The organism is Galbitalea sp. SE-J8 (assembly GCF_030345695.1).
Taxonomy (GTDB): domain Bacteria; phylum Actinomycetota; class Actinomycetes; order Actinomycetales; family Microbacteriaceae; genus JAUASV01.
In genome coordinates this window covers 111472-169142 of sequence record NZ_JAUASV010000001.1, presented here as the reverse complement: position 1 = coordinate 169142, position 57671 = coordinate 111472, and the positions used below count along the sequence as shown (strand labels likewise).

Here is a 57671-nt window from a genome sequence, read left to right as displayed (position 1 = left end):
GCGCGGGCGCGGCAAGCATTGCCTACTTCGAGACGACGGGCCCTCGGGGCGTGCGGGACGAGGACGGCGATGCGCCCGTGGCGGCGGCGCTCGCCGCGCTACGCGAGATCTCAGGCTGGCAGCTGCTCGAACCGAGCGGCCAGGTCGACCGCGACGTGTGGCTGATCGCGGCACAGGAGCCGTCATCCGTGCGTCGCCGCGTCGCGCTCGTCGCCAACCTCGCGGCGACCGTGCGCACCGTCGTGCTTGAGCGGCGTCGCGTCCGCGTGCCGTCGGCGAGCTGGATCCGGATCGAATCCGACCGGGACTGGTGAGGTCGCCCGCCCCGCAACGGATTTCACGGACTTGCGCATGACCGATCCGCTACTGCCCGCACGCCGTGGGGATTGCACCGCGAGACTCCGTGAAATCCGTTGTGGGCGGCAGCAAGCACGAGCGGGCGGCAGGGCGGGAGCGCCGCAGGGCGGGAGCGCCGCAGCACGGCAGGGCGGGAGCGCCGCAGCGCGGCAGCGCCGGAACATAGCCCATACCGCGGATGCGGTCAAGATCGGGCTCGACACGCGGCGCAAAGTAGGGCTATACTGATTCCTTGCGCTCCCAGGTGGTCGCGGCTGTCATATTGCGGACGAGCTGCGCCCCCCGAGTATAGCGGCGGGGACGGCCCGAGACGGGCCGCTGGTGAGCGATCCCTCGATGCCGAATTCCGATCCGTGCGCCTGGCACGGATCCACACGGAGGTAGTTTTCCTTGGCTGCTGCGCGCAATGCGTCCACCAACTCCACGTCCCCCAAGAACGGCAGGGCCCACTCGCGGCTCTCGTTCGCGAAGATCAGCGACACGCTGACCGTCCCCGACCTCCTCGCGCTGCAGACCGAGAGCTTCGACTGGCTCGTCGGCAACGACACCTGGAAGAACCGCGTCGCCGAGGGTGAGGCCGCCGGCCGCACCGACCTCGCGACGCGCTCCGGGCTCGAGGAGATCTTCGAGGAGATCAGCCCGATCGAGGACCTCGGCGAGACGATGCAGCTGTCGTTCTCGGAGCCCGAGCTCGAAGAGCCGAAGTACTCCATCGGCGAGTGCAAGGAGCGCGGCAAGACGTTCGCCGCCCCGCTCTACGTGAACGCCGAGTTCATGAACCACCTCACCGGTGAGATCAAGACCCAGACGGTCTTCATGGGCGACTTCCCGCTCATGACCGAGAAGGGCACCTTCATCATCAACGGCACCGAGCGCGTCGTCGTGTCGCAGCTCGTCCGTTCGCCCGGCGTCTACTTCGACAAGGCCGCCGAGAAGCTCTCCGACAAGGACATCTTCTCCGCGCGCATCATCCCGAGCCGCGGTGCCTGGCTCGAGTTCGAGATCGACAAGCGCGACCAGGTCGGCGTGCGCATCGACCGCAAGCGCAAGCAGAGCGTCACCGTGTTCCTCAAGGCCCTGGGCCTGACGAGCGAGGACATCCTGGAGAAGTTCCAGGGCTTCCCGTCGATCGCCGCGACCCTCGAGAAGGATGCCATCCTCACCAAGGAGGAGGCCCTCAAGGACATCTACCGCAAGCTCCGTCCGGGCGAGCAGGTCGCCGCCGAGGCCGCGCGTGCGCTGCTCGACAACTTCTACTTCAACCCGAAGCGCTACGACCTCGCGAAGGTCGGCCGCTACAAGATCAACCGCAAGCTCGGCATCGACGCGCCGCTGAGCGACTCGGTGCTCACGGTCGACGACATCATCGCGACCATCAAGTACCTCGTCGCGCTGCACGACACGTCGAGCCCGGCGGTGCGCGAGATCGGCGACCGCGTCTACGCGATCGACGGTGTGCGCGACGGCAAGCCCGTCGACATCCGCCTCGACGTCGACGACATCGACCACTTCGGCAACCGCCGCATCCGCGCGGTCGGCGAGCTCATCCAGAACCAGGTGCGCACCGGACTGTCGCGCATGGAGCGCGTGGTGCGCGAGCGCATGACGACGCAGGACATCGAGGCGATCACGCCGCAGACGCTCATCAACGTGCGTCCGGTCGTCGCCGCGATCAAGGAGTTCTTCGGAACGAGCCAGCTGTCGCAGTTCATGGACCAGAACAACCCGCTCGCGGGCCTGACGCACAAGCGTCGCCTGAGCGCGCTCGGCCCCGGCGGGCTGAGCCGCGAGCGCGCGGGCGTCGAGGTGCGCGACGTGCACCCCTCGCACTACGGCCGGATGTGCCCGATCGAGACTCCGGAGGGCCCGAACATCGGCCTCATCGGCTCGCTCGCGTCGTTCGCGCGTATCAACGCGTTCGGCTTCATCGAGACGCCGTACCGCAAGGTCGTCGACGGCAAGGTCACCGACCGGATCGAGTACCTGACGGCGAGCGAGGAGGACGACTTCATCGTCGCCCAGGCCAACGCGCCGCTCACCGACGACAAGCGCTTCGCCGAGGACCGCGTGCTCGCCCGCCGCAAGGGCGACGAGGTCGACCTCGTGCCGACCGAGCTCATCGGCTACATGGACGTCTCGCCGCGCCAGATGGTGTCGGTCGCGACCTCGCTCATCCCCTTCCTCGAGCACGACGACGCGAACCGCGCGCTCATGGGCGCCAACATGCAGCGCCAGGCCGTGCCGCTGCTCCGTTCCGAGTCGCCGCTCGTCGGCACCGGCATGGAGGGCTACGCCGCCATCGACGCGGGTGACGTCGTCACCGCCGACAGGGCCGGCGTCGTCTCCGAGGTGAGCGCGGATGTCGTGACCATCCAGCTGGACGAGGGCGGCACGCAGGACTACTACCTGCGCAAGTTCGACCGCTCCAACCAGGGCACGAGCTACAACCACCGCGTCATCGTGAACACCGGCGACCGGATCGAGGCCGGCGAGGTCATCGCCGACGGCCCCGCGACGGAGAACGGCGAGCTCGCGCTCGGCAAGAACCTGCTCGTGGCGTTCATGCCGTGGGAGGGCCTCAACTACGAGGACGCGATCATCCTCAGCCAGAACCTCGTGAAGGACGACGTGCTCTCGTCGATCCACATCGAGGAGTACGAGGTCGACGCGCGCGACACCAAACTCGGCAAGGAGGAGATCACCCGTGACCTCCCCAACGTGAGCCCGGAGCTGCTCGCCGACCTCGACGAGCGCGGCATCATCCGCATCGGCGCCGAGGTGCGCCCCGGCGACATCCTGGTCGGCAAGGTCACGCCGAAGGGCGAGACCGAGCTCTCCGCCGAGGAGCGCCTGCTGCGCGCGATCTTCAACGAGAAGAGCCGCGAGGTGCGCGACACGTCGCTCAAGGTGCCGCACGGCGAAGAGGGCACGATCATCGCGGTCAAGGAGTTCTCCGCGGAGAACGACGACGAGCTCGGCTCGGGCGTCAACCAGCGCGTGGTCGTGTACATCGCCCAGAAGCGCAAGATCACCGCGGGCGACAAGCTCGCCGGCCGTCACGGCAACAAGGGCGTCATCTCGAAGATCCTGCCCGTCGAGGACATGCCGTTCCTCGCGGACGGCACCCCGGTCGACGTCATCCTGAACCCGCTCGGCATCCCCGGTCGCATGAACTTCGGCCAGGTGCTCGAGACGCACCTCGGCTGGATCGCGAAGACCGGCTGGAAGGTCGACGGGCAGCCGGAATGGGCCGCGCAGCTGCCGGAGAGCGCCTTCGAGGCCGCCCCCGGCACGAAGGTCGCGACCCCGGTGTTCGACGGTGCGTTCGAGGAGGAGATCGCCGGTCTGCTCGACTCGACGCTCGAGACCCGCGACGGCGAGCGCCTGATCGGCAACTCCGGCAAGGCGCAGCTGTTCGACGGCCGCTCCGGCGAGCCGTTCCCGCACCCGGTGTCGGTCGGCTACATGTACATCCTCAAGCTGCACCACCTCGTGGACGACAAGATCCACGCCCGCAGCACGGGCCCCTACTCGATGATCACCCAGCAGCCGCTCGGTGGTAAGGCGCAGTTCGGCGGCCAGCGCTTCGGCGAGATGGAGGTGTGGGCGCTCGAGGCCTACGGCGCCGCCTACGCCCTGCAGGAGCTCCTCACGATCAAGTCCGACGACATCCTCGGCCGGGTCAAGGTCTACGAGGCGATCGTCAAGGGCGAGAACATCCAGGAGCCCGGCATCCCGGAGAGCTTCAAGGTGCTCATCAAGGAGATGCAGTCGCTGTGCCTGAACGTCGAGGTGCTCTCGGCCGACGGCTCGGCCGTCAACCTGCGTGACACGGATGACGAGGCCTTCCGCGCGGCGGAGGAGCTCGGCATCAACATCTCGGCCCGCTTCGAGTCCTCGTCGATCGACGAGATCTGAAGCCCGGCTCACTGACGAACTTCTGAATCACGAGAAGAGAAGAAGAGACATTGCTCGACGTTCACGCGTTTGACGAGATCAAGATCGGCCTCGCTACCTCCGAGGACATCCGCAAGTGGTCGCACGGCGAGGTCAAGAAGCCGGAGACCATCAACTACCGCACGCTCAAGCCCGAGAAGGACGGCCTGTTCGGAGAGCAGATCTTCGGCCCGTCCCGCGACTGGGAGTGCTCGTGCGGCAAGTACAAGCGCGTGCGCTTCAAGGGCATCGTGTGCGAGCGCTGCGGTGTGGAGGTCACCAAGTCCTCCGTGCGCCGTGAGCGCATGGGCCACATCGAGCTCGCCGCGCCCGTGACCCACATCTGGTACTTCAAGGGCGTGCCGAGCCGCCTCGGCTACCTGCTCGACATGGCGCCGAAGGACCTCGAGAAGGTCATCTACTTCGCCGCGTACATGGTCATCTCGGTCGACGAGCAGGCCCGTCACGAGGACCTCCCGGGCCTCGAGAACGAGGTGCGCCTCGAGATCAAGACCCTCGAGCAGCAGCGCGACGACGCCATCGCGCGCCGCAGCGTGAAGGCCGAGGAGGACCTCGCGGCCCTCGAGGCCGAGGGGGCCAAGGCCGACCAGAAGCGTCGCGTCAAGGACGGCGCCGAGAAGGAGATGGGCCAGATCCGTCGCTCCTTCGACGAGCAGATCGGCCAGCTCGAGCGCGTCTGGGACGACTTCCGCAACCTCAAGGTCGGCGAGCTCAAGCCCGAGGATGCCGTGTTCCACGAGCTGCAGGACCGCTTCGGCCTGTACTTCGAGGCCTACATGGGCGCGGAGGCGATCAAGCGCCGTCTCGAGGACTTCGACCTCGCGGCGGAGGCCGAGATCCTGCACGACCAGATCGCGAACGGCAAGGGTCAGAAGAAGATCCGCGCCATCAAGCGCCTGCGCGTCGTGAACTCGTTCCTCGCCACCGGCAACTCGCCGGCCGCGATGGTGCTCGAGGTCGTCCCCGTGATCCCGCCGGAGCTGCGCCCGATGGTGCAGCTCGACGGCGGCCGCTTCGCGACCTCCGACCTCAACGACCTCTACCGTCGCGTGATCAACCGCAACAACCGCCTGCGTCGTCTGCTCGACCTCGGCGCGCCCGAGATCATCGTCAACAACGAGAAGCGGATGCTGCAGGAGGCCGTCGACGCGCTGTTCGACAACGGCCGTCGCGGTCGTCCGGTCACGGGCACCGGCAACCGGGCGCTGAAGTCCCTGAGCGACATGCTCAAGGGGAAGCAGGGCCGGTTCCGCCAGAACCTGCTCGGAAAGCGCGTCGACTACTCGGGCCGCTCGGTCATCATCGTCGGCCCGCAGCTCAAGCTGCACCAGTGCGGTCTGCCCAAGCAGATGGCCCTCGAGCTGTTCAAGCCGTTCGTGATCAAGCGCCTCATCGACCTGAGCCACGCGCAGAACATCAAGTCCGCGAAGCGGATGGTGGAGCGCTCGCGCCCGCAGGTCTGGGACGTGCTGGAGGAGATCATCCGCGAGCGTCCGGTGCTGCTCAACCGCGCGCCCACGCTGCACCGCCTCGGCATCCAGGCCTTCGAGCCGCAGCTCGTCGAGGGCAAGGCCATCCAGCTGCACCCGCTCGTGTGCGCGGCGTTCAACGCCGACTTCGACGGTGACCAGATGGCCGTGCACCTGCCGCTGAGCGTGGAGGCGCAGGCCGAGGCCCGCATCCTCATGCTCGCGTCGAACAACATCCTCAAGCCGTCGGACGGCCGCCCGGTGACCCTGCCGCAGCAGGACATGATCATCGGTCTGCACCACATCACGACGCTCACGGAGGGCGCCGTCGGCGAGGGTCGCGCGTTCGCGTCCGTCGCCGAGGCGATCCTGGCGTTCGACCAGGGCACGCTCGACCTGAACGCGAAGGTCAAGATCCGCGTCGACGACCTGTACCTCGCCGAGGATGTCGCCGCGCAGCTGGACGACGCAGCGGGATTCGAGCAGGGCGGCACGCTCCTGATCGAGACCACGCTCGGCCGCGCGATCTTCAACGAGACGCTCCCGGCGGACTACCCGTACGTCGAGGCCGTCGCCGACAAGGGCCGGCTCTCGGCGATCGTCAACGACCTCGCGGAGCGGTACCCGAAGGTGGAGGTCGCCGCGACCCTCGACCGGATCAAGGACGCCGGCTTCCGCTGGGCGACCCGTTCGGGCGTGACGGTCGCGCTGTCCGACATCGTGACCCCGCCGAACAAGCAGGACATCATCGCGGGCTACGAGCAGCAGGCCGCCACGGTGCAGGAGCAGTTCGACCTCGGTCTCACGACCGCCCCGGAGCGTCGCCAGGAGCTCATCGAGATCTGGAACAAGGCGACGGCCGAGGTGGCCGAGGCGATGCAGGCCAACTTCGGCCAGTCGAACAACATCAACCGCATGGTGTCGTCCGGCGCCCGAGGCAACTGGATGCAGGTGCGCCAGATCGCCGGTATGCGCGGCCTCGTGTCGAACCCGAAGGGCGACATCATCCCGCGTCCGATCGTGCACTCCTACAAGGAGGGCCTGACGGTGGCCGAGTACTTCATCTCGACCCACGGCGCGCGCAAGGGCCTCGCCGACACCGCGCTCCGCACGGCCGACTCGGGCTACCTGACGCGTCGTCTCGTCGACGTCTCGCAGGACGTCATCATCCGTGAGCACGACTGCGGCACGTCGAAGGGTCTCGACCTGCCGATCGCGACGCAGGATGCCGCGGGCAAGTGGGTGCGCGACGCGAACGTCGAGAACTCGGTCTACGCCCGCTCGCTCGCCGCGGACGCGGTGGACGAGAACGGCACGGTGATCGCGGAGGCCGGGGCGGATGTCGGCGACGTGCTCATCGACAAGCTCGTCGCGGCGGGCGTCGGCACCATCAAGGTGCGCTCGGTGCTCACGTGCGAGTCCGCCGTCGGCGTGTGCGCGGTCTGCTACGGCCGCTCGCTCGCGACGGGCCTGCTCGTCGACATCGGCGAGGCGGTCGGCATCATCGCCGCCCAGTCGATCGGCGAGCCCGGCACGCAGCTCACGATGCGCACCTTCCACACCGGTGGTGTGGCGAGCGCGGACGACATCACGCAGGGTCTGCCCCGCGTCACGGAGCTCTTCGAGGCCCGCACCCCGAAGGGCGCGTCGCCGATCGCGGAGGCCGCCGGCACGATCACGCTCGAGGACACCGACCGCGCCCGTCGCCTGCTGCTCACGCCGGACAACGGCGACGAGGTCGTGGCGTACCCGGTGCTCAAGCGCGCGACCCTGCTCGTCGAGGACGGCCAGCACGTCGAGCTCGGCCAGCAGCTGCACGTCGGCAACCTCGACCCCAAGGAGGTGCTGCGCGTGCGCGGCGTCCGCGCTGTGCAGCAGCACCTCGTCGACGGCGTGCAGGGCGTCTACCGCTCGCAGGGCGTGCCGATCCACGACAAGCACATCGAGGTCATCGTGCGCCAGATGCTGCGCAAGGTCACCGTCGTCGACCACGGCGACACCGACCTGCTGCCGGGTGAGCTCGTCGACCGCTCGCGGTACAACGAGATCAACCGGGCGTCGCTCTCGGAGGGCAAGAAGACGGCATCCGCTCGCCAGGAGGTCATGGGCATCACCAAGGCCAGCCTCGCGACCGAGTCGTGGCTGTCCGCCGCGTCGTTCCAGGAGACGACCCGCGTGCTCACGCAGGCGGCCATGGAGGGCAAGAGCGACCCGCTCGTCGGCCTCAAGGAGAACGTCATCATCGGAAAGCTCATCCCCGCGGGCACCGGCCTGTCGCACTACCGCGACATCGCCGTGGACGCCACGGAGGAGGCCAAGGCCGAGCGCTACCCGAACCGCATCTTCACGGATGACGGCGCGTTCTCCGAGTCCGACCTGAGCTTCGTCGACTTCGACACCTTCAGCTCGGACGACTACTCGGGCGGCAGCTACAGCTGATCCCGGCGCCCGTCACACGGCGCGAACGAGGGGCCCCGCGGATTCTCCGCGGGGCCCCTCGTCGCATCCACAGCCCCCCGGTCGGGGGCAGGGCGCTCGCCTAGGATGAGCGGGAGCAGGGGGAGGTGCGCGTGGCCGGCAGACCGCCCGAGCGCCCGCCGGTGCTCGCCGGGCTGACCCACGTCCGCGCGCTCGGCCGCGGCGGGTTCGCCGACGTGTTCCTGTTCGAGCAGGACATGCCGCGCCGCGCCGTCGCCGTGAAGGTGCTGCGTCACAACGTCGTCGACGAGGACGTGCGCCGCATGTTCGCGTCGGAGGCGGATGTGATGGCCCGGCTGGGCGCGCATCCGTCGATCGTCACGGTGTACGACGCGAGCACGTCGGCGGACGGCCGGCCCTACCTCGTCATGGAGCTCTGCCCCGGCTCGATGGGCTCGCGCTACCGGATCGAGGCGATCCCGGTGCCCGAGGTGCTGCACACCGGGGTGAAGATCGCGAGCGCGCTCGAGACGGCCGTGCGGGAGGGCATCCTGCACCGCGACATCAAGCCGTCGAACATCCTCACCACGACGTTCGGCACGCCCGTGCTCGCCGACTTCGGCATCGCGGTCGCGATCGGCAGCTCGCGCCGCGACGACCTGGAGGCGATGAGCGTGCCGTGGAGCGCGCCGGAGGTCGTCGACTACGCCACGTCGGGCACGGTCGCGAGCGAGGTCTGGGCGCTCGGCGCGACGCTCTACACGCTGCTCGCGGGCCGCACGCCGTTCGAGGTCGAGACGGCCGGGCGCAACACGCGCGACGACCTGATCCGTCGCATCCGCCGGGCGCGATACACGCCGACCGGGCGGCCGGACGTGCCGCAGCGGCTCGAGGAGCTGCTGCGCAGCACCATGGAGCGCGACCCGGCGCGCCGCCCGGCGTCGATGCTCGAGATCGTCGTCGAGCTGCAGCGGGTGCAGCGCGACCTCGACCTGATGCCGACCCCGCTCGAGGTCGCGGCGGAGGGCTGGACGACCGTGAGCGGGTCGGGCGCGCTGCCCGCCGATCCGGGCGCGCCGCGCGGGCCGGTGGCCTCGACGGTGCCGCACGAGAGCCGCCGCGCCCGGCCGCGCAGCACGGGGCCGGTGCGCGCGGCGACGGCCGACGACGAGCTGTTCTCCGCCCCGCCCGCGCGCCGCCGCGGCCTCGTGGCACTCGTCGTCGTGACGGGCGTCGTCGTGGTGCTCGGCGTTGCGGCGATCGTCGCCTCGATCGTGATCGGCGGGCTGTGATGGCGCGGCCGCCCGGCTCCGATCGTCGCCGGCCGACGCGCGGGGCGCTGCTGCGCGGCGGCATCGCCGTGCTCGTGTCGGCGGGGCTCGTGGGCGGGGCGATCGTCGCGCAGGGCTTCGACGAGAAGCAGGCTCCGGTGCGCAACCCGAGCGTGTGGGCGATCAACCAGGACACCCGCACCGGATCGCCCCGCTACGCGCGCGTCAACACCGACCTCGCCGAGCTCGACACGGTGAAGCCCGCGGGTGCGCCGTCGTCGATCGTGCAGACCGCGGATGCCGTGGTCGTGCTCACGGACGACGACCTCAAGTACGGCGTCGTCGACCCGGCCCGCCCGCCGGACCTCGTGACCGACGACGACGCGCTCGAGTCGGCGCCGCCGGGCACGCAGAGCGTCACGGCCACGGGCGACCGGATGGCGTTCCTCAGCAGCGCGGGCAGCGTCTCGACGTCGGTGGTCTCGGCCGCCGGCGTCTCGGCGCCCGCCGCCGTCGACCCGTTCCCGGCGACCGACCCGCACGCGGACCCCGACCCGTACTCGGCGGCCGCGATCGCGATCGGAACGGATGGCACCCTCTACGCGTACTCCAGCGGCCGTCGCGCGGTGCTCGCCTTCGACCTCGCCACGGGCGTCGTCGTCGACGAGACCCGGGTGGCGGCGGTGCCCGACGACCCGGCGCCGCAGCTCACCGCGGTCGGCGACGCGTGGGTGCTGTTCGACGGCACGGGACGGTTCTGGACGCGCGAGCATCCGCAGGGCGTCGACGTCGACCTCGGCGGTGCGGACCAGGTGGCGCTCGAGGCGCCCGCGGCATCCGGGTCGAGCGTGTTCGCGGCGACCGTGACGGGGCTCTACGAGCTCGACCTCGACGACCTCGCCGTGTCGACGCCGATCGCGCCCGGCCCGACGCTCGGCACGCCGGCCGCGCCGCGCCGGTTCCGCGGCGTGACCTACGCCGCGTGGCTGCCGGCCGGCGGGACGGCCGGCACGCTGTGGCGCAGCGACCGGCCCGGCCCGGCACCGCTGTCGTTCGGCACGGCGACGGCGGGCGCGCAGCCCGCGCCGGTGCTGCGCGACAACGGCTCCGAGCTCATCCTCAACGACGACGCGTCCGGCTGGGTGTGGACCGCCGACGGCACGCTCGTGGCGTCGAGCCAGGACTGGGCGGCGGGCGACCCCGACCGCACGACGATCGGCGGCGACGCCGAGGTGACGCAGATCCGCGACCCGCTGCCGCCGATCGCGACGGACGACGCGTTCGGCGTTCGCGCCGGCGAGCTCGCGAGCCTGCCCGTGCTGCTCAACGACCACGATCCGAACGACGACGTGCTGACGATCGTGCCGGGCTCGGTCACGGGACTCGACCCGGCGTTCGGCGAGGCGCGCATCACGAGCGAGCTCGGCCGGGTCGCCGTGCGCGTCGCCGACCACGCGTCGGGCACGGCGGGGTTCAGCTACCAGATCACCGACGGCGACGACGCGCACCGGGTCTCGGCCACGGTGCGGCTCACGGTCGTCGACGACGACGCCGAGCACGCCCCCGCCTGGTGCGGCGGCGACCCGGTGTGCGCCGAGGTCACACCGTGGCCCTCGATGCAGGTCGCGCCCGGCGGCACCGCGAGCGCGCAGGTGCTGAACGGCTGGGTCGACCCGGAGAGCGACCCGGTCTACGTCGCCTCGGCCGTGAAGAAGAACCCCGCCGACCCGGGCAGCGTCGCGGTCGGCGAGGACGGCACGGTCTACTTCCAGCATCCGGATGCCGCGGCCGCGGCCGGCGCGCCCGTCACGATCCAGGTCACGGTCGCCGACGCGCGCGGCGACACGGGCGAGCGCGATCTGACCGTCTCGATCACGTCGGCGCCCGTGCTCACCGCCACCCCGTTCTCGGCGACGACGAGCATCGGGCGCGAGCTCGTGATCGACCCGGCGGCCCACATCCAGGGCGCGGACGGCGCGTTCTCGCTCGCGAACGCGACGACGACGTTCGATGCGGCATCCGTCGCGGTCGGCGCCGACGCGACGAGCCTCGAGGTGTCGTCGACGGTCGCCGGCACCTTCGTGGTGCGCTTCGACGTCGACGACGCCCGCACGACGGGGCTGAGCGCGTTCGTGCGGGTCACCGTGCTGCCCGACGACGAGTTGCGCCTGACCACGGCGCCGATCACGGTGTTCGTGCGGCCCACCCTCGACACCACGGTCGACGTGTTCGCCGCGGTGTCGAACCCCGCCGACCGGCTGCTCGTGCTCGAGTCGGCCACGACGCACCAGCGCGGCGGCAACGCGCTGTTCGCGGACGTCGTCGGGCACCGCCTGCTGCGCGTGAAGGGCTCGACGGCGAACGGCGGGCCGGGCGTGCTCGGCACGGTCGACTACGTCGTCTCCGACGGCACCGCGGATGCCGACCGCCGCGTCACCGGGGTCGCGACCGTCATCCTGCTCGACGCGCAGGACGCCCAGCGCCCCATCGCGGTCGACGACGCGGTCGTCGTGCGGGCCGGCGCCCAGGTCGACGTGCCGGTGCTCGCGAACGACGTGGCGACCGACGGCAACGCGCTCGTGCTCGACCCGAGTGCCGACGCGACCGCCTCGGACGGCGACGGCGGGCTCGCCTTCGCCTCGGGCGACGTGGTGCGGGTGCTCGCGCCGCAGACGGCGGGCACGTACACGATCCGCTACACGGTGTACTCGGCGGGAGCGCCCGCGAAGGCCGACACGGGCGACATCCTGGTGACCGTCACGGCGACCGGCGACAACCAGAAGCCCCGGCCCCGCGCGCTCGACGCCCGGGTCGCGGCCGGGCAGACGGTGACGATCCCGTTCGACGGGCACGGCGTCGATCCCGACGGCGACGCCGTGCTGCTCAGCCGCATCGCGAGCCAGCCCGCGCACGGTGCGGCGAGCATCGCGCCCGACGGCGCGAGCATCCGCTACACGGCCCTCGACGCGAGCTACGCGGGCACCGACGAGTTCCAGTACGAGGTGCGCGACCCGCAGGGGGCGGTCGGCACCGCGACCGTGCGGGTCGGCATCCTCGCTGCGCGCGAGTCGAGCACGCCGGTGACCTTCACCGACTACGTGCAGGTCGAGCAGGGCGACAACCGCGTCGTCGTGCGCCCGCTCGACAACGACATCGACCCGCTCGGCGGCACCCTCGTGCTGTCGGACCTCGTGCCCGATCTCGCCGACCCGGCCTCCCCGCAGTACGCCGAGCAGGCGGCGCTCGTCGCGAAGGTCGACGGCGGCGAGGTGACCGTGCTCGCCGGGCCGACGGCCGGCACGCGGGTGTTCCGCTACACCGCGTCGACCGCCGACGGGCTCAACTCGGCGACCGGCTACGTGGTCGTGAAGATCGTGCCGAGCGCCGTGCCGGATGCCCCGCGCATCACCGACAGCTACGTCGGGGTGGACGACCGCGCGACGTTCGAGAACGACGGACTCGACGTCGTCGCGGGCCACGTGACGTGGCTCTCGGGCGACGTCTCCGCGCTTCGTCTGGAGCTGTGGCATCCGCCGGCCGGGTTCACCGTCACGGGCCACCGCATCGCGGGACCGCTGCCGGACGCCTCGACGCTCGTGCCGTTCTCGCTCACCGGCGAGGACTACCAGGGCCGCACCGTCACGTCGTACGGCTTCCTGCTCGTGCCGGGAGAGCGCGACATCATCCTCACCCTGCGCGCGGGCGCCGGCGTGGTGCGGGTCGACGAGAACCAGTCCACGACGTTCGACCTGGCCTCGCTCGTGGCGGTGCCGCGCGGCGCGACACTCGAGGTCGACGCGAAGGGCATCGGCGCGGTGCTGCGCACCGCCGCGACCTGCGAGCTCGAGTCGGGGCTCACGGTGCGCTACACCGCCGGCGAGGGCTCGCCGTACGCCGACGCGTGCGCCGTGCCCGTGCGTCTCGCCGGCCAGGAGTTCTACACCCCGCTGCTCGTGCCGGTCCAGGTCGAGGCCGAGGCGCCCGTGCCGCTGCTGCGCGACGCCTCGCGCGAGGTCGTGCCCGACCCCCAGCTCGCGCCGCAGACGCTCGACCTGATGAGCATGGTCGGCTGGGCCGGCGCGAAGACGGATGACGCGAACATCGCCTTCACGGTCACGAACCCCGACCCGGCGGTCTGGGACGTGCACTACGACCCCGCGACGCGCACCGTGTCGTTCGCGGCGCTCGGCTCCGCGGTGTCGGGCACCCGCGGCACGATCGGGATCGCGTTCGCCGGCACGTACGGCTCGAGCGCGGCGCGCGGGGTCGTCAACCTCGTGGTCGGGGCGACGCCGAACGTGCAGCCGCGCGGCGGGTCGACGACCGTCGAGTGCTCGATCGCGACCGATCGCGGCGACTGCCGGGTCACCGCGATCGGGCTGCCCGGCGAGTACAACTACTTCGCCGACGCGGGCGCGCTGACCATCGCGCAGCTCGTGCCCTCGGTGTGCCCGGGGGTGACGTTCTCGGTGTCCGGCAGGAAGACCGTCTCGGCGACCTGGTCGGGCGACATCGACGGCGTCGAGTGCACGCTCGGCTTCGTCGTCGAGGACCCGTCGGGCGACCACCACCGCAGCACGGGCGACGGCAACGGCACGATCACGTGGCGGTTCAACGGGGTGCCGCGCGCGCCGGCATCCGTTCGCCAGATCGCGTACGACGACCAGCGCATCCAGCTCACGGTCGACCCGGGCGACGCGCGCAGCGCGTTCCCCGCGCTCGGCGGCTTCGACATCGTGATGGACGGCGGCGACCGCGTCGTCGCCCAGTGCACCGCGGACGGCAGCTGCGGCCCGATCCGCACGAGCGCGAACCTCGACCACCACGTCTACACCGCCTACGCGACGAACAGCGAGGGGCGGTCGGCCACCGGACCGAGCGTCGAGGCCTGGTCGTACGCCCTGCCGAGGCTCGGCAAGGTCACCGTGGAGCCGGTGTACGACCCCGGCATCACGTCGCGCACGGCGGGTGCCGTTCGGGTCACGATCGGCGCCTCCGAGCGCTCGGTGACGGCCTACTCGATCTCGGGCGCGGGCGGCGCCGTGGCCCGCAGCGGCGACAGCACGGTCGCGGTGGTCTCCTACCCGGTCGGCCGCACCGACATCACGGTGACGCCCGTGACGAGCGGCGACCCGCCGAGCGGTTCCGGTCCGAAGGCCGCGGATGCCGCGGCCACCTCGACGACGACGGTCGCCGGCAGTCCCGCGATCACCGCCGACGGCTCGGTCGCCGCGACGGAGAGCTCGGTCACGCTGAGCGGTGTGACCGTGGACGCGAACCGCAGCGCGAAGCCGACGCAGCTGGTCTACTTCGCCTACCAGTCCGCCCCGCCGACCTGCGTGGTCGACCCCTCCGGCGGCGCCGTGCAGGCCACCGGGGGCGACGCCGTCGTGTCGGCGACGCCGACGATCTCCGGGCTCCAGCGCAACCGGGTGTACCACGTGGGCGCGTGCGCGACGAACGGCTTCGGGTTCGCGGCGACGCGCACCCAGGACGCGTACACGGCGTACAACCCCGGGGTCGGCGCCGCGCCGCTGCAGTACACCGTGAGCGACGGCACGACGACGACGGTCGGCGGCGTCGCGTACAACACGAGCGGGTGGTACCCGCTCACGATCGTCGACGAGAGCGCGGGCGCGCCCGTCGACCCGGACAACTTCACCGCCACCTGGCAGAACTACGACACCGCGACGCACACCGCGTCCCTCTCCAACCAGGACCCGGCGATCGCGGTGGTGTACTGCGCGAAGCGGTCGCTCGGCACGTACTGCCCGGCGCGCAAGGACGCGACGCCGCAGGTCACGAATCGCGAGTACCAGCTCTCGGTGCAGGGCCAGTCGGGAGTGACCTGCGACGCGACGCTGCACGGCTTCAGTGCCCGCAACGTCGGCTCGCTCGGCGGCACGCCCGCCGTCGTGAGCGCGCGCTACTACGCGAAGGACGGCACCGAGCTCACCGGGATCGATCCGACGAACATCCCCTCGACGGTCTACCAGGTGAAGGATGTCACGGTCGCGATCACCTGGACCGACGATCGGGTGTCGGCGCTCGCGCCCTACCTCTGGGATGCGGGCGACGCGCGCTGCAGCAACTACCAGGAGCCGTCCACGCCGACCCCCGAGCCGACCGACCCGACCCCCGAGCCGACGACCACGCCCTGACCGACCCGAAGCCAAGAGAGAGCACATGACGACGATCACCCCGGAGAACGCCGAGTGGTTCCGCGAGACGTTCGCGACGCTGGTGGCCAACGTCGAGCGCGCCGTGCTCGGCAAGGCCCACGTGATCGAGCTCTGCCTCACCGCGATGGTCAGCGAGGGCCACGTGCTGCTCGAGGACTTCCCGGGCACGGGCAAGACGAGCCTCGCGCGCGCCATCTCGCAGTCGATCCAGGGCACGTCGACCCGCATCCAGTTCACGCCCGACCTGCTGCCCGGTGACGTGACGGGCGTCGCGGTCTACAACCAGCGCGAGAACACGTTCGAGTTCAACGCCGGCCCGGTGTTCGCGAACATCGTGCTCGCCGACGAGATCAACCGCGCGAGCGCGAAGACGCAATCGGCGCTGCTCGAGGTGATGGAGGAGGGCCAGGTCACCGTGGACGGCGTGACGCGCCCGGTCGGCGTGCCGTTCCTCGTGATCGCCACGCAGAACCCGATCGAGCAGGCCGGCACCTACCGGCTCCCGGAGGCGCAGCTCGACCGCTTCCTGCTCAAGACCTCGATCGGCTACCCCGACCGGGCCGCGACGCTGCGCATCCTCGAGGGCACGGCGGACGCGCGGGTCGAGCTCTCGCCGGTCGTCACGCCGCAGACGGTCGTCGGCATGGCCGACCTGGCGCGCAGCGTCTACGTCAACCCGCTGCTGTTCGACTACATCGCGCGCATCGTCGAGGCGACCCGCAGCGCGACGCAGGTGCGGATGGGGGTGAGCGTGCGCGGCGCCCGCTCGCTCACGAAGGCGGCCAAGACCTGGGCCGCGGCGCACGGGCGCATCTTCGTCACCCCGGACGACGTGCAGCTGCTCGCCGAGACCGTGCTCGCGCACCGGCTCGTGCTCGACCCGGAGGCCGAGTTCGACGGCGTCACGGCCGAGGCGGTGATCGCGCAGATCCTGCTCGACACCGTGCCCCCGTCGAGGAACGACATGTCATGAGCGAGCGAGACGGATGCCGCTGCCCGGTCCGCGGCGCGATCCACGGCACGGCGGGCGGCCGGGCATGAGCCTCGAGACCGACTCCCGGATCTCGCGCACCGTCGCCACGACCGGCACCGCGACCCACACGCGCTACACGACGGCATCCGGTGCGCCCGCGGTCGCGGTCGTCGTGGGCTGGATCCGGGTGTGGCGCGCGGTCGTGCCCGCGGTGCGCGCGGCGGTCGCCTGGGTGCGCGACACGGTCACGCCCGCGGGCTGGGTCGTGGTCGGCGGGGTCGTGGCGCTCGCGGTGGGGCTCGCGCTCGGCTGGGTCGAGCTCGTCGTGGCCGGGCTGCTCGCCGCGGTGCTGCTCGCGTGCGCCGTGCCGTTCCTGTTCGGCGGCCAGGCCTACGCGGTCGAGCTGCAGCTGCACCACGAGCGGGTCGTCGCGGGCGACGTCGTCGAGGGCTCCGTCGTGGTGACGAACGCCTCGTCGCACCTCGCGCTGCCCGGTCGCATCGACATCCCGACCGGTGCGGGGCTCGCCGAGGTGCACGTGCCGCTGCTCGTCGCGGGCGCCGTGCACAGCGAGCAGCTCGCGATCCGCACCGAGCACCGCGGCATCATCGCGGTCGGTCCGGTCACGAGCGTGCGTACCGACCCGCTCGGACTGCTCAAGCGCGAGGTCGCCTGGGTCGACCTGCGCGACATCTACGTGCATCCGGTGACGGTGCCGATCCCGTCGACGAGCGCGGGGTTCATCCGCGACCTCGAGGGCGACCCGTCGAGGCGCATCGTCGACGCCGACATCTCGTTCCACGCCATCCGCCCCTATGCGCGGGGCGACGCGCAGCGCTCGGTGCACTGGAAGTCGACGGCGAAGCAGACGAACGGCAGCCTCATGGTGCGCCAGTTCGAGGAGACCCGGCGCTCGCGCCTCGCGATCGTGCTGAGCCTCGACGTCGCCGAGTACGCCGACGACGAGGAGTTCGAGCTCGCGGTGAGCGTCGCGGGCAGCCTCGGGGTGCGGGCCGTGCGGGACTCGCGGGACCTCGCGGTCGTGATGAGCGAGGAGATCCCCGAGTTCATGCGGCGGTCGATGCGCTCCATCCGCAGTCTCGCGACCGTGAGCGGCCGGGCGCTGCTCGACGACCTCGCGGGCATCGACGCGCGCGCGACCGTCATGCCGATCGAGGAGGTCTGCCGGCTCACGGCCCAGGTCGTGACGGATGTGTCGATCGCCGTGGTCGTGTGCGGCTCGGCGATGGATGCGCGCCGGCTGCAGTCGGTCGCGGTCACGTTCCCGCTCGACGTGCGGGTGCTCGCGATCGTCTGCGACCGCACGGCGCCGCCGGCATTCCGCGAGCTTCCCGGGCTCTCGGTCGCGACCATCGCGCTGCTCGACGACCTCGGGCACCTCATGGCCAAGGTGGCACGATGAGCAGCGTCCCGGCGAGCGGCGTCCCGGCGAGCGGCTCGGCGTTCGCCCGCGACACCGGCCCGGCGCCGCGGTTCGTCGCGATCACGGTCGGCTTCTGGGCGCTCCAGGTCGCGATCGCGGCGGCGGCGATCTGGCCGATCTACGCCGATCCGGCGTTCGTCGTGCTCGTCGTCGTGGCGACCGTCGTCGCGAGCGGCGTCGCCGTCCTGCTGCGGCGCCGGTCGTGGCCGGTGCTCGTCGGCGCGACGGCGATCGCCTACCTCGTGCTCGGCGTGCCGCTCGCGGTGCCCACGGCGCTCTCCGGCCTCACGAGCAGCCTGGGTCTCGCGGGCGGCACGGGCCTCACGACCGGCACAGCCCTCACGACCGGCACAGCCCTCACGACCGGCGCGGCCCTCGGCGACGCGGCGCGCGGCTGGATCGACCTCGTGGCCGGCACCGTGCTGTCCTGGAAGCAGCTCGCGACGATCGCGACGATCCCGGTCGGCAGCTACCAGACCCTCCTCGTGCCCGCGCTCGTCGCGGTGCTCGGAACGGGCGTTGCGGCGGTGAGCGCCGGCATCCGTGCGCGCCGGGCCTGGATCGCCGTCGTGCCGCTCGCGCTCGCGCTGCACCTGTTCGCGGTGGCGTTCGGGGCGCCCGAGGTCTCGAGCGACGGCGTGCTCGCGCGCCTCGCGGCCCTCTCGTCCCGGCAGGCCGCGCTCGGGCTGCTCGCGTTCTTCGCGGCGCTCGCGTTCGTGCTCTGGCGGGTGCGGGCCGACCGCCGGGCGGCGCTCGGCCGCGCGCAGAACGTGGCCGGCATCCGTCAGGGCCGCGAGGCGCGCGGCGCGGTGGCCCGCCGGCTCGCCCTCGCGGCGGGCACCCTCGTGGTCGCGGTCGTGGTGGCGTCGTTCGTCGCGCCCGGCGTCACCGCGGGCCTGCCCCGGCACGTGCTGCGCTCGGCGATCGACCCGGCGCGCGACCGCGTGCTGGCCGACAGTCCGCTCACCGACTACCGGGCGTCGTTCGCGCCGGGCGCGTACGAGCGGCCGCTGTTCCGGATCGACGGCGACGCGCTCGACGGCGACCGCATCCGTCTCGCGGTGCTCAGCGACTACGACGGGCAGCAGTACCGCGCGGTCGACTCGGGGGCGGCGGCCGACGCGTTCGTGCGCGTGCCGTCGACCCTCGACCCGCCGGCGACCGGGCCGACGGGCAGCGTCACGATCACGGTCGAGGGCTACCGCGGCGCGTGGCTGCCGACCGTGCCCGATCTGACGCGCGTGGTGTTCGCGGGCGCGGACGCCTCCGACCGCCAGGACGCGTTCTTCTACGACCAGCAGCTGCAGGCGGGGCTCGTCACGCGAGCCCTGCGCGAGGGCGACACGTTCCAGCTCACGGCGACCGAGCCGACGGATGCCGTCCCCGAGCTGGCCGCGCCGGGCGCCGCCCGCCTCGACCCCGACAGCGTGCCCGACCGGCTGCGCGACTGGGTCGCCGCGCAGGACGACCAGTCGCTCGTCGGGCTCGTCGGCCGGCTGCGGGCGCGCGGCTACCTCAGCCACGCGATCTTCGCCCCGGTCGGGTCGGACGGTCGGCCGACCTGGCTCGACGACCTCGGCGGCGCGGCGTTCGCGCCGAGTCGCGCCGGGCACTCGCTCGACCGCATCGACACGCTGTTCGGCCAGCTCGTCGACAAGCAGCGCCAGACGCCGGGGGCCGCGGGCGACGCCGACCTCGTCGCGGCGGTCGGCGACGACGAGCAGTTCGCGGTCGCGGGCGCGCTGCTCGCGCGCTACCTCGGCTATTCGGCGCGCGTCGTGCTCGGCTTCGCGCTCGCGGGCGTCGATCGCGGCCCCGACGACATCCCGGCGTGCACCGACGAGTGCAGCGGACGCAACCTGACGGCGTGGATCGAGGTGCGCGGCGCGACCGGCGACTGGGTGACGCTCGACACGACGCCGCAGCACACCGCCCCGCTGAACCCGGTGCAGAACAACGAGCAGCCGCCGAAGAACGGCACGAGCGTGCTGCCGGACTCGGCCGACCGCCAGCAGGCCACGGCGAGCGACCCGAGCGGCAGCGACGACCGATCGCACACCCGCACGGATGACGCCGCCGACCTGAGCTGGCTCGCCACGACACTCAAGGTGGTCGGGCTCGCGCTGCTCGCGCTCGCGGTGCTCATCGCGCCGTTCGCGAGCATCCTCATCGCGAAGGCGCAGCGCCGGCGCCGTCGCCGAGCGGCCGCCGCCGCGGAGGATCGCATCGTCGGCGGCTGGGACGAGTTCGTCGACACCGCGATCGACCACGGGCTGCCGGTGCCCACGGTGCAGACCCGCGCGCAGCTCGCCGCGGTGTACGCCACCCCGAACGCGACGGCGCTCGCGACGATCGCCGACCGGGCGGTGTTCGCGCCGATCGACCCGGAGGATGCCGACGCCGAGCGGTTCTGGTCGATCCTCGAGGGCGAGCGCGCGGCCCTCGAGAGCGGCGCCGGAGTGTGGCGGCGCTGGCGCGCGGCGCTCACCCTGCGCTCGTTCGCCCGGCACGTGCTGCGCCTGCCGCGCCGGCCGCGTAGTGTCGCCGTCTCACGTGGCAGCAACGTCCCGCGTGGCGGCAACGTCCCGCGTGGCGCCGCCGTTCCTGCAGAGAGGGACCCCTCGTGAACCCCACCCCGCTCGACCCGTCCGACCCGGCCCTGCTCGTCGGCAGTGTGATCGGCGGCGTCGTCTACCTCGTGCTGGTCGTCGGCGTCTACGTGTGGCTCGCGATCGCCCTCGGCAGGATGTTCGGCAAGCTCGGCGTCGAGCAGTGGCGCGCGTGGGTGCCGGTGCTCAACACGGTCGAGCTGTACCGCCTCGGCGGCTACTCGGCGTTCTGGGTCATCACGCTGTTCCTGCCGATCGTGCAGGTCGCCGGACTCGTCGTCTTCTACCTGTCGCTGCACGCGATCACCCGGCGGTTCGGGCGGGGAGCGGGCATGACGGTGCTCGCGATCCTCGTGCTGCCGGTGTGGGCCAGCATCCTGGGCTTCGGTCCGGCGCAGCCGCTTCCGCTCGGCGGCGGCACGGACTTCGGAGCACGGATGTCGGGGCTGCAGGGCGGTGCGGGCCCGCTTCCGCCGGGTGCGGGTTGGGTCCCGGATGCGGGCGCAGGCGCGTTCCCGGGCGGCGGTGAAGTGCGGCCGGGCGGCAGTGCCGGGGCAGCTCCGGCCGTGCCGCCGACGACTCCGAGCGCGCCGTCCGCGGCACCCGCCCTTCCGGAGCCCCCTGCCATTCCGGAGCGGCCTGCGGTTCCGGCGCGGCCTGGCCCGTCGGCACCCACTCCCGCACCCCCGGTCGCGAGCGCCCTGCAGTGGGCGCCGCCGATCGAGTCGGTGCCCGGCCTCGACGTGCACACCCCGCCCGCCCAGCCCGCGCCCGCCCCCGCGCCCGCCGCCCCCGCGCCCGCCCAGGCCGCCCCCGCGCCTGCCGCCCCCGCGCCTGCCGCGTCCGGCCCCGTGCCCGACGACGACGTCGACCAGACGGTGCTCAGCGTGCGGCGCCGGGTGCGCGGCTGGACGCTCGAGGCCGAGGGGTCCGCGCCGGTCGCGATCACGGCGACGACCGTGCTGCTCGGGCGGAACCCGGCCGCGTCGGGCTCTGACGTGACGGCGCAGCTCGTGGCGCTCGCCGACCCGTCGAAGACGGTGTCGAAGACGCACGCGCGGCTCGAGCAGTCCGACGGTGCCTGGCTCGTCACCGATCTCGGGTCGACGAACGGCACCGTCCTCGTCCGCGCGTCGGGCGAGGAGGTCGAGCTGACGCCCGGGTTCGCGGTCACGGTCGACGGCGAGCTGTGGCTCGGGCAGCTCGCCGTGGGCCTGCGGGAGGAGCGGTCGTGAGCGGCGCGCCCATCCGTGTCGAAGTCGGCGTCGCGACCGACGTCGGGACGGTGCGGCGCGTCAACGAGGACTCGGCGATCGCCGAGTTCCCCGTCTTCGCCGTGGCGGACGGCATGGGCGGCCACGACACGGGCGACCTCGCGAGCGCCGCGGTCGTCGAGGCGTTGCGCGCGCTCGTCGGGCGCGAGCGGCCGCAGCCCGAGGATGTGACCGCGGCGCTCCGGCGGGCGCACGCGGTCGTGCACGAGCTCGCGACGCGAAGCGAGCGCGGGGCGGGCAGCACGGTCGCGGGGGTCGTGCTCGTCGCGCAGGACGAGCGTCCGCACTGGCTCGTCTTCAACATCGGCGACTCCCGGGTCTACCGGCTGCGGGGCGAGCGGTTCGAGCAGCTCACGCGCGACCACTCGATCGCGCAGGAACTCGTCGACGACGGCCTGCTCGCGCGCGAGGACGTGCCGCACTTCCGCGGCCGCAACGTCATCACGCGCGCGGTCGGCGCCGAGGACAGCGAGGCCGACCGCTGGCTCATCCCGGTCGGCGCGGAGGAGCGCCTGCTGATCTGCTCCGACGGCCTCACCGGCGAGATCGGCGACGACGTGGTCGCGGCGATGCTCGCGCGACGGATGCCGGCGCAGCACATGGCGGATGCGCTCGTCGCCGCAGCGCTCGCCGCGGGAGGGCGCGACAACGTCACGGTCGTCGTGGTCGACGTGCTCGAGGGCGGCGCGGCCGCCGAGCTCGACGACGAGACGGGCGTCGTCGAACGGATGCCGCCGGCGCACGACACGACGGAGAGCCCGGCGTGACCGAGGAGCCCGACGTGCCCGGCGTGCCCGGGGAGCCCGGCGTGACTATCGCCTCCGACGTTGCCGGGGAGCCCGGCGACCGCGGCGAGCCGTCCGAGTCGGCGGACCTCGAGGACGAGACGCGCGTCGTGCCGCGGCGGCGCCCGATCGACGCGACCCGGGCGGTGCAGGGCGACGGCCCCGGCGATCGCGATGATGAGACGCGCGTGGTGTCGCGGCGCCCGGTCGACGCGACCCGGGCGGCGCAGCGCGTCGGCCCGGATGATCCCGACGACCGGACCCGGGTCATCGCCCGCGGCGTCGCGCACGATACGACCCGCCGTGCCCGGAGCACCCCGGGCACCCCGGGCACCCCGGGCACCCCGAGCACCCCGGCCCGCGCCGGGCGCGAGGCCCGCGTGCCGGATGTCGGCCCCGACGGCTATCGGCCCCGCGCGGCCGAGCCGGCGCGCGCCGCGCGCACTCCGACCGCTCCGCCCCCGCCGCGGCGTCGTGCCGGGCGGGCGACGGCATCCGCTGCCCCGCGTCGCAGCCTCGCGACCCTCGTCGTGATCGGGGCGGTGGCGATCGGCGCGCTCGCGGTCGCGGCGGTGCTCGTCGTGGCGATCGTCGCCGCGGTCGTCGGAGCGCGCTGACCGGCCGGGCGAATGATCCAGGTCAAACACGCCGCACCACCACCGCTGGAGGACAGCACCGCTGGCGAACTCTCCACCGGTGGTTTAGCGTAAGGCGCAGGTGTTTCCGCACCGTCGCGCCCGGGGGGCCGCGTGACGGTATCGAGAAGGGGGCGCGACAGTGGCATCCCTGACCGAGATCCTCATCCTGCGCGGAATCGTGCCGATCGAGAACCTCGACTCGATCTCCGGCGCGTGGGGCGAGGACGAGGAGGCCGTGAAGGCGCTCGTCGCGAAGGGCATCGTGACGCCCGTGCAGCTCGCGAGCGCGCGCGCCGCGCAGGCCGAGGTGCCGTTCGTCGAGCTCGCCGAGTTCCCGGTCGATCGCACCGCCGTCGCGCTCGTGCCCGCCCCGGTCTGCCGCCGGCACACCGTGCTGCCGATCGGCTCGGTCGGCGATCTGCTGACCCTCGCGATGGCCGACCCGGGCAACGTGATCGCGATCGACGACATTCGTGCCGCGACGCGCATGCAGGTGCGTCCCGTGGTCGCCGAGGAGTCGGACCTGCGGATGGCGATGGACCGCTACCTGCGCGCCGACAGCGAGCTGAGCGACCTGACCTCCACGCTCGAGGAGGAGAGCGCACCGAGCAACGACCTCGTGGTCGCGGGCGCCGAGCAGGTCGAGGACGACGCGCCCATCGTGCGCTTCGTGAACCTCATCATCAGCCAGGCGATCCAGGACAAGGCGTCCGACATCCACATCGAGCCGGGCGAGTACGACATGCACGTGCGGTACCGCATCGACGGCGTGCTGCACGAGATGCAGTCGGCGCCGAAGGCGATCCAGAACGGCGTCATCTCCCGCCTCAAGATCATGAGCGACATCGACATCGCCGAGCGGCGCAAGCCGCAGGACGGACGGATGTCGGTGAGCCACGGCGGTCGCAAGATCGACCTGCGCGTGGCGACCCTGCCCACGGTGTGGGGCGAGAAGGTCGTCATGCGCATCCTGGACAACTCGAACACCGCGGTGTCGATGGACAAGCTCGCGCTGCTGCCGCGCAACTTCGCGGCCTACCGCGCGAGCTACACGAAGCCGTACGGCATGATCCTCGTCACGGGCCCGACCGGTTCGGGCAAGTCGACGACGCTCTACACGACCCTCAACGAGGTCGCCCGGCCCGAGATCAACGTCATCACGGTCGAGGACCCGGTCGAGTACCGCATGAGGGGCATCAACCAGGTGCAGGTCAACCCGAAGGCGGGCCTGACCTTCGCGAGTGCGCTGCGCAGCATCCTGCGATCCGATCCGGATGTGGTGCTCATCGGCGAGATCCGCGACCACGAGACCGCGCAGATCGCCGTCGAGGCCTCGCTCACCGGTCACCTCGTGCTGAGCACGCTGCACACGAACGACGCGCCGAGCGCGATCACGCGTCTCACCGAGATGAACATCGAGCCGTTCCTCGTCGGGTCGGCGCTCGACTGCGTCGTCGCCCAGCGCCTCGCCCGGCGGCTGTGCGACCGGTGCAAGACGGCGTACCAGCACGACCCGCGCGAGCTCGCGGCGCTGCGCTTCGGCTTCGACCCGAACCAGCCGATCCCGACGCTGTACCGCCCGGTCGGCTGCGCGGCGTGCTCGAACACGGGCTACCGCGGCCGCATCGGACTGCACGAGGTGATGAGCGTGTCGGAGCAGATCGAGCGCCTCGCGGTCGAGCGCGCGAGCGCGGCGGAGATCCAGCAGGTCGCGATCTCGCAGGGGATGCTGACCCTCCGGCAGGACGGCTGGGCGAAGGTGCAGCACGGTTTCACGAGCGTCGAGGAGATCCTGCGTGTCGTCGCGTAGGACCGTCGTCGCCTGAGGGGTGGGAATGGCAGACAACATCTTCGAGATCCCGCCGCTCGGCGACGGCGACGGCTACCCGCCGGCCACGAGCCGCCGCGCGGCACGCGCGGCCGAGGCCGCCGCCCCGGGCGCCCCGGCGTCGGCCGGCCCTGCGCCCTCGACCGCGGGGTTCGACCCGAGTGCGTTCCCGCCGCCGCCCACGTTCTCGACCACGCCCGCGTTCCCGGCGGCGGATGCGGCGCCCGCGTTCCCGGCGTTCGACGCCCCCGTCCCGGCGTCAGCCCCCGCGTTCGACGCGTCGGCGTACGGAGCCCCGGCGTTCGACGTCACCGCGTTCGACGCCTCGGCCTACGCCCCACCGGTGTTCGAGGTGCCGGCCACCCCGCCCGCGTTCGGCGAGGAGACCTTCGACGCCCCGGCCCCGCCCTCGTTCGACGGACTGCCGAACTACGAGGGAACCGGCGCCGCGCCCACCCTCGAGCAGTTCGCCCCGCCGTCGGCCGCCTCCGAGGCAGCAGCTCCCGCCACGACCCCCGCCGCAGCGGGCACCACCACCACCACCTCCGCCGCCGCATCCGCCACCACGCCCGCCTCAACCCCGGGCGCAGCCCCCGCATCCCGGATCGCCCCGACCGATCCGCAGCCGGGCGAGGGCCAGGAGGGCTCGCACAAGGACATCGTCGAGGCGCTCAACCAGGTGGTGCTGCTCGGCGCATCCGACCTGCACGTGGCGGCCGGGTCGCCGCCGCTCGTGCGTCTCGACGGCTCGCTGCGCCCGGTGCCCGGCATGTCGGCGTGGTCGCACGATCACGTGTCGAAGACCCTGACGAGTCTGCTCACGGAGGCGCAGGAGGAGACGTTCCTCGTCGACCTCGAGCTCGACTTCGCCTATCAGCTGTCGCCCTCGGCGCGTTTCCGCGTGAACCTCTACCAGCAGCGCAACCACTACGGCGCCGCGTTCCGGCTCATCCCGACGACGATCAAGCCGCTCGATCAGCTCGGGGTGCCCGCGAAGGTCGCCGAGTTCGCGGGGCTCGCGCGCGGGCTCGTGCTCGTGACCGGTCCGACCGGTTCGGGCAAGTCGACGACCCTCGCCTCGCTCATCGACGTGGTCAACTCGACGCGTGCCGACCACATCATGACGGTCGAGGACCCGATCGAGTTCATGCACGAGAACAAGCAGTCGCTCGTGAACCAGCGTGAGGTCGGCCACGACACGGTGAGCTTCCAGAACGCGCTCAAGCACGTGCTGCGGCAGGACCCCGACGTCATCCTGATCGGCGAGCTCCGCGACCTCGAGACCATCTCGACCGCGCTCACCGCGGCGGAGACCGGCCACCTCGTGTTCGCCACCCTGCACACGCAGGATGCCGCGCAGTCGATCGACCGCATCCTCGACGTGTTCCCGCCCCACCAGCAGGCGCTCGTGCGCACCCAGCTCGCCGGCACGCTGCAGGGCATCGTGTCGCAGACGCTCGTGAAGAAGATCGGCGGGGGACGCGCGGTCGCCACCGAGGTGCTCGTGATGACGCCCGCGATCTCGAACCTCATCCGCGAGGGCAAGGTGTACCAGATCCACTCGGCGATGCAGGCGGGACGCGACCTCGGCATGCACACGATGGACCAGCACCTCGCCGATCTCGTGAACATGGGCCAGATCTCGCACGCGGCGGCCTACGAGAAGGCGCATGACATGGAGGACATCAAGCAGCTCATCCAGCGTGGTGAGCGTGCGTCGCAGGGTGGCTACGGAGTCGGAGGGCAGTTCTGATGTCGAACGCGACCGCGTGGGCGTACACCGCCCGGGACGCCAGGGGCAAGGTCGTCAAGGGTCGGCTCGAGGCGGGGTCGCAGGGCGCGGCGCTGTCGAAGTTGCGGTCGATGGGCATCTCGCCGATCACCGTGGACGAGGCTCCCGCCGGCACCGGGCTGCAGATGGAGCTCCGGATCCCGGGCCTGTCGGGGCGGGTGAAGCTCAAGGACCTCGCCGTGGCATCCCGTCAGATGGCGACCATGATCGGTGCCGGACTCTCGCTCATCCGCACGCTCGCGATCCTCTCCGACCAGGTGGAGAACAAGGAGCTCGGCCGCGTGCTCGGCCTGGTGCGGGCGGATGTGGAGCAGGGCTCGGCGCTGTCGGATGCGATGGCGAAGCACGACAAGGCGTTCCCGCCGCTCATGGTGCACATGATCCGTGCCGGTGAGACGGGCGGCTTCCTCGACCAGGCGCTCACGGGCATCGCGGACAACTTCGAGGCCGACGTCAAGCTGCGTGACGAGATCAAGTCGGCGATGACCTACCCGGTGATCGTGCTGCTCATCGCCGTGATCGCGGTGATCGGCATGCTGCTGTTCGTCGTTCCGATCTTCCAGAAGATGTTCGACCAGATGGGCGAGACCCTGCCGGTGCCGACGCTCATCCTCGTCGTGCTCTCGCAGAACATGGTGTGGATCCTGCCGGTCTTGGTCGTGCTCATCGCGATCGGCACGGTCTGGTACCAGCGCAACAAGCACTCGGATGCGGTGCGCGAGCGCGTCGACAAGCTGCGGTTGAGCCTTCCCGTGTTCGGCAAGCTGTTCCAGAAGATCGCGATCACGCGGTTCACCCGCACGTTCTCGACGATGCTCGCGGCCGGTGTGCCGATTCTTCAGGCGCTGTCGATCGTCGGGCAGACCTCCGGCAGCTGGACGCTCGAGAATGCGCTCAGGCGGGTGCAGGAGTCGGTGCGGCAGGGCAAGAGCGTCGCGGCGCCGCTCGCCGATGAGCCGATCTTCCCGCCGATGGCGCAGCAGATGATCGCCGTCGGCGAGGAGGCCGGCTCGATGGAGACGATGCTCGACAAGATCGGCGAGTTCTACAACGCCGAGGTCGAGACCATGACGAAGGCGCTCACGAGTCTCATCGAGCCGATCATGATCGTGGTGCTCGGCAGCGTGATCGGCTACATGGTGGTGGCGCTGTACCTGCCGATCTTCCAGGCCTCGACGACCGTGCCGAAGTAGGACGACCGTGCCGAAGTAGATCGGACCGATCTGCGACCTCAAGGCCGACCGATCTCTGACTCACGCAGCGTCTGACCTCGTCGGGCCCGATGCCGTCGAGCTTCCCGAGCGCGGGGGAAGCCGCCGCCGACCCGACGGCGTGCATGTCGTACCGATCACTGCGCTCGGCCCGTAGGGCGCCCGCCGATCAGAACGGGGGCGCCGACGCGAGGGTGTTCGCGGGTCGCGTGGGGTACGAACGGCCCTCGGGGGAGGTCCAGATGAGCACTCCTGCCCCGAGCTGCTGCACCCTCCACCGGGTCTGGTGCTTGAAGCGGTGATGTCGGGCGCAGAGCATCGCGAGGTTGGCGACGCAGGTCTCGCCCTGCTCGCCGTTCTCGTTGTAGGGGATGGTGTGGTCGGCATCCGCATGGGTGGCGGGCTCGTCGCAGCCGGGGAAGCGGCAGGTGAGGTCGCGTTCCACGAGCCAGCGGCGCATGTCGGCGGGGACGGTGTAGCTCTCGCGTCCGACGGAGAGGGTGGCGCCGGTCTCGGGATGCGTGAGCAGCCGCACGAACGACGGTGCGTGCTTGGCGAGCTCCCGCGCCGTCTGCGCGTCGATGGGGATCACGCCGTCGAGCGTCGCGGGCACGTCGTGCCCGAGAAGCGTGAGCACGGGAACGTTCACGTGCACACTGGCACGGATGCCGGCGGGCACCCGTGCGCGCGGGCTGCGGGTGCGCAGCCCCGGCGCGCGCCCGGCCGGGTCTGGTGCCGGGCGGTTCGCCGCGATGTCGGGGGCGATGACGCCACTGTCGTAGGGATCGACTTCGCCGTCGAGAAGCAGGGTGACGAACGCGTCGGCACGCCGTTGCGCGATCGTACGGGCCGCGGCGACCACGTCATCCGCACCGCCCGCGCCACTGGCATCCGTGCCGCCCGCGTCACCGCCCGCACCCGCGCCGCCCGCACTCGCGGCCCGCGCGCTCGCGCTGGCGGTCGCGCGGACGATGAGGCGCAGTCGGTTGTCGATGGCGTTGGCCTGCTCGGAGGGCAGGAGGGCGGTGAGCCACGACATTCCGTCGCGGCCGGGCTGCACGTCGACGCAGCGCTTCTCGCGGGCCTCGCGGTTGCGCTGGGTCATCGAGTCGGGGTGCACGCGCTCGCGCAGGGCACGGATGCGGCGCTCGAACGCGCCGACGCTCGTGCCGGCCGCGATCTCGAGGGCCGCGGCCTCGAGCCCGCGCATCGCGGCATCCGCGGCGTCCACAGCATCCTGGTCGGCGTTCGCGTCGGGTCGGAGCGAGCCGGTCTCGTCGATGATCGCGCGGGCGTGGCGGAGGGTGATGTCGCCCGACCGCATCGAGTCGAGCGTCGCGGGCAGGTCGTGCACGAGCGACCGGGAGCGCTCGATGAGGTTGCGGGCCGTGTTCTCGTGCACCCGCAAACGCACGCCGAGCTCGCTGGACAGTTCTCGCATGGCGATGTTCTCGGCGCTCCACCCGGAGGTGCGGGCGGGCTCGGCCTCGAGCGGCAGCAGCTTCAGCCGGCGGGCGGCGTCGACGACGTCGGCCTCGCACGCGTCGATGAGGCTGCGCATCCGCTGGAACTCGACGACGTAGTCCAGCAGGTCGGACACGGTGTCCTCCGCGCGCGCCGTGAACGACGGCGCGGCTGCGGCGTCGGTCTCGGTGAACCGCACGGTGGGCTTGCTCTTCATGTCGAGAACACAACCACCAGCCACCGACATTCGTGTGCCCCGAACGAGGGACATGTGCAAACGGGCCGACGGATGCCGCAGACGGCCGGCTTGCCGAGCCGCAACCGCGGCGGCACGTGCCCTTCCGCTACGGGAACCCGACCCGCTACGGGAACCCGACCCGCTACGGGAACCCGACCCGAAACGCCTCGGCCGCCGGCTTGCGGCCTGCTCCGCGTCGCCTCGAGTTCGACGCGTAGGTCCCTCGACTGATGATCGACGCGTGCGCCGGGTCGACGTCCGGCGGCGCGGCCATCGGACGTGCGAGCGCGTCGACCACTCGAGACTGCTCTCACGAGTGCCGCGCTGGTCGTTGCCAGTTCCGTATATCGACGGACCAGCACCTCGTCATCGGCAATTGACAGTGTGCTGCTCACGGTCGGTCATTCGTCCCAAACTCAGCTGAGGGGAAGCGGACGAGCGACGCTTGCCGAGAGAGTCGCAAGGAATCGCTTCGCGTCAACCACAGTCGAATCGGCCCGCGTCCAGTACCTGGTCAGCGTGTGTGCGAACGCGCGCGTGCCATCCGCGGCGACACCTTCGACGAGAATCTCAAATTCGTCCTCGTAGTCGATCGTCAGTGACGCGCCGTTCACGAGCCAGAGGACTTCAATCCCACCTTCGCCGTTGTCCGCGATCTGAGGCGTCGCCGATCCGACGCCGATGATCGCATCGATAAGGCGGAGCACGACTGCGTATGGTTCCTGGTGGCGCGCTCCCTGCCGCCGCGCGAGCTCACGCAAGCGTGCGACGGAGTACGTCAGCAAGGCTCGGCGCGATCTGTAGATGGTCGACGGCTCGACATCGAGCGACAGCGCAGTCGACTGCACGAGCAGGCGATCGTCCTGCGTCTGGGCCAGCCACGAGCCGTCGTCCGACACGGCCCACAAGCGAGTCGACCCAGTGCCGTGCACGAACTGCAACTCAAAGCCCGGGCCCGGCTGACCGACTGGCTTCGTCGGTGGCATCGGCGGCTGGGACGTCACGATGGGATAGATAGCGCCGTGGAACGTCGTCCTCGGTGGCGGCCACCCGTCAATCCTGACCGCTGAGCCATCAGGCGCATCTGACGTGCGGCGCTCCTCTGCTGGCCGCCCATCGATGCCCGGCGCAACGGCGATGCGGCACTCGGGAGAGTCGATCGCGCCGCGCGCGAGGTCGGTCAGGTTCTCGACGTCTTCGCGAGGGGGTCGAAGCCGTCGTGCCACCGTGGCATTCCGACGCGTTCGGGCGTAATACAACCAAGGGGGCGAGACGACGGATGCCGCCCCAGCGACAGAAGCCAGCGACAGAAGGACGACCCATGACCGACACCAACGAGCCCACGCCCGACGCCCCGAACTACCCCGACGCCCCGAACAACTCCGACGCCCCGAACAACCCCGACGCCCCGAACAACCCCGAGGTCGTGCTCCGCATCGACGGCTCTGATCGGTGGCTGGTGGCGCGCCGGCACGGCATCCGGCGGTGGAACGTCGAGCTGCACGTGCCGGGCGACGCGGACTCCGGCGCCTGGGTGCTGCCCCGCGGTCACGTCGAACAGCACGGCAGCGCGTTCCAGGCCTGGGTCGGCGGACACAACCCCCACGCGCTGTTCTCCACCGAGCCCACGCTGCACGCCGCCGTGCTGCGAGTCGGCCTCGACGGCCCCCCGGTGGAGCAGAATGGTCGTGTGCCCGGCGCGTGACGGTTTCGTCCGAACGGATGCGATGCCCCGGATGCAGTCCACCCCCGTCGGCTGAGCGCGCGCCACGGATCGCCCCACTATTGGGGAGGAAAGGTCCCCCGTTCGAGGGATACCTGTTCCGATCTCCCTCGGCCACGATTGACGGTGGGGGTCAGTTCCATACGGGGGACTACCTGTCCTTTTTTCACATTCAGAGACAGGAATCAATCACATGCTCATGCGCATGCAGGACGCGCTCAACGCGCGTCGCAAGGGGGACAAGGGCTTCACGCTCATCGAGCTCCTCGTCGTCGTCCTGATCATCGGCATCCTCGCCGCGATCGCCATCCCGGTCTTCATCGGCCAGCAGAACGCCGCGAAGGAGGCGAGTGTCAAGTCCGACCTTGCGAATGCGAAGCTGGCGGTGGCCGCGTACGCGGCCGCGAACCCGACGCTGACCGCAATTCCGGGCACCCCCGGGACTGCGCTCGCAGATTACGGTTGGAAGGCCTCGCCCGGAAACACTCTGACGGTCGGGACTGGCGCAACGCTCCAGACCTTCTGCATTCAGGGAAAGAACGCGGACACGAGCAACACGTTCAGGGTTGGGTCCGCCATCTCAGGAACTGAAACGGGAACCTGCTGACCGTCCGGACGAGGCATTGGTCCGGTGATTCGAGGTAACGCTCGGGTCGCCGGGCCCTTGGCGCGTAGCAACTAAGAGTCGCTCATGGGAGTGGTCATGTCTGGGCGCGCCGACGTGCGGGAATGCGGCCTTGGCATCATCGAGGTTGTTGTTGCGGTGCTATTGATTGCGATTGTTGCTGTCGCCTTTTTGCCTGTCTTGCTCAATGGGTTACGAATGAGCGCTGTCAATGCAACAATGGCTGCTGGGAATGAGCTCGCCAATGCGCAACTCGAAGAAGCGAGAGCTGCGACCACGTGCGTCGAATTGCAGACCTGGGTCGCGGCGGCGGCAAGTGTTACAGATGCGCGCAACGTCGAGTTGCAGGCGTACAAGTCGTACTCCGGCTGTGACAACACGGATAGCGACAAGTCGACGGTGACCATCGACGCCTACCCCGGAGCGGTGGAAGCGACTGTTAGGGTGACTCGTGCAGACACCGGCGCCGCCATCTCCACGATTGTGACGCGCGTCTACCTCGGAAGCTACGCGTGAGTTCAAGCAGATCGGACCTTGAAGGCGGATTCACACTCGTCGAACTCCTCGTGGCGATGTTGCTTCTCGCGGTGGTGCTCGCCATCGCGGGTGGCCTGGTAATCGCCGCGACATTGGGTGAGCGAACAGTGCGCACGGTGACGGGCACCTCGAACTCGACCCAGGTTGCAGTCGAGCAGATGCTCTCACGCTTTCGCGCCGCCTCAGCGTACCGAATCGACGCGTTGGGCAGTGCGCAATTCGTGCAAGCGCGGGTCGCCACAGACAGCGTCTCGGGTTCGACCGGATGGCGATGCTATGCGTGGTATTTCGATCCGACTTCGGGTGATATCCGAACAAAGAACTCCACCGCTGCGGTGCCAGCTCCGACCGCAACCGAATTGTCCAGCTGGACCCTCCTGGCAAGCGGCGTGAGATCATCAGGTACCGCGTCTCCGGCCGGAAGTAACGGCATATTCGCGCGAACGGGCCGCACCATTGCGCTCGATATGAGCGTCAAGGCAGGTGACCAGCCGCGGTTGACAATCAGCACGTCGGCGACGACACGGTCGGACAGTTGGACGGGGGACACGTGTTTTACCGCACCTTGAACTGTGTGAGGCGACGGGTCCCGGGAGACGATGGATTCGCTATGATCGCTGCAATCGGCGTCTTGGCGGTCGCTATGCTCATCACCGCTCTGATTACCAGCTCGCTCGTCACATCTCTTGGATACACGAGTTCGATTCGCGCCAGTTCACAATCCCAGGCTTCATCAGAAGCCGGGATCGCGGTGGCCCGCGCTGCCGTTAGTCGGGGCACCTGCTCGAACGGCGGGCACTACTCAAACGACGTAGCTCCGATCTATGACGTGCAGGTCCAGTACTGGACCGGATCGACGTGGATGTCCAACTGTCCACCGACTACGGGCAGCCTACTTGTGACGAAAGTGCGCTTCAAGTCGCTGGGCACGGCGGTGGCGAAAGGCGTGAACGGCGTATCCGGCAATGATACCCGAACCGTTATTGAGACCATTACGCGGTCTGCGGTGGTCTCTAACGGTGCTGCGCTCTACCTCTACGGCGGCGGCTCACTCGATACGTACACACTGTCGGCCTCGGCCGGAACCGCTGACGTCAAGACTCATGGCAATTTCACGTGCACTTCGGGTGGTAGTTATGCTGGAAACGTCACCGTTATCGGCGACGTTTCCATTACTAATCAGCCTTGCACGATTCACGGCACGCTGTGGGCGTCTGGAAAGATTCGGATAGATTCGGGTGCCACGATCGACGGTGACGTGATCGCCGCGGGCGGCGATGTTCTCATCGAAAACGGCAGCCAGATTATCGGTGGGAGCGTTTACGCAAATGGGAATTTTACGCTCAAGGGCACAATGAAAATTCTCGGCAGTGTGGAGGCGCGGGGCACTTTCTATGTTGGCACCGGGACGAGGATTGGTGGGTCGTTGCTCGCCAGTGGAGCAGGAGAGCTTCGTGGAAACGTCGTCGGCAATGTCACCTCGGTAGCCACGTCGGGAACGGTCACAGTAACCCCAGGAACCGCTACCGATCGTCGAGTGGGAGGGGCGCTGGTCGTCGGGAGTTGGGCGAAGTACGACAGTGACCCGAATAGCTTCGTAGCGTGTCGCGGCGCCACGTTCCCGCAGAACGGCGAAGCCCAGCATGCGTGCGCACTGGGTTCGACCGGCTCGGCGAGCGTGGCAGGGGCCGTCACAATTCGCCAGGCCGGTCTGGCCGCCCCCGTTGCTAAGTCTGCGCCCACAGTGCCTGATTGGGTCGAAGTTGGCGCTGACTTCACACCGTGGACAAACGCCGGCTACACACGTTTGAACTGGAGCGGAGACTGCCAGATCGGCAGTCGGAACAACACCAGCGCATTCTGGACGACGGTCACGAACTTGGTATCCCCCACAGTTATCGACGCCACTTCCTGCTCGGAAGTCTACTTGAATAGCCAGACCTTGTCGGTGAGGACGAACGTCGCGTTCATTGCCAAGAAGATAACGTTGCAAAGCTCGGCTCTGCTTTCGGCCGACGGTGCCGTTCACAAGGTTGACCTGATCGTGGCTGACCCAATTGTTTCGAGCAATTCACCCTCGTGCTCAGGCGGCGTCGGCGACGTTTCGCTCAATCCGGCCACAATTGACCCGAAGATTTACGGACTTATATATACTCCTTGCAACTATTACGCCAATTACAACTGGAGCACATCATCGGGCTCGATATGGCGCGGACAGGTATATGCGGGCGGGTACTCCGGATCAGGCGGTAACGGCCTGATATTCACGTCCGCTAGCGTGCCGGGTGCTGATCTCAACGGCGCCGCGGGAGCGGGCGGTGCGGTTTCTGACTGGTCTGTAGACAGCACGCGTCTTGCGACCGGCGCCGAATAGGTGGAATTACCCGCAGCCGGTGCCGCGATCGCGGCCCTCTTCGGCCTCCTGATCGGCTCGTTCCTCAACGTCGTCGTCTGGCGCGTGCCACGGGGCGAGTCGATCGCGCATCCGCCGAGCCACTGCCCGAGGTGCGGACACCGCATCCGCTGGTACGACAACGTGCCTGTCATCAGCTGGCTCGTGCTGCGTGCGAAGTGCCGCGACTGCGGCAACCCGATCAGCGCGCGCTACCCGGCGGTCGAGCTCGGCACGGGCGTGGCGTTCGCGCTCGTCGGCCTGTGGTGGGCGCTCGTGCGGTTGCCGCAGCATTTGTCGGTCGTGGCAGCCCTCGTCGAGCTCGTCGCCTACCTCTACCTCGCGGCGATCACGATCGCGCTCGCCCTCATCGACCTCGACGTGTTCCGCCTGCCGAACGCGATCGTGTACCCGGCCTACGTCGTGGGCGCCGTGCTACTCGGCCTCGTCGCCCTGCTCGACGGCGACGGATGGGGCGCCCTCCGCGCGCTCATCGGGTGCGTCGCGCTGTTCCTCTTCTACCTCATCGTGGTGCTCGTGTACCCGTCGGGGATGGGCCTCGGCGACGTGAAGCTCGCGGGCGTGCTCGGACTGTTCACCGCGTGGATCGGGTGGGGCGGCCTCACGGTCGGCGCGTTCGCGGCGTTCCTGCTCGGCGGCGTGTTCGGCGTCGTCCTGCTCATCGCCCAGCGCGCCGGGCGCAAGACGCGCATCCCGTTCGGACCCTGGATGCTCGCCGGCGCGTGGGTCGGCATCGTGGCGGGGGAGCCGATCGCCGGCGCCTACCTTCGCGCCTTCGGGCTCGCGTGAACGTGTTATGAAGTACGTGAGAAGGGTCAGGACATTCCGTCTGCACCCGGCGGTGACCACACGCGCACGTCGGTGTGACGGGCCGCCAGCCGAAAATCGTTGTCCGTCGTCAGCAGCACGTGATCGCCGTCGATCGCGAGCTGGGCGATGAGTGCATCGACGGAGCCGATCTGAACACCCGCCCGGCGACAGGTGTTGCCGACAGCCGCCGCGGCCACGTAGTCCTGCCGTCGAGGCTCGACGAAGGTCAATGAGGCGAACGCGCCCACGATCGTCTCCTGAGCCGCCGCCGGCACGAAGCCCCGGAGCAACTCGAGCAGGATCATTCCGGTTGTCACGATTTCATCGCCCTCGGCCAGTGCGGTCCGCAGCATCCGCACCTCGGGAAGGTCGGGCGGCGCATCCCGTCGGAATGCCAGCGACCAGACGCTCGTGTCGACCAGGATGCCCATCAGGGCTCGCTATGCGGCTCATGGTCGCCCGACAGACGATCCCGCTTGTAGTCGAACGAGTCATCCCATTCCAGTGTGCCGAACGTGGACACGATGTCTGCTCGTGCCCGCCGCGCGATGAACTCCGTGAGCGCCAACGTGACGGCGGCCTTCTTCGTGCGGGCGCCACTCAAGGCGAGCACCTCATCGATCAGCTTCGGGTCGAGCGCAAGGTTCGTAGCCATGGGACCTCCTTACACATCACGCTACACAGCGTGCGCCGTCGACGCCGACCTTGTCCGCAACGTCAGCCGCAGTCGACCGCGCCCGTGAACCACCCCATGCCCGACAACAGGGGATCGGCCGCCCGCGGATCCACGAGAAGCCCCGTCGCGCTCGCCGCGACCAGCACCACGACGAGCGCGATCGCCGTGATCGCCGCGAGCCGAGGCATCCGTCGCGCTGCGCCGGCGCGGGGGAGCACCACCGGCGCGGCCGCGATGCCGCCGACGAGCCCCGCCATGCCCGGCAGGCTGCCCCAGGCCCAGTCGAAGTCCATGCCGGCATGCGCCACCAGCAGCACGAGCGCGACGAGCGCGCCCCACCGGCCGGGGTCCTCGGCGAAGCGGGTGCGCCATCCGTCGCGTGCGCCGCGCGCGAGGAGCACGATCGTGCCCACGAGCACCCCGAGCAGCGGCACGGTGCCGAGCACGCCCGTCTCGGCCCAGGCGAGCAGCCACTCATTGTGCGGGTTCGATGCGTAGGCGTCGAGCGAATAGCAGAGCGAATGCTCCCCGTACTGCGAGGGTCCGACGCCCGTGAACGGATGCGACGCCCCGATCCGCAGCGCCGCCCACCAGAAGTCCAGCCGGAACGCGCCCGTGTCGCTGACCATCTGCCAGTCGTCGGATCGTGCTGTCAGCGCGGCCCAGGGCGTGCTCGCGACGGGGAAGAACAGTGTGCTCGTCATGACGAACCCCAGGCCCAGCGCGAGAACCGCTACGCCGACGAGGCGAAGCGCAGCGTGCACCGACCGCGCCAGCGCGGATGCGGCGAGGGCGATCACCAGCACGACGAGGACCATGGCCGCGGACGCGCGGGAACCGGAGGTCAGCGTTCCCACGATGCCGAACGCCGCCGTGACGAACCCGAGCAGGGCGACGACGCGCCGGCCGAACGCCGCGAGGAACACCCCGAGCGCCACACCCGCCGCACAGAACGCGCCGAACTGGTTGTGCCAGTAGAAGCTGCCCAGCATGAGCTTCGTCGGCGAGCCGCCGCCCCACCACGCGAACCAGCCCACCGTGTACTGGTCGAGCACCACGAGCGCCGCGCCGGCCGCCAGCACCAGCCGACGTCGCGGCGTGCGGGCGTACGCCGCCACCGCGAGCAGCAGCACCGCGCCGTAGCCGTAGCGGGCCGCCCGCGCGAGGCCCACGCCGTCCGTGCCGTCGGCCAGTCCGGCGAGCAGCACGGTCACCGGCAGCGCCGCCGCGATCGCGTGCAGCCACACCGGCAGCCGCCAGCCGCGCCCGGCCACGTAGAGGGGGAGCGCGCTCGCGATTCCGACCAGCAGCCAGCGATCGCGCAGTCCCGCATCCGCCCGCTCGACCACGACGGCACCGATGAGAGCGAGCGCGACGGATGCCACCACCCCGCCCCGGCGCGCGAGCGCACGGCCGTTGACCCGGCCGTCCGCCGTCCGAGGCAGCGCGAGGCCGAGCTCGATCATGATTCCCCCGACGCGATCGTATCGGCGGGGTGCACGGCCGGGGGCACCGCATCCGCTCCTCCACCGCGCCCCGCCGCCGCGCTATCGCACCGCTGCGGGAACCGCATCCGCACGTGTCGTCGGCACCTGGCACATTCGTCCTCCACCGGCGACAATGAGGAGGTGCTCATGACCGAACCGCAGGTGTGGACGCTCATCGGCGTGTTCGCAGCGGTCATGTTCAGCGTGGTCGGCATCACGTCCGCCTCGTTCACGCGCGTGCTGCGCACGAGCATCGACGGTCTGCGCACCACGATCGACGCTCGGTTCGAGCGGATCGACGCTCGGTTCGAGCGGATCGACGCTCGGTTCGAGGGGCTGGATGCCCGGTTCGAGGCGATCGACGCTCGGTTCGAGGCGATGGATGCCCGGTTCGTGACCATCGACGCTCGCTTCGAGGCGATGGATGCCCGGTTCGTGACCATCGACGCTCGCTTCGATGCGATGCAGGACCAGATCCGGGGCGTGCACGCCCGCATCGACGGCGTGCACGAGCAGATCATCGGCGTGCGACAGCAGAACGAGGCACTGCGCACCGAGATGGTGTCCCGCTTCGAATCGACCGATCGCCGCCTCGACGGACTCGACCGCGACGTCGCCTGGCTGGTGCAGCGCGCCACCGGCCTCCCGCCCGCGGAGGCGTAGCGAGCGACCGTTCGCCCGCATCCGCGCTCAACCCGTAGGCTTTCGGTAAGCAGCCGGGGGGACGCGAGAAATGCCGAAGACGATCGTCGGACTCGACATCGGTCGCGCCGCGGTGCGCGCCGTCGAGCTCGAGAACGCGGACAAGCCGCGCCCGACCATCGTTCGCGCGCACGAGGTGCCGCTGCCGGACGGCGCGGTCGCGGCGGGCGACGTGCGCGAACTGCAGACCGTGGCATCCGCGGTGCGCAAGCTATGGGGCGAGGGCGGCTTCAAGTCGAAGGATGTCGTGCTCGGCGTCGGCAACCAGCGCGTCATCGCGCGCGACCTCACGATGCCCAAGCTCGGCACCCTGCAGCAGATCCGTGAGGCGCTGCCGTTCCAGGTGCAGGAGATGCTGCCGGTGCCGGTGGGCGAGGCGCTGCTCGACTTCTACCCGATCTCCGAGAGCGCCGGCGAGCACGGACCGGTCGTCAACGGCATGCTCATCGCCGCCATCAAGGAGTCGGTGCTCGCGAACGTCAAAGCCGTGCAGACGGCCGGGCTCACCGCCCTCAACGTCGACCTGGTGCCGTTCGCGCTCGTGCGGGCCCTCGCCCGCGGACCGATCGCGAGCGCGACCGTCGTGCTCGTCGAGATCGGAGCGGCGACCACCCATCTCGTCGTCGTCGCGGATGGGGTGCCCCAGTTCGTGCGGATGATCCCGAGCGGCGGCGACGACATCACGCGCGCGCTCATGCAGCGGCTCGAGCTCTCGTCCGCCCAGGCGGAGTCGCTCAAGGCCTCCCGCGGCCTCGGGCTCACGCCGCCGTCGAGCGAGCTCGAGCACGTCGGCGCCGAGGTCATCCGCGGGGTCGTGCACGAGCTGGTCAACGGCATCCGGAACACCCTGCAGTACTACGTGACGCTACGTCCCGGCCAGCCGCTGCAGGCGATCCTGCTCTCGGGGGGCGGCTCGCAGCTGCCCGGCCTCGCCCAGTCGCTCGGCGACACCATGCGCCTGCAGGTCGTGGCGCCGAACGTGCTCAGCACCTTCGACGTCGCCAAGTCGGCGCAGAAGGCGGCCGGCGCGCTGCAGTCGCACACGGTCGCGCTCGGCCTCGCGGTGGGGCAGGCGGCATGAGCGACCTGCAGCGGGTCGGACCCGTGCTCGTCGGCGCACCGCCGCGCGCCTCGCTGCTGCCGCCCGAGATCGCGCTCGAGGCCGCCGCCCGCCGCCAGCGACGCGGCATCATCGCCCTCGTCGTCCTCATCGTGCTCGTCGTGGCCGGCGGGTACGCCGGCGCGACGTACCTCGCCCAGGGCGCGCAGACGAAGCTCGCCGACGCGCAGAACCAGACCGCGACGCTTCTCGCGGAGCAGGCCCAGTACGCCCAGATCTCGACCGTGCAGTCGAAGGTGGCCGACATCCAGGCCGACCAGGCGACGGTGACGGCGCTCGACGTCGACTGGAAGAGCTTCCTCCGCGCGCTCGACGGCACCCTGCCGGACGGCGCGACCCTGCAGTCGGTCGCGGTCACCGCGGCGACGCCCATCACCCCGATCGTCGCGGGCGGCTCGCCGCTCGACAGCGCGCACATCGCCGAGGTCACCCTCACGGCGACCACGGGCGACGTGCCCGACATCGTCGCGTGGATCACGGCGCTGTCCACGCTGCCCGGGTTCGTCGACGCCACGCCGACGAACGTCGCCACGGTGGACGGCGGCTACCAGTCCACGTTCGTCGTGCACATCGGCGACGGCGCGCTGTCCAAGCGCTTCGCGCCGACGGATGCCGCGGCCGGCGCGGGCGGGGACGGTGCTGCTGGGGACGCGGGGTCTGACGCGGCGGGAGACGGCGAGTGATCGGCAACAGACTGTGGGTGCTCGGCGCCGTGCTCGTGAGCATCGCGGTCGTCGCGCTCGGCTGGTTCCTCGGCGTCTCGCCGCGCCTCGACGAGATCTCGTCGGCCGACTCCCAGCGCGCGACCGTGGAGCAGCAGAACGACCTGGCGCGGGCGCGCATCGCGAAGCTCAAGGCCGACTACGCGAACCTCGACCAGGTCGCGGCGCAGCTCGACCAGCTGCGCGAGTCGCTCCCGCCCTCCGCCGACTACCAGGGCTTCCTCGCCGAGCTCAACGACATCGCCGGCAAGCGCGACGCGAAGCTGACGTCGTTCGTGCCGACCGCGCCGACCGTGTTCACCCCCGCATCCGCCGCCCCGAGCGACGCGACCGCCACGGGCGACGGCGCGAGCGCGCTGCCCGACGGCACCCTCGTCACGATCCCGGTGTCGCTGTCGGCGAGCGGCAGCTACCCCGACCTGCTCGATCTCATGGGCGACCTGCAGAAGGCGAACCGGCTGTACCTCGTCGGCGGGCTGAACATCTCATCCGCCGACGACGCCAGCACGGTCACCGTCACGGGCGACATCTTCGTCGAGATCGACTCCTCGGTGACGGCGCCGGACGACGCCGTCGGCGGCCCCGCGCCGACCCAGTCGCCCACGCCCGACGCGTCCGGCACGCCGGCGCCCTGACCGGCTCTGCGGCTCGCCCCGCGCGGCCCGGGGTTCTCGGCCGGGGCGGCGGGCGGCCCTCCTACACTGAACGCATGGCACGCCGCGGCTCGGACAGCGAACAGCCCGACGAGGCCGCCCCCGCGGCCTTCCCCGCGGCGGTCCCCGCGGACGTCCCCACGGCGGAGAAGCTGCCGGCCGGCGACCCGTCGATGTACATCCTCACGGGCGAGGTCGAGGCCGAGCGCGCCTCCCGGGCGAAGAAGCGCCCGCCCGGCGGCGGCCCGGTGAAGCCCCCGACGCTGCCCGCGGACGAGTACGTCGTGCGACGCGCGGACGCGGGTGCTGCGGATGCCGAGGGTGCTGCGGATGCCGCGGGCGCTGCGGGCGGCGCGGATGCCGCGGATGCTCCGGCCGACCCCGCCGCGGACGCGAACCCCGTGGGCGCAGCGACGGATCGCGCGACGGGGCATCCTGCAGCGGGCGATCCGGCGGCGGGAGAACCGGCGACGGGAGCACCGGCTGCGGCGCCTACCGCGCCGACGATGCCGACGGCGCCGACGGTGCCGATCGGACCCGCGCCGACCGGAGCGGATGCGACCGGGTCGCCCGGCGCATCCGAGGCTCCGGCGGTCGTGTATCGCGACCGTCCGGTGCCGCCGAAGCCGCACGGCAATCGGGCGTTCGGAGTGCTCATCACCGTGCTCGGCGCGGTGCTCTACGCGGTGCTGTTCGCGTTCGCGGTGCTCATCGTGTTCCGGGCGATCACGGGCGTCGCCACGATGGACCTGCTCGCCAACCCCGGCTACTGGATCCCCGTCGGGCTCTTCGTCGTCGTGCAGATCGCGAGCGTGCTCGTGCTCAACCGCGCGAGCTGGTGGGCGCACATCATCGCGAGCGCCGTGGTGGCGGTCGTCGTCTACTTCGGCTCGGGCTACCTCGTCGGACTCGTCGAGCTCTACGCGTGGCGGTCCGACCTGACCTACGCCTCGGTGCTCGGGGCTCCCACGAGCATCGTGGCCGGTCTGCTGGCCCGCGAGATCGCGCTGTGGGCGGGCGCGGTGATCGCCCGCCGCGGCCGCTCCGTGCGCGCCCGCAACGCCGCCGAGCGCACCGCGTTCGAGGCCGCGAACCCCGCCTGATCGTCAAGAAGGAGCCGGCCCGGCGACTCGATACGTCGTCGCGGGCAGCGGTGTCGCACAGCGCGACTGAGCGCCGTCCGCTGTCGGCGTAGCACGGCATCCGTACCTCGTTTGCGCGCCCCGCCGCCGGGCGACTATCCTCGATGAGGTGTGCGCGCGCTGCGCGCCCTCTGTCATGCCCGGAGCGATCCGGGCCGACAGCGGGTGAACGGATGCGGCACTGCGTCGCGAGACGCACCGCGTCGCGAGGCGCAGAAGGGCCGTCCGCCGGGCGTCCCCCACGGCATACCGGTCAATCATCCGTCAGGATCCGACCGGTCCAGATGAACTCGACACATCCCGTAACAACGGATGCGGCGAATGCTGACCATCACCCCGCTGTCACCGTGCAGCACAACAAGGAGCAACATGCCCACCATTCAGCAGTTGGTGCGGAAGGGACGTGCGCCGAAGGTCGACAAGACCAAGGCCCCCGCCCTGAAGGCCAACCCGCAGCAGCGCGGCGTCTGCACGCGCGTCTACACGACGACCCCGAAGAAGCCGAACTCGGCCCTGCGCAAGGTCGCTCGCGTGAAGCTGTCCAACGGCACCGAGGTCACCGCCTACATCCCGGGCGAGGGCCACAACCTGCAGGAGCACTCGATGGTGCTCGTGCGCGGCGGTCGTGTGAAGGACCTCCCCGGCGTCCGCTACAAGATCGTGCGCGGCGCGCTCGACACCCAGGCCGTGAAGAACCGCAAGCAGGCACGCAGCCGCTACGGAGCGAAGTTGGACAAGAAGTAATGCCTCGTAAAGGACCCGCGCCCAAGCGCCCCGTCGTCGCCGACCCGGTCTACAACGCCCCGGTCGTCAGCCAGCTCGTCAACAAGATCCTGCTCGATGGCAAGAAGGACCTCGCCCAGCGCATCGTCTACGGTGCGCTCGAGGGCGTCGCGTCGAAGTCCGGACAGGATGCCGTGACGGTTCTCAAGAAGGCGCTCGACAACGTGCGCCCCACCATCGAGGTCAAGAGCCGCCGCGTCGGCGGCTCGACCTACCAGGTGCCCGTCGAGGTCAAGCCGCACCGTGCGAACACGCTCGCGCTGCGCTGGCTGACGTCGTACGCCAAGGGCCGTCGCGAGAAGACGATGACCGAGCGTCTCACCAACGAGATCCTCGACGCGTCGAACGGTCTCGGCGCCGCGGTCAAGCGCCGCGAGGACACCCACAAGATGGCCGAGTCGAACCGCGCGTTCGCTCACTACCGCTGGTAATTCACACCACCTCCGCTGGCCGAGCAGGCGCGCCAGCGCCGTATCGAGGCCCGGCTCCGGCCGGGCTTCGATACGCGGCTCCGCCGCTGCTCGGCCAGCGACTTGTTCTACAGATAAGGAACCCCGTGGCACCCCAAGACGTGCTCACCGACCTCACGAAGGTCCGCAACTTCGGCATCATGGCGCACATCGATGCCGGCAAGACCACGACGACCGAGCGCATCCTGTTCTACACCGGCATCACCCACAAGATCGGTGAGGTGCACGACGGTGCCGCGACGATGGACTGGATGGCGCAGGAGCAGGAGCGCGGCATCACCATCACGTCCGCCGCGACGACGTGCTTCTGGAACAACATCCAGCTCAACATCATCGACACCCCCGGTCACGTCGACTTCACGGTCGAGGTCGAGCGCAACCTTCGCGTCCTCGACGGCGCGGTCGCCGTCTTCGACGGCAAGGAGGGCGTCGAGCCCCAGTCGGAGACCGTGTGGCGTCAGGCCGACAAGTACGACGTGCCCCGCATCTGCTTCGTCAACAAGATGGACAAGCTCGGCGCGGACTTCTACTTCACCGTCGACACGATCGTGAAGCGCCTCGGCGCGAAGCCGCTCGTCATCCAGCTGCCGATCGGCGCCGAGTCGTCCTTCGAGGGCGTCGTCGACCTCGTCGAGATGCGCGCGCTCACCTGGCGCGGAGACGCCAAGGGCGACGTGAAGATGGGCGCCGAGTACGCCATCGAGGAGATCCCCGCCGACCTCGTCGAGAAGGCGAACGAGTACCGCCAGGTGCTGCTCGAGACCGTCGCCGAGAGCGACGACGTGCTGCTCGAGAAGTACTTCGGCGGCGAGGAGCTCACGGTCGCGGAGATCAAGGCCGCGATCCGCAAGCTGACGATCGCGAGCGAGCTCTACCCGGTGCTGTGCGGGTCGGCGTTCAAGAACCGCGGCGTGCAGCCCATGCTCGACGCGGTCGTGGACTACCTGCCGTCGCCGCTCGACATGCCCGCCATCGAGGGCCACGACATCCGTGACGAGGAGAAGGTCATCGAGCGTCACGCCGACGCCAACGAGCCGTTCTCCGCGCTCGCGTTCAAGATCATGACGCACCCGTTCTTCGGTCGCCTCACCTACATCCGCGTCTACTCGGGCAAGCTCGACTCGGGCGCGCAGGTGATCAACTCGACGAAGGGCAAGAAGGAGCGCATCGGGAAGATCTTCCAGATGCACGCCAACAAGGAGAACCCGGTCGACGGCGTCACCGCCGGTCACATCTACGCGGTCATCGGCCTCAAGGACACCACCACCGGTGACACCCTGAGCGACCCGGGCGCGCAGGTCATCCTCGAGTCGATGACGTTCCCCGAGCCCGTCATCGAGGTCGCGATCGAGCCGAAGACGAAGGCCGACCAGGAGAAGCTGGGCACCGCGATCCAGAAGCTCGCCGAGGAGGACCCGACCTTCCGCACGGAGCACAACCAGGAGACCGGCCAGACCATCATCAAGGGCATGGGCGAGCTCCACCTCGACATCCTGGTCGACCGGATGAAGCGCGAGTTCAACGTCGAGGCGAACGTCGGCAAGCCGCAGGTCGCCTTCCGCGAGACGATTCGCCGCACGATCGAGAAGTACGACTACACCCACAAGAAGCAGACCGGTGGATCCGGACAGTTCGCGAAGGTGCAGATCTCGCTCGAGCCGCTCGAGGTCACCGCGGAGACGACGTACGAGTTCGTCAACGCCGTGACCGGTGGCCGCGTGCCGCGCGAGTACATCCCGTCGGTCGACGCCGGCATCCAGGACGCCATGCAGGTCGGCGTGCTCGCCGGCTACCCGACGGTGGGCGTCAAGGCGACGCTCGTCGACGGCGCCGCGCACGACGTCGACTCCTCGGAGATGGCGTTCAAGATCGCCGGATCGATGGCGTACAAGGAGGCCGCCCGCAAGGCGCAGCCCGTGCTGCTCGAGCCGATCATGGCCGTCGAGGTGCGCACGCCCGAGGAGTACATGGGCGACGTCATCGGCGACCTGAACTCGCGCCGCGGCCAGATCCAGTCGATGGAGGATGCCACCGGCGTCAAGGTCGTGCGCGCGCACGTTCCGCTGTCCGAGATGTTCGGCTACGTCGGCGACCTGCGGTCGAAGACCAGTGGCCGCGCGGTCTACTCGATGACGTTCGAGACCTACAACGAGGTCCCGAAGAACGTCGCCGACGAGATCGTGCTCAAGAGCAAGGGCGACTAACATCGAGCGGTGGCCCGCTGACTGCGGGTCGTCGCGCGGCGTTCAGCCCGAGAACCAAAACAAACCCCCGAGCATCCGGAAACCATCCGGAGGCCCAGAGAAGTCCTGAGGAGGACACAGTGGCTAAGGCCAAGTTCGAGCGGACCAAGCCGCACGTGAACATCGGAACGATCGGTCACGTCGACCACGGCAAGACGACGCTCACCGCGGCGATCTCGAAGGTGCTCGCCGACAAGTACCCGTCGGCGACCAACGTCCAGCGCGACTTCGCGTCGATCGACTCGGCTCCCGAGGAGCGTCAGCGCGGCATCACGATCAACATCTCGCACGTCGAGTACGAGACGCCGAAGCGCCACTACGCGCACGTCGACGCCCCGGGTCACGCCGACTACATCAAGAACATGATCACCGGTGCCGCTCAGATGGACGGCGCGATCCTCGTGGTCGCGGCGACCGACGGCCCGATGGCGCAGACCCGCGAGCACGTGCTGCTCGCGAAGCAGGTCGGCGTGCCGTACCTGCTCGTGGCGCTCAACAAGAGCGACATGGTCGACGACGAGGAGATCCTCGAGCTCGTCGAGCTCGAGGTGCGCGAGCTGCTCAGCTCGCAGGGCTTCGACGGCGACAACGCGCCCGTCGTGCGCGTCTCGGGCCTCAAGGCGCTCGAGGGCGACCCGACCTGGACGCAGTCGGTCCTCGACCTCATGGACGCCGTCGACGAGTCGATCCCCGACCCGGTGCGCGACAAGGACAAGCCGTTCCTCATGCCCATCGAGGACGTCTTCACGATCACCGGCCGTGGCACGGTCGTGACGGGTCGCGCCGAGCGCGGCACGCTCGCGATCAACTCGGACGTCGAGATCGTCGGCATCCGCCCGACGCAGAAGACGACCGTCACGGGCATCGAGATGTTCCACAAGCAGCTCGACGAGGCCTGGGCCGGCGAGAACTGCGGTCTGCTGCTCCGCGGCACGAAGCGCGAGGACGTCGAGCGCGGCCAGGTCGTCATCAAGCCGGGTTCGGTCACGCCGCACACCGACTTCGAGGGCACCGCGTACATCCTGTCGAAGGACGAGGGCGGCCGTCACAACCCGTTCTACGCGAACTACCGTCCGCAGTTCTACTTCCGCACCACGGATGTCACCGGCGTCATCTCGCTGCCCGAGGGCACCGAGATGGTCATGCCCGGCGACACCACCGACATGACGGTCGAGCTCATCCAGCCGATCGCCATGGAGGAGGGCCTCGGCTTCGCCATCCGCGAGGGCGGCCGCACGGTCGGCGCCGGCACGGTCACGAAGATCATCAAGTAACACCCCGTTCTCTCGACGGCCGAGCAGGCGCTTCAGCGCCGGATCGACGCCGTCGAAGGGAGCACCCGAGGGGCCCGCAGCGCACGCTGCGGGCCCCTCGGCGTTCCGGCGGCGGACGATAGAGTGGCCCGGTGACGAACACGACCGAGCGGGACTCCGGCGCTGCCCCGTCGAGTCGCCCCTGGACCGCGTGGCGCCCCGGAAGCAGCTCGCTGCGCGGCTGGCACTGGCAGCGGCTCGTGACGGCGCTCGTGGCGCTCGTCGCGGCGGCCGTCCTCGGCCTCGTGATCGGAGCGCTCGTCGGGGGAGAGTTCGGCTGGAGCCTCGCGAGCGCGGCCGTGACGGCCGTCGTCGGCCTCGTGGCGGTCGTGCTGCTGCGGCGCTCCGCGCCCCGGGGCGTGCTCGCCGTCACCGGCCGGGACATCTGCTGGGGGCTCCTGCTCGGCGTGGCGCTGCCGTTCGTCGGCGGCGCCCTCGTCGTGGCCGCCGGCCAGGCCGATCCGTGGCCCGCCTACGACGCGCTGTCGCCGCGCTGGCTCATCGTCGGCATCGCGCTCCCGATCGGCGTCGCGCTGCTGCAGCAGGTCTTCCTCGACGGGGCGCTGCTCGTCGCGGTGTTCGCGGTCGTGCGCCGCTGGGGAGCGTGGGCCTGGCTCGCGAAGACGGCCGCGGTGCTGCTGAGCACGGCGGCATCCGTCGGCCTGGCCCTGTTCGCGAGCGCCGGCGTGCTGCGGATGCCGGTGCTGCTCGTCGTCGTGCTCGGACTCGGGAGCGCCGCGCTCGTCGTGGTCACGAGCCGGCTGTGGGGCGCCGTGGTGCTCGGCGTCGTCTTCACCGGGGTGTGGGTGCTGCTCAGCGTCGCGGGCGCGCTGTGATCCCGACGGGCGGTCGGCGAACGAGCAGGCCGCCCAGCATGGTCGCGCACACGACGAGCTGAGCGAGCGCGATGCCGGCCGCGGCGCCGGTCACGCCCGCGACACCCGCTCCGAGCAGCACGGCCGGGATGACGATGAGCGCGCCGACCGTGACGCTCGCCGCGTAGAGGCGGTCGCGCCCGGTCGGCACGAGCACGCACAGTCCGGTCGCGGTCGTCACCGTCATGAGCGCGAGCGCGACGCCGCCGGCCGCGGCGGTGCCGGCGGTGAGCCCGAACTCCGGGCCGAGGACGACGGGGACCGCGACGGGTCCGAGCACGGCGAAACCGAGGCCGAGCACCGCGCCGAGGGCCGCGTGCCCGCCGACGGCCGCGCGCATCCGTCGTCGCGCGAGCGCGCCGGACGCGGACGAGACCCAGCCCTGGAACGACCCGGCGACCATGTAGACGGCGATGTAGCCGTACTTCAGCACGCGATCGAACGGCGCGAAGGCGATCGCGACCGGCGAGCCGGCGAGCCCGAGAGCGGTGAGCGGCGCCGTCTCGGTCACGGTGAGGAGCGCCGAGGTGAGCGCCGTGCGCCCCGTGACCCGGAACGAGCCGAGCGCGTCCCCCCAGGCCGCGGCGAGCGCGGGCCGCCGGCCGCGCATCAGGGCGAACGCGCCGGCCGCCGTCGCGCTCAGCGAGACCACGAGGATCGTCGCCGGGTACCACGAGACGTCGTCGAACGCGGTGGCGAGCGACGCGCCGGCGACGTTCGCGACGAGCCGGGGCAGCGCGTCGAACGCGAGGGAGATGCGCGCGTCCCCGACGCCCACGGCGTACCAGGCGAGCGAGAAGCCGGGGAGGGCGAAGGCGACCGCGGAGAGCGCGGTCAGCGGCGCGTGGCCGTCGACGGTGGCGAGCACGGCGAGAACGGCGACGGCGGGCAGCGCGACGAGCGCGATGAGCGCGCGCGCGAGCAGGCTCGCGGCGAGCACGTGCGTCGGCCGATCGCTGCGCGCGAGCAGCACGGGTCCGCGGATGGCCCAGCCGAACGCGATCACCGTGGCCGCGAGAGTGCCGAGCGCCTGGCCCGTGGCGATGTTCGCGAACGCCTCGGGTCCGGCGGTGCGGGCCACGAGCGGCAGCGCGAGCAGCGGGGAGAGCGCGGAGAGCGCGGAGGCGCCCGCGAGCAGGACGACGCTGCGGCCGCGGTGCGGCCGCGCGCCGTCAGCGTCCGGCATCGCCGTCCGCGTCGAGGTCGTCGACCGGGCGCAGCAGCACGGCGAGCAGGATCCAGGTGGCCGCGAACCAGAACATGCTCGTGAGCGCCGTCGAGATCGCGTACGAGGCGAGCACTCCGAGCACCGCGGGCAGCCGCCGCCGCGGCGAGGCGGCGATCACGGTCCCGAACAGGGCGACGAGCAGCACGAGCCCGACGACGCCGCCGTCGTAGAGCACCTGCACGGGCAGCATGATGATGTGCCCGCTCACGCCCGGCGTGCCGGGCTGCTCGTGACGGATGCCGAAGGTGTTCGTGCCGTTCCCGAACCAGAGGTGCACGCCCGTGATGTCCTGCGCGGCGATCTCGGCGACCGTGATCCGGAAGCCGATCGTGCCGCCGCGCAGGTCGATGTCCCCGAGCTTGTTCTGCGTCTCCGGGTCGGTCGGGTCGGGAACGTACGTCGGGGTCGGCGTCGCCCCCGCGGTCGCGGTGGGCACGGGCGCGTCGCGACCCGTGCCCGTCGACGGGATGAGCGTTACGAGCGCGAACGAGACGAGGAGCGCCGCCGCGACGACCGCGGCGGGGAGCACGCGGCGGCCGGCCGCGCGCGGCGTCCGCCGATCCCGCACGAGCGTCGCGAGCGCGAACACGCCGAGGCCGACGAGCATGCTGAACACCGACGTGCGGGTCTGCGAGGCGATGAGCCCGAGCGGCACGAGCACCGCGACCGGCAGCACGGCGCGCCAGCCGCGCGCGATCATGGTCGTCGCGACGAGCGCCCACAGGATGAGGATGGTGGCGTAGATGTTCGCCTCGATCGCCGTCACGCGGGCGACGTAGATCTCGTAGAGCCAGTCGAAGTCGGTGCCGAACGGCACGGCGCCACGGGTGAGGTTGGCGATCGCGAACGCGCCGAGGCCGAGCAGCGCCCACGGCGCGGTGCTCGCGGCGCCCGCGCGCGCCAGGAACCGGGCGCCGTCCCGCAGCGTCATGACGGCGGTGAGCAGCACGATGTCGATCACGAGCCAGGCGAGGATCGACGCGCTCCAGACGTAGTCGGGCGAGAACAGCAGCGTGCTGATCACGTTCCACCCGATGAAGACGGCGAACACGAGCACGACGGGATGCCGCGCGGCGCGCAGGAACGACCCCCGCAGCGCGGGATGCCCGACCAGCCACGCCGCGAGCATGAGCGGCGTGATCTGCTCGATCCGCACGCGGAACCCGAGCACGACGACGTCGTAGCGGCCGAGGAAGGAGCTCAGGAGCACGATCCCGATGAGCGCGAGCGTGATCGCGCGCGTGCGCCGGTCGAGCTCGGGGCGCGCGAAGGCGAGCGGGGCGGCGGTCATGCGCGTCCCTCGGTCCAGAGGATCCCGCGGATGTGGTCGTCGAACGTCTCGCGCGAGAACTCGGCCTCGAAGCGCGCCCGCGAGCCGGATGCCGCGAGCCGCAGCCGTGCCTCGTCGATCCCGCTCAGCGCCGCGGCCCACGCCGCGACGTCGCCCGTGGGCACGAGGATGCCGTCGGCGCCGACGATCTCGACGAGCCCGCCGCTGTCGCTGCCGATGATAGCGCGACCGGCGGCGAGCGCCTCGATCGCGATCGTCGGCAGCGGGTCCGGCCGCTCGCTCGGAACGACCACGGCGTGAGCGGTGTCGAGGTGAGCGCGGACGTCGACGGTCTGACCCGCGATCACGATGCGGTCGTTGCCGGGCGTGGCGCCGGCGAGCCGCGCCACGTCGACCGAGTTGCCGCTGAGCGGCGGCGCGCCGAGCACGGTGAGCCGCAGGTCGCAGCGGTCGACCCGCGCCCAGGCGGCCAGCAGCGTGCGATGGCCCTTCCAGGTGTTCCAGCGGCTCGCGACGATGAGACGGATGCCGTCGGCGAACCCCGGGAGCGGGCTCGGCGCGGGCAGGTCGAAGCCGTTGTGCACGACGCGCGTGCGTCGTCGCGCGCGCGGCGACAGCGGAACCGTGACCGCGTGGCTGACCGCGATGATCCGGTGCGCAGCGGCGACGAACGGGAGCACGACGCGCGCCCGGCCGTCGATGTACTCGTGCAGGTGCAGCACGACGCGCGCGCCCGCCAGGCGGCCGAACGGGGCGAGCGCGGCGCACGCCGCGGTGTTCAGGTAGACGAGCTGCGGGCGGCGCCACAGGAGCCGCGCGCCCGCGACGACGGCGCGCAGCGCGAGCCCGGGCAGCCGCCGCGGTCGCAGGTACGCTCGCCGCAGCACCGGCAGCGGCATCCGTCGCACCGCGATGCCCCGGCGCGCGAGCTCCGCCGAGAGCTCGTGCTGCGGATAGTCGACGTCGGTCGGCAACCAGACCTCGAGGTCGACGTCGTCGGGTGCCGTGCGCAGGCTCTCGAGCAGCACCCGGTCGGCGCCGTACATCTCGTCCGAGGGGTGCACGACGATCACCCGGCGACGCCCGCTCACGGGGCGTCCCGGGGCCGGAGCGGACGGGCCGGGATGCCGCCCCAGACCGCCCCTGCGGGCACATCGCGGGTGACCACCGCGCCCGCGGCGACGACCGCGCCGTCGCCGATCGTCACGCCGGCCGTCACCGTGACGCCGCTCGCGAGCCAGCATCCGTCGCCGATGACGATCGGACCCCAGGCGACGCCCTGCGAGCGGATGCTCGCGTCGGCCGCGTCGTGCACGTGGTCCTCGGCGAACAGGCGCGTTCCGGGGCCGACCATCGTCTCGCGTCCGATGCTGATGCCCCCGGAGCAGCCGATGTAGCAGCCCGGGGAGAGGCTGCTGTCGTCCCCCATGACGAGACCGACGCCGACCGCGCGCGAGTAGTAGCCGCTCGGCCGGATGAGGGTGCCGCTGCCGATCGAGACGCGATCGCCGAGACGGATGCCGTCCCGGCTGAGTCCCTGGATCTCGGCGTAGTCCTCGACGACGAGGTCGCGGCCCACGTGCACGAGGTGCGGGTTGCGCACCCGGACCCCGCGCCCGATGAGCGGCAGGCCGGCGCTGGAGCCGAGGCGCGGCCGCAGCAGCGCGCCGCGCACGGCCATGGGCCCGACCTTCGCCGCGAGCTGGGCGCTGACGATCCGCCACCGGTCGCTGCCGGCCGCGGCGAGGCGATCGCGCTGGTCGTCGATGAGCCGGGAGCGGAGGCCCATTCAGCGCCCCCTCGCGGGCGTGCGCGCGGCGCGCGCGTCGATCGCCTCGAGGAGCACGCCCTCGTACGCCCGGCCGACCGACGCCCAGGAGTACCGGGCGCGGGCGCGCTCGGCGGCCGCCGCGCTCACGGCGGACTGCCGCTCGGGGGAGGAGAGCAGCTCGGTGACGGCGGCGGCGATCGCCTCCGGCTCGGGCGACGTGAAGACCGCCGCCGCGTCGCCGAGCACCTCGCGGTTGTACACCGTGTCGCGTGCCACGATGGGCGCGCCGCACGCCATGGCCTGCACGAGCGCCGGGTTCGTGCCCCCGACGCTGTGACCGTGGAAGTAGGCGCCGGCGTGCTGCCAGAGCGCGTGCAGTCGCGCGTCGTCCTGCACGTGCCCGAGCCAGCGCACGAGCGGGTTGCGCCGGGCGATCGCCGCCGCCCTCGCGTCGAGCTCGCCGCCGTAGCCCGAGGAGCCCACGATGACCACGGGGTGACGGTCGGCCAGCAGCTCGGCCGCGGTGAGGAACTCGGCGACGGTGTTCTCCGGCACGAAGCGCGCGATCGCGAGCGCGTAGCGCCGGTGCTCGAGTCCCGGCTCGACGGGCAGCTCGGGCGGCTCCTCGGCTCCGTACGGGATGTAGGCGCCCGTCACGCCGAACTCGCGGCGCCAGCGCTCGCCGATCGCCTGCGCGTCCACGATGAGCCGTGTCGCGTGCCTGGCGGTGAGCCGGGCGCCCGCCCGGAAGACGGCGCGCCCCGCCGCACTCCACTTGTCGCGCTCCCACTCGATGCCGTCGACGTTCACGACGCTCGGCACGCCGCGCGCGCCGAGCAGCGGCAGCCAGAACCCGTTCGCGACGTTCATCACGAGCGCGACGTCGGGCCGCCGCCACGCGGCGTCCAGGGCCGACGTGAATCCGAAGCTCGGCGTGCTGAGCGAGCGCGTGTCGATGCCCCGGGTGGTCCGGGAGAGCACCCGGGCATCGCGCGACGGGTCGTCGGGCACGGTGTCCCCGGGCCGGCTGTACACGGTCACGTCCCAGCCCTGGTCGACGAGGAACGGGGCGATCCAGCGCACCGCCGTCTCGAACCCGCCGTAGTAGCTGGGGTATCCGCGCGTGCCGATGATCGCGACCGAGCGACGCGCGGAAGTGGTCACGAACGTCCTCATCTGTCGATCGGAGCCGCGCCCTGCGAACTGCCTCGGCCCGCCCGCGAGCACCGCGAGCCATTCCCGCGCCAGGGTACCGGAGGGCTGAGGAATCGGCGAACGCCCCTGATCGAGGGGGCGTCATCACGGCGTCCCCCGGCGGAGGGACATGGCCGGTCACTGTGCGATCATGATCACGCGGGTGGGCGACGGCCGGGCCCGCGCGCCGGACGGTGCCCGCCGGCGGGGGCCGCGCGCGATCGGAGCGAGATGACGGAATCGGGATCGCGCCGCCGCGCGCCGCGGACGCGGACGCGGCGCATCGTCTCGTGGTCCGTGTTCGGCGTGCTGTCGGCGGCGCTGCTCGCGGCCGTCGTCGTGCTCGGCCTCGGCGCGTTCACGGCGCAGCGCGAGCTCACCTCGGCGCTGCCGATCATCGGCACCGTGCAGAAGCAGTTCCAGACGCAGGACACCGCCGGGCTCGCCACGAGCACCGCGGAGCTCGCCGCGCACGCGCGGAAGGCGCACGACGCCACCGATTCGCTCGTCTGGCACGCCGCCGAGGCGCTCCCGTTCGTCGGGGAGACCTTCCACGCGATCGGCGCCGCAGCCGGCGCGGCCGATTCGCTCGCCGACGGCGCCCTCGTGCCGCTGAGCCGGGTCGACCTCGCCTCGCTGCGGCCGACCGACGGGAGGTTCGACCTCGCGACGCTCTCCTCCTACATCCCCGAGGTGCAGCACGCCGCGGGGGCGTTCCGGGCGGCGCGCGCGGAGCTCGACTCCGTCGACACGGATCGCGTGCTCGGGCGCGTGGCCGGCCCGATCGAGCAGATCCGGTCGATCGTGAACGACGTCGAGCCGGCGATGAGCCGCGTCGGCCGCATCATGCCCGCGCTCCCGGACGCGCTCGGGGCGAGCGGGCCGCGCACCTATCTGCTCGTGTCGCAGAACAACGCGGAGGCCCGCGGCGCGGGCGGCGTGACGTCCGCGCTGACCCTCATCACCGCGGATGCCGGGCGCATCACGATCACCGCGCAGGCGAGCAGCAGCGACTTCGAGAACAACCGCGCGGAGCCGATCGTCCCGCTCGACCCGGCGGTCGTGGGCCTGTACACCGACAAGGTCGCGCGGTTCGTGCAGGACATGACGTCGATGCCCGACTTCGCCGAGTCCGCGACGATCGCCCGCGCGTACTGGACCGACCGCTTCGGCGGCAAGGTCGACGCCGTCCTCTCGGTCGACCCCATCGCGCTCTCGTACATCATCGGGTCCACCGGCCCGGTGACGCTGCCGGACGGCACCGAGCTCACCGCGGACAACGCCGTCAAGGTGCTGCTGAGCGACGTCTACGCGAAGTACCCGGACAACGCCGAGCAGGACGAGTACTTCGCCGCTGCCGCGAGCAGCGTGTTCGACAAGATCGCGTCGGGCTCGTTCGACCTCGTCGGATTCGCCGACGCGATCGGGCGCGCGGCGGCCGAGCGCCGCATCCTGTACGCCCCGGACGATGCGACCCAGGAGGCCGCGCTCGCCGGCCTCCCCGTGCTGGGCGAGCTGCCGGCCGACAACGCCCAGCAGACGGCGGTCGGCGTGTACATCAACGACCTGACGATGGCCAAGCTGAGCTACTACACCGACATGGCCATCACGGCGACCGCCGACACCTGCCAGGCGACGCCGACCTACACGACGATGCTCACGTTCGCGAACACGCTCGACCGGAAGACCTCGAAGACGCTGCCGCGGTACGTGAACACGGGCCGCCGGTTCCCGAAGGGCACGATCGGCACCGACATCATGTTCTACGGACCGGTCGGTGCGAAGCTCGTCTCCGCGTGGTACGACGGCACCTCGATAGCCGCATCGAGCATCGACCATCTCGGCCGCCCCGCGATCCGGCTCAACATCATCAACAAGCCCGGGCAGAGCCACATCATGTCCGTCGTGTTCGCGGGCGGGAGCGCGCCCGAGGGCGAGCTCGTCGTCGACCACACGCCGATGGTGCGCGACACCCCGGTCGCGATCGAGCACGCCACCTGCTGAGCGTCGCGGTCAGTCCGACGCGGGGTCGACGGGACGATCGGGGGCGGGGCGGGGCGCGTCCCGGAACACGCCCCAGTGGTACGCCCCGAAGCGCACGAGCACGACCGCGGCGATCCCGATCAGGTTGACCAGGTTGATCGCGAGCGGCGCCGGCGCGCGCCCCGTCAGGTGCTCGATGATCACCGCGCCGAGCCACACGATCGCGGCGCCCAGGCCGGTGCAGACGCCGTTGGTGACGACGAACAGGCCGACCTCCACCCAGCGGCGCCGGCGCGGGCGGCCGCGGAAGGTCCACTCCCGATTGCTCAGGTAGGAGTTGACGAGCGCGATGAGCGACGCCGTCACCTTCGCCGCGAGGAGGGGCCAGCCGAGCCAGAGGAACAGGTTGAAGGATGCCACCTCGATCGCGGTGCTCACGGCGCCCGCGATGAGGAAACGACCACCGACGCCGACGATGCTCGGGAGTCGGGGACGGGGGATCATGTCGAGCTAATGTTAGGGGCCTGTGGACGCCGACAGCGGGCCGCCGCGCGAAGGGGGAGTTCGTGACGGACACGAGAGTCGTCGTCGTCATGCCCGCGTACAACGAGGCCGAGGGGCTTCCGGGGTTCATCGACGACATCCGCGATGCCGCGTCGGCCGCCGGCCGGACGGTTCGGTTCGCCATCGTGGACGACCGGTCCACGGACGGGACCGCAGAGGCCGTGCGAGCCCTCGGCGACGACACGGTGACCGTCGTGACGGCCGATGAGAACCGCGGGCACGGCCCCACGGCGCTCGCGAGCTATCGCCTGGGCCTCGGCGAGGGCGCCGACGTGATCGTGCACGTCGACGGCGACGGCCAGTTCCACGGTCGCGACATCGTGCGCGTGATCGCGGCGCTCGAGTCGAGCGGCGCCGATTGCGTCCACGGTGTGCGGCACGACCGGACCGACCCGTGGTTCCGGCGGGCGATCAGCCTCATCCTGCGGTTCGCGGTGCTCGTCATCGCCCGCCGGCCCATCCCCGACATCAACACCCCGTTGCGCGCCTACCGCCCGGCGGCGCTCCGCCGACTCCTCGACGACGTGCCCGCCGACGCGCTCGTGCCGCACGTCCACTTCTCGATCGCCGAGTCGGCGCACGGCTTCTCGGTCGAGCACGTGGCGGTGACGAGCATCCCCCGGCGCGGCACCGGGCCGACCGGGACGATGTGGGGCGGCGGGCGGTCGCGTCTGCTGCCGTCGTCGCGACTCGTCCGGTTCGTGGCCGGCGCTCTGGGAGAGCTGTGGCGGGTCGACATCACGCCCGTCTGGACCCGTCCTCGGACGACGTGGGTCGGGCTGGTCCCTCCGCTCGTCGTCGCTCTCGCGGTCGTCGTCGTCGCGTATCTGCCGCTCGCGGTCGCGGGAGTCATCACGCGGGACTCCGGGGTGTTCACGTACACGGGTCGGGTCATGGTCATGGGCGGCATGCCCTACGTCGACTCGTGGGATCACAAGGGCCCGATCACGTACCTGGTCAACGCGCTCGCGTGGAGCACCGGACTCGGCATCCGCGGCGTCATCGTGCTCGAGGCGCTGTGGCTGCTCGCGGGCCTCGTCGCCCTGGCGGCGATCTGGCGTCGCGTGCTCGGGGCGGCCCCGATCTGCATCGGCATCGTGCTCGTCGGCGCGTCGTACGTGGGGACCTACGAGGGCGGCAACTTCACCGAGACGTGGCTCTTCCCGCTCCAACTGGTCGCGTACTCGCTCACCGCCGTCGCGCTGCTCCGACGCGGACGCACGCTCCCGCCCGGACCGGCGGTCGGGCTCGGGGTCGTTCTCGGCCTCGCCGCCGCGTTCGCCGCGCTCACGCGCGTGAACAACGGCATCGGCATCGGCGTCGTCATCCTCGTCCTCCTCGTCCGGATCCGACGCCCCGCGCGCATCCGCTTCGCGATCGCGCTCGTCGCGACCGGTGCGGCGATCGTCGCGCCGGTGCTCGTCTGGCTCGGCGCC

43 protein-coding genes (2 of these 43 only partly in view) are annotated in these 57671 nt (G+C 71.0%); 32 read left to right on the top strand and 11 right to left on the bottom strand.

Features of this window, described 5'->3' with window-relative positions; all coding sequences use genetic code 11:
• The 14 genes from QT381_RS00785 to QT381_RS00720 form a co-directional block, all read left to right on the top strand.
• Positions 1-314, top strand: partial view of a D-apionate lactonase family protein gene (locus QT381_RS00785; protein WP_502877393.1) — the final stretch only. The gene continues 1489 nt to the left of window position 1, outside the view; only the last 314 of its 1803 coding nucleotides appear in the window; its start codon lies beyond the left edge, outside the window; it ends in the stop codon at positions 312-314.
• Between the two features lie 433 nt (positions 315-747).
• Positions 748-4275 carry a DNA-directed RNA polymerase subunit beta gene (rpoB, locus tag QT381_RS00780; RefSeq protein WP_289246685.1) on the top strand — a complete coding sequence of 1176 codons (3528 nt, stop codon included), beginning with the start codon at positions 748-750 and terminating at the stop codon, positions 4273-4275.
• Between the two features lie 50 nt (positions 4276-4325).
• Complete coding sequence (locus tag QT381_RS00775) at positions 4326-8222, top strand: DNA-directed RNA polymerase subunit beta' (protein WP_289246684.1); 3897 nt, start codon at positions 4326-4328, stop codon at positions 8220-8222.
• 131 nt (positions 8223-8353) lie between these two features.
• Entirely contained in the window at positions 8354-9493 is a 1140-nt protein-coding gene (locus tag QT381_RS00770; protein WP_289246683.1) for a serine/threonine-protein kinase, read from the top strand.
• Entirely contained in the window at positions 9493-15633 is a 6141-nt protein-coding gene (locus QT381_RS00765; RefSeq protein ID WP_289246682.1) for an Ig-like domain-containing protein, read from the top strand. The genes QT381_RS00770 and QT381_RS00765 overlap by 1 nt, the downstream gene beginning before the upstream one ends.
• Positions 15634-15658: 25 nt before the next feature.
• Positions 15659-16627: an AAA family ATPase gene (locus tag QT381_RS00760; RefSeq protein WP_289246680.1), complete on the top strand. Its 969-nt coding sequence runs from the start codon at positions 15659-15661 to the stop codon at positions 16625-16627.
• A 64-nt stretch (positions 16628-16691) separates the two neighbouring features.
• A complete protein-coding gene (locus QT381_RS00755; protein WP_289246679.1) occupies positions 16692-18050 on the top strand; it encodes a DUF58 domain-containing protein in 1359 nt (452 codons plus the stop codon).
• Positions 18047-20698 (top strand): transglutaminase domain-containing protein, encoded by a 2652-nt coding sequence (locus QT381_RS00750; RefSeq protein WP_289246678.1) that lies wholly within the window; start codon positions 18047-18049, stop codon positions 20696-20698. The genes QT381_RS00755 and QT381_RS00750 overlap by 4 nt, the downstream gene beginning before the upstream one ends.
• Positions 20695-21915 (top strand): DUF5684 domain-containing protein, encoded by a 1221-nt coding sequence (locus QT381_RS00745; RefSeq protein ID WP_289246677.1) that lies wholly within the window; start codon positions 20695-20697, stop codon positions 21913-21915. The genes QT381_RS00750 and QT381_RS00745 overlap by 4 nt, the downstream gene beginning before the upstream one ends.
• Positions 21912-22721, top strand: coding sequence for a PP2C family protein-serine/threonine phosphatase (locus tag QT381_RS00740; protein WP_289246676.1), 810 nt, complete (start codon positions 21912-21914; stop codon positions 22719-22721). Before QT381_RS00745 ends, QT381_RS00740 begins: the two co-directional genes overlap by 4 nt.
• The gene (locus QT381_RS00735; RefSeq protein ID WP_289246675.1) at positions 22718-23356 is read left to right on the top strand and encodes a hypothetical protein; all 639 of its coding nucleotides are present in this window, start codon (positions 22718-22720) and stop codon (positions 23354-23356) included. The genes QT381_RS00740 and QT381_RS00735 overlap by 4 nt, the downstream gene beginning before the upstream one ends.
• A 160-nt stretch (positions 23357-23516) precedes the next feature.
• Positions 23517-25187, top strand: a complete 1671-nt coding sequence (locus QT381_RS00730; protein ID WP_289246674.1) for a GspE/PulE family protein — start codon at positions 23517-23519, stop codon at positions 25185-25187.
• A gap of 25 nt (positions 25188-25212) precedes the next feature.
• Positions 25213-26958 carry a type IV pilus twitching motility protein PilT gene (locus QT381_RS00725; protein ID WP_289246672.1) on the top strand — a complete coding sequence of 582 codons (1746 nt, stop codon included), beginning with the start codon at positions 25213-25215 and terminating at the stop codon, positions 26956-26958.
• Entirely contained in the window at positions 26958-28190 is a 1233-nt protein-coding gene (locus QT381_RS00720; RefSeq protein WP_289246671.1) for a type II secretion system F family protein, read from the top strand. Before QT381_RS00725 ends, QT381_RS00720 begins: the two co-directional genes overlap by 1 nt.
• A gap of 187 nt (positions 28191-28377) precedes the next feature.
• Here the strand turns inward: QT381_RS00720 and QT381_RS00715 are convergent, their stop codons facing one another.
• Both QT381_RS00715 and QT381_RS00710 read right to left on the bottom strand, forming a co-directional pair.
• Entirely contained in the window at positions 28378-29889 is a 1512-nt protein-coding gene (locus QT381_RS00715) for an HNH endonuclease signature motif containing protein (protein WP_289246670.1), read from the bottom strand.
• 437 nt (positions 29890-30326) lie between these two features.
• A complete protein-coding gene (locus tag QT381_RS00710; protein ID WP_289246669.1) occupies positions 30327-31136 on the bottom strand; it encodes a hypothetical protein in 810 nt (269 codons plus the stop codon).
• A gap of 95 nt (positions 31137-31231) precedes the next feature.
• On the opposite strand from QT381_RS00710, the gene QT381_RS00705 reads away from it, so the two are divergent.
• The 6 genes from QT381_RS00705 to QT381_RS00680 all read left to right on the top strand — a co-directional run bounded on the left by QT381_RS00705 (position 31232) and on the right by QT381_RS00680 (position 35997).
• Positions 31232-31615 (top strand): hypothetical protein, encoded by a 384-nt coding sequence (locus QT381_RS00705; RefSeq protein WP_289246668.1) that lies wholly within the window; start codon positions 31232-31234, stop codon positions 31613-31615.
• 223 nt (positions 31616-31838) lie between these two features.
• Positions 31839-32240: a prepilin-type N-terminal cleavage/methylation domain-containing protein gene (locus QT381_RS00700; protein WP_289246667.1), complete on the top strand. Its 402-nt coding sequence runs from the start codon at positions 31839-31841 to the stop codon at positions 32238-32240.
• A gap of 84 nt (positions 32241-32324) precedes the next feature.
• The gene (locus QT381_RS00695) at positions 32325-32774 is read left to right on the top strand and encodes a type IV pilus modification PilV family protein (protein WP_289246665.1); all 450 of its coding nucleotides are present in this window, start codon (positions 32325-32327) and stop codon (positions 32772-32774) included.
• Positions 32771-33364 carry a prepilin-type N-terminal cleavage/methylation domain-containing protein gene (locus QT381_RS00690; RefSeq protein ID WP_289246664.1) on the top strand — a complete coding sequence of 198 codons (594 nt, stop codon included), beginning with the start codon at positions 32771-32773 and terminating at the stop codon, positions 33362-33364. Before QT381_RS00695 ends, QT381_RS00690 begins: the two co-directional genes overlap by 4 nt.
• 41 nt (positions 33365-33405) lie before the next feature.
• Entirely contained in the window at positions 33406-35169 is a 1764-nt protein-coding gene (locus QT381_RS00685) for a polymer-forming cytoskeletal protein (RefSeq protein WP_289246663.1), read from the top strand.
• Entirely contained in the window at positions 35170-35997 is an 828-nt protein-coding gene (locus tag QT381_RS00680; protein WP_289246662.1) for a prepilin peptidase, read from the top strand.
• A gap of 26 nt (positions 35998-36023) precedes the next feature.
• Here the strand turns inward: QT381_RS00680 and vapC are convergent, their stop codons facing one another.
• From vapC to QT381_RS00665, 3 genes are all read right to left on the bottom strand, one after another.
• Positions 36024-36449 (bottom strand): type II toxin-antitoxin system VapC family toxin, encoded by a 426-nt coding sequence (vapC, locus tag QT381_RS00675; RefSeq protein ID WP_289246661.1) that lies wholly within the window; start codon positions 36447-36449, stop codon positions 36024-36026.
• Complete coding sequence (locus tag QT381_RS00670; RefSeq protein ID WP_289246659.1) at positions 36449-36673, bottom strand: type II toxin-antitoxin system VapB family antitoxin; 225 nt, start codon at positions 36671-36673, stop codon at positions 36449-36451. The genes vapC and QT381_RS00670 overlap by 1 nt, the downstream gene beginning before the upstream one ends.
• 62 nt (positions 36674-36735) lie before the next feature.
• Positions 36736-38160 (bottom strand): O-antigen ligase family protein, encoded by a 1425-nt coding sequence (locus QT381_RS00665; protein WP_289246658.1) that lies wholly within the window; start codon positions 38158-38160, stop codon positions 36736-36738.
• Between the two features lie 168 nt (positions 38161-38328).
• Between QT381_RS00665 and QT381_RS00660 the strand changes: the two genes are divergently transcribed.
• From QT381_RS00660 to QT381_RS00615, 10 genes are all read left to right on the top strand, one after another.
• Positions 38329-38844, top strand: a complete 516-nt coding sequence (locus QT381_RS00660; RefSeq protein ID WP_289246657.1) for a hypothetical protein — start codon at positions 38329-38331, stop codon at positions 38842-38844.
• Between the two features lie 70 nt (positions 38845-38914).
• A complete protein-coding gene (gene pilM, locus QT381_RS00655; protein WP_289246656.1) occupies positions 38915-39964 on the top strand; it encodes a type IV pilus assembly protein PilM in 1050 nt (349 codons plus the stop codon).
• On the top strand, positions 39961-40686 hold the full coding sequence (locus QT381_RS00650; RefSeq protein ID WP_289246655.1) for a PilN family protein: 726 nt from the start codon (positions 39961-39963) through the stop codon (positions 40684-40686). Before pilM ends, QT381_RS00650 begins: the two co-directional genes overlap by 4 nt.
• A complete protein-coding gene (locus QT381_RS00645; RefSeq protein WP_289246654.1) occupies positions 40683-41360 on the top strand; it encodes a type IV pilus inner membrane component PilO in 678 nt (225 codons plus the stop codon). Before QT381_RS00650 ends, QT381_RS00645 begins: the two co-directional genes overlap by 4 nt.
• Before the next feature lie 74 nt (positions 41361-41434).
• Entirely contained in the window at positions 41435-42481 is a 1047-nt protein-coding gene (locus QT381_RS00640) for a hypothetical protein (RefSeq protein WP_289246653.1), read from the top strand.
• Between the two features lie 408 nt (positions 42482-42889).
• Positions 42890-43264 (top strand): 30S ribosomal protein S12, encoded by a 375-nt coding sequence (gene rpsL / locus QT381_RS00635; RefSeq protein WP_289246652.1) that lies wholly within the window; start codon positions 42890-42892, stop codon positions 43262-43264.
• Positions 43264-43734 (top strand): 30S ribosomal protein S7, encoded by a 471-nt coding sequence (gene rpsG / locus QT381_RS00630; protein WP_289246651.1) that lies wholly within the window; start codon positions 43264-43266, stop codon positions 43732-43734. The genes rpsL and rpsG overlap by 1 nt, the downstream gene beginning before the upstream one ends.
• A gap of 140 nt (positions 43735-43874) precedes the next feature.
• A complete protein-coding gene (gene fusA, locus QT381_RS00625; RefSeq protein WP_289246859.1) occupies positions 43875-45977 on the top strand; it encodes an elongation factor G in 2103 nt (700 codons plus the stop codon).
• Between the two features lie 119 nt (positions 45978-46096).
• Entirely contained in the window at positions 46097-47290 is a 1194-nt protein-coding gene (gene tuf / locus QT381_RS00620; RefSeq protein ID WP_289246650.1) for an elongation factor Tu, read from the top strand.
• A 131-nt stretch (positions 47291-47421) separates the two neighbouring features.
• Entirely contained in the window at positions 47422-48165 is a 744-nt protein-coding gene (locus QT381_RS00615) for a hypothetical protein (protein ID WP_289246649.1), read from the top strand.
• On the opposite strand, the gene QT381_RS00610 is transcribed toward QT381_RS00615, so the two are convergent.
• From QT381_RS00610 to QT381_RS00590, 5 genes are read right to left on the bottom strand one after another with little or no spacing between them, the layout of a single operon-like run.
• Positions 48143-49390 carry a hypothetical protein gene (locus tag QT381_RS00610; RefSeq protein WP_289246648.1) on the bottom strand — a complete coding sequence of 416 codons (1248 nt, stop codon included), beginning with the start codon at positions 49388-49390 and terminating at the stop codon, positions 48143-48145. The two genes, QT381_RS00615 and QT381_RS00610, sit on opposite strands and share 23 nt — an antisense overlap.
• Positions 49377-50723, bottom strand: a complete 1347-nt coding sequence (locus tag QT381_RS00605; RefSeq protein WP_289246646.1) for an O-antigen ligase family protein — start codon at positions 50721-50723, stop codon at positions 49377-49379. Before QT381_RS00605 ends, QT381_RS00610 begins: the two co-directional genes overlap by 14 nt.
• Positions 50720-51814: a glycosyltransferase family 4 protein gene (locus QT381_RS00600; RefSeq protein WP_289246644.1), complete on the bottom strand. Its 1095-nt coding sequence runs from the start codon at positions 51812-51814 to the stop codon at positions 50720-50722. The genes QT381_RS00605 and QT381_RS00600 overlap by 4 nt, the downstream gene beginning before the upstream one ends.
• Complete coding sequence (locus QT381_RS00595) at positions 51811-52512, bottom strand: acyltransferase (protein ID WP_289246643.1); 702 nt, start codon at positions 52510-52512, stop codon at positions 51811-51813. Before QT381_RS00595 ends, QT381_RS00600 begins: the two co-directional genes overlap by 4 nt.
• The gene (locus QT381_RS00590; RefSeq protein ID WP_289246642.1) at positions 52513-53658 is read right to left on the bottom strand and encodes a glycosyltransferase; all 1146 of its coding nucleotides are present in this window, start codon (positions 53656-53658) and stop codon (positions 52513-52515) included.
• Positions 53659-53985: 327 nt separating this feature from the next.
• Between QT381_RS00590 and QT381_RS00585 the strand changes: the two genes are divergently transcribed.
• Positions 53986-55692, top strand: a complete 1707-nt coding sequence (locus tag QT381_RS00585) for a DUF4012 domain-containing protein (protein ID WP_289246641.1) — start codon at positions 53986-53988, stop codon at positions 55690-55692.
• Between the two features lie 9 nt (positions 55693-55701).
• Here the strand turns inward: QT381_RS00585 and QT381_RS00580 are convergent, their stop codons facing one another.
• Positions 55702-56175 carry a GtrA family protein gene (locus QT381_RS00580; protein WP_289246640.1) on the bottom strand — a complete coding sequence of 158 codons (474 nt, stop codon included), beginning with the start codon at positions 56173-56175 and terminating at the stop codon, positions 55702-55704.
• Between the two features lie 62 nt (positions 56176-56237).
• Between QT381_RS00580 and QT381_RS00575 the strand changes: the two genes are divergently transcribed.
• Positions 56238-57671, top strand: the 5' portion of a protein-coding gene (locus QT381_RS00575; RefSeq protein WP_289246639.1) for a glycosyltransferase family 2 protein. Its footprint extends 867 nt past the window's final position; only the first 1434 of its 2301 coding nucleotides appear in the window; it begins with the start codon at positions 56238-56240; the stop codon falls past the right edge of the window.

What these genes read in the sequence shown, in the direction of transcription:
- QT381_RS00605 (WP_289246646.1), bottom strand. Translation starts at nt 50,723, where the DNA reads ATGACCGCCGCCCCGCTCGCCTTCGCGCGCCCCGAGCTCGACCGGCGC.
- QT381_RS00705 (WP_289246668.1), top strand. Translation starts at nt 31,232, where the DNA reads ATGACCGACACCAACGAGCCCACGCCCGACGCCCCGAACTACCCCGAC.
- QT381_RS00650 (WP_289246655.1), top strand. Translation starts at nt 39,961, where the DNA reads ATGAGCGACCTGCAGCGGGTCGGACCCGTGCTCGTCGGCGCACCGCCG.
- QT381_RS00610 (WP_289246648.1), bottom strand. Translation starts at nt 49,390, where the DNA reads ATGCCGGACGCTGACGGCGCGCGGCCGCACCGCGGCCGCAGCGTCGTC.
- QT381_RS00685 (WP_289246663.1), top strand. Translation starts at nt 33,406, where the DNA reads ATGATCGCTGCAATCGGCGTCTTGGCGGTCGCTATGCTCATCACCGCT.
- QT381_RS00660 (WP_289246657.1), top strand. Translation starts at nt 38,329, where the DNA reads ATGACCGAACCGCAGGTGTGGACGCTCATCGGCGTGTTCGCAGCGGTC.
- QT381_RS00640 (WP_289246653.1), top strand. Translation starts at nt 41,435, where the DNA reads ATGGCACGCCGCGGCTCGGACAGCGAACAGCCCGACGAGGCCGCCCCC.
- QT381_RS00750 (WP_289246678.1), top strand. Translation starts at nt 18,047, where the DNA reads ATGAGCAGCGTCCCGGCGAGCGGCGTCCCGGCGAGCGGCTCGGCGTTC.
- QT381_RS00665 (WP_289246658.1), bottom strand. Translation starts at nt 38,160, where the DNA reads ATGATCGAGCTCGGCCTCGCGCTGCCTCGGACGGCGGACGGCCGGGTC.
- rpsG (WP_289246651.1), top strand. Translation starts at nt 43,264, where the DNA reads ATGCCTCGTAAAGGACCCGCGCCCAAGCGCCCCGTCGTCGCCGACCCG.
- QT381_RS00595 (WP_289246643.1), bottom strand. Translation starts at nt 52,512, where the DNA reads ATGGGCCTCCGCTCCCGGCTCATCGACGACCAGCGCGATCGCCTCGCC.
- vapC (WP_289246661.1), bottom strand. Translation starts at nt 36,449, where the DNA reads ATGGGCATCCTGGTCGACACGAGCGTCTGGTCGCTGGCATTCCGACGG.
- QT381_RS00670 (WP_289246659.1), bottom strand. Translation starts at nt 36,673, where the DNA reads ATGGCTACGAACCTTGCGCTCGACCCGAAGCTGATCGATGAGGTGCTC.
- QT381_RS00580 (WP_289246640.1), bottom strand. Translation starts at nt 56,175, where the DNA reads ATGATCCCCCGTCCCCGACTCCCGAGCATCGTCGGCGTCGGTGGTCGT.
- QT381_RS00755 (WP_289246679.1), top strand. Translation starts at nt 16,692, where the DNA reads ATGAGCCTCGAGACCGACTCCCGGATCTCGCGCACCGTCGCCACGACC.
- rpsL (WP_289246652.1), top strand. Translation starts at nt 42,890, where the DNA reads ATGCCCACCATTCAGCAGTTGGTGCGGAAGGGACGTGCGCCGAAGGTC.
- QT381_RS00760 (WP_289246680.1), top strand. Translation starts at nt 15,659, where the DNA reads ATGACGACGATCACCCCGGAGAACGCCGAGTGGTTCCGCGAGACGTTC.
- QT381_RS00700 (WP_289246667.1), top strand. Translation starts at nt 31,839, where the DNA reads ATGCAGGACGCGCTCAACGCGCGTCGCAAGGGGGACAAGGGCTTCACG.
- QT381_RS00720 (WP_289246671.1), top strand. Translation starts at nt 26,958, where the DNA reads ATGTCGAACGCGACCGCGTGGGCGTACACCGCCCGGGACGCCAGGGGC.
- pilM (WP_289246656.1), top strand. Translation starts at nt 38,915, where the DNA reads ATGCCGAAGACGATCGTCGGACTCGACATCGGTCGCGCCGCGGTGCGC.
- QT381_RS00715 (WP_289246670.1), bottom strand. Translation starts at nt 29,889, where the DNA reads ATGAAGAGCAAGCCCACCGTGCGGTTCACCGAGACCGACGCCGCAGCC.
- QT381_RS00765 (WP_289246682.1), top strand. Translation starts at nt 9,493, where the DNA reads ATGGCGCGGCCGCCCGGCTCCGATCGTCGCCGGCCGACGCGCGGGGCG.
- QT381_RS00725 (WP_289246672.1), top strand. Translation starts at nt 25,213, where the DNA reads ATGGCAGACAACATCTTCGAGATCCCGCCGCTCGGCGACGGCGACGGC.
- QT381_RS00695 (WP_289246665.1), top strand. Translation starts at nt 32,325, where the DNA reads ATGGGAGTGGTCATGTCTGGGCGCGCCGACGTGCGGGAATGCGGCCTT.